Here is a 57,671-nt window from a genome sequence, read left to right on the forward strand (position 1 = left end):
GTGGCTCTGATTGTCAGTGTGGCGGTGCAATGGTTTGGCGGCCGATTGCGGCAGTTTGCAGCGCTGGCAAAACAGGATTGGCTGCTCCTCCTGGGTGCGGCTATGTTGCTGATGGCCAATTATGTTTCCTTCGTTTACTCCCTCGATTATCTGGCGCCCGGGGTGGCGCAGCTCAGCTTCCAGACGGCGCCTTTCTTCCTGGCGTTTGGCGGCGTGATATTTTTCGCCGAGCGATTGAAAGCGGTGCAGCTGGGGTGTTTTGCCTTGCTCGCCGTGGGCATGTATCTGTTTTTTGCCCCCAGATTAAGTTTTGAGGGGGATACCGGCGATCTCTTGTTGGGACTGGCCATAGTGCAGTTTTCAGCGCTGGCCTGGACCAGTTATGCCCTTATCCAAAAGGCGCTCATCCCCAAGATTTCACCGGCCAATGTGTTGCTGTTTATCTACGGTGTGGGTGTGGTAATGATGGCGCCCTTTTGCGATTTCACAGCCTTTGATGCCATGAATACCAACGCCTGGTTGGTGGCGGGCTTTTGCGCCATCAATACCCTGGTGGCCTACGGCTGTTTTGGCCAGTCGATGAAGTATTGGCCCACGGCGCAGGTGAGCGCCATGCTCGCCCTGACACCCATAGTCAGTTTCAGTTTAACGGCGGCGGTAGTTGCCTTTGGCTGGTGGCCGCAGAGCTTCCAGTCCGATGCCTTAAGCTCAGTGAGCATGACGGGAATAGTGCTGATTGTGCTGGCGGTGGCCGCCTTGCAATTGTTGCCAAGATACCTGGCTTTGTTTACTAAACCCGGGAGCGCGCAGCCATGAGTCGTCGGGCCGAATATCCAGAATGGCTTGCGGACATTCGCGCCGTTGTTTTCGACCTCGATGGCACCCTGGCACATTCCAATCCTGACTTTCCGGCTATCCGGCAGGCACTCGGTCTTAGTGCCGGGGAGGATATTCTGGCCCATATAGCAGGTTTGCCAGCGGCGAAGCAGGCCGGCGCCATGGCGACAGTGCATCATTATGAAATGGCGGCCTCTCACCGGGCTGAATGGATAGGGGGCGCAGCAGAACTGCTGCAGTTTGTGCAGCAAAAAACGCTGCCAACGGCGATATTGACCCGCAATATGCGCCAGGCGGCTGAGTTGACACTGTCGCGTCTGGGATTATCGGTTGAAGTATTACTGACCCGGGAAGATGCCCCGGCTAAGCCAGACCCTGCCGGCCTCATCCACATCATGGACATCTGGCGGCTTGAGCCAACTCAGGTACTCTATGTGGGTGACTATCTCTTTGACTTACAGACGGCACGGGGCGCCGGTTGCCGCTCTGCGCTCTATTGCCCTGATGGCAAGCCGGACTACGGCGACATGGCTGACTTGCTGGTACCCTGTTATTTTGAACTCATTGATTTGTGGCGCGGCGCTGAATAAACCATCTCAGGCTGTCCAAAATCCCCAGCAGCCAAACGCCGAGGAACAGATAAAGGGCACCAGAGCCGATAGCGACACTGCGATTGTGGATTTCCGCCAGAATGTTCGGCAAGTCCATCGGCAGTATTCCTGACATTATCTCGTTGGCGATGTCGTTGGCGACTTGATAAATATCAGTCAGCAGCACAGAAAGACTGATTGCAGTCAGTAGCAATATCAGCCAGCCCAGCCACTTCTTACCCAGCAGCAGGTGGCCGCTTCCGGGGCATACCAGGGCATTACACAATAGTGCTTTCAGTTCGTTAGACATGGATTCTCCTGTGGACCATGGCAGCATAACAGCTTGAGGTTCGCTGACAAGGCGGCAACAAAGCAGATGTAAAGGAGATTAATGGATGAAACTCAGCATATTAACCGGCTTGCTTGCATTGGCATTTAACGCAATGGCAGCGGCTCAGCCCCCATCATTTGATTGCGGCAAACTGCCCGGGAATGCGCCGTCCGCAGAAAAACTGGTGTGCACAGACCTGGAACTTGCTGCTTTGGACAGGCAGTTGAACGAGGTCTACCAAACCATAGTGGCCAGAGCCGGTGATGGACTCCCGCCTTTATTCAAGGCCGAGCAAAGGGGCTGGATAAAGGGGCGCAACGAGTGTTGGAAATCCGAAGATTTAGCCGCTTGTGTTGCCAAAAGCTATCGAAGCCGGACCGCTGAGTTACAGGCTCGTTATCGTTTGGTGGCGATGAAGGGACCTTTCAGTTGGCGCTGCGACGATAACAGCGAAGTGATTATCAGCTATTTTGACACCGAACCCGCCACCGCCATTGCCGAGCGGGGCGATTCGGTTTCCCTGATGTATGTTGCCCCCAGTGGCAGCGGAGCCCGATATCAGGGACCCAGCGAAAGCTTTTGGGAGCACCAGGGCGAAGCTGAAGTGATTTGGGGATTTGAAGCCCCTGTGCTGAAATGTACATTGGCGCCCTGACAGGGATAAATCAACAAGTCCCTGATGTTTGCAGCCAGCCTTGATGAGCCAAATAAAAAAGCCGCCCAGTGGCGGCTTTTTTATGGGGTGTTTGTACTCACAGAGCTTGGTTATTCACCCAGCAGTGCGGCCATCATTTTCTGACCCACTTCGGTGTGGTGCTGCATAGTGGAGAACTGCTTGGTTACACCGTAAGGACCGAAAGCGTAAACGGGCACTGGCGCGGCTGTGTGGGTACCTGTACCCCAAACCACGTTTTGATCCGCAGCCAGGGCTCGGCCAATCAGGTTGGCGTGTACTTCGTCTGCGTAAACGTAGAACTCCTTGAAGTCATTGACCTTAGGGAACACGGTGGCAGATAAATAGCTGTGGCCATCGACCCAATACTCATTGGCTTCACGCAGGGCAACCGGCGCGGCCTCTTCTGGTGTTACTTTGAAGTCGCTATAGTGGTTGATGGCACTGGCCCATTCGTCACCGGTGGAGTTATCGAAGGCCCAGTCGGCGCTGACCATGTCCATCATGTTGTAGAAGGTGCCGCTTTGCGCATAGAGGCGGTCCAGTTTGTCCAGACTGCCAAAGTTGAAGTTGGGCTGATAGTCGGCGCCCTGCATTCCATCACCGGGCAGGCTCTGGGCGCCGGGCAGGTCTTTGCGGCTGTAGCTCAGACCGAAGCTGCCTGTTTCGTGGTCGGCGGTCACAATCACCAGGGTATCGTTGCGGTCTTTAACCCATTCATATACTGCATCCACAGCTTCGTCGAAGCGCAGCAGTTCGTGCAGCATCCAGCCTGCGTCGTTGATGTGGCCGGCCCAGTCAATCTGGCCACCTTCAATCATCAGGAAGAAGCCGTCTTCGTCCTTGGACAGAATATCCAGCGCTTTGAGAGTCATTTCACGCAGCGAAGGCTCTTTGCAATCCCCGGCTTCCTGACAGGCCTTGTAGGCAATGGCATCCATCATGCCAGAGTTGGCAAACAGACCCAGCAGCTTGTCACCGTCGGCGGCATTGAGCTGTGCCTTGTCGAACGCCAGCTGGTAGCCCTTGGCTTCCTTGGCTTCTTTCACCAGGTTGCGGTCGTCTTTACGCTTGGATTTTTTTACCACAGACGACACGGCGCCCAGGGCGGCCAGTTCGGCTTTGACCGCATTGTTGCTGCTGGCATCCTGAGGAATAAATTCACGGGCACCACCGGAGAGCATGACGTCCACCACGGCCTTGTCGATAAGCTCGGCGGCAATGGCTGATTCATAGCTGCGATGTGGCTGGTGGGCGGCAAAGGCGGCGGGTGTTGCGTGAGTCAGCCGGGTATCGGATACCAAACCGGTTGCCTTGCCTTTGGCTTTTGCCTTCTCAAGGATGGTTTCAACTACATAGCCCTGAGCATCCAAACCAATCATCTCTGAACCCGCGGCCTTGCCGGTAGCCAACTGGCTGGCTGAGCAGGCTGAATCCACTACCAGGCTGCCATCGGGGCCGTTGAGCGACAGACCCATCTGGCCGGCATCACCCAAACGCTTGAGGGCAGTTTGGTTCCCTTTGCTGTTGTAGGTGGAGTGCGGAGCGCGGCGGGCATATTCTTCGAGTAGGCCAACCTGCTGGGCACCCATACCATCGCCGATCATCAGGATGACGTTTTTCACCGAGGTGATTTCCTCGGGAGCCACTTCCTTGATGACTTCCACTTCCTTGATCACTTCAACCGTTTTGTCGTCGTTGCAACCGCTCATCAGTGCGGCTGCGATGGCTACTGCCAGCAGGCTTTTATGTTTCATGCTTGATCTCTTTTGACTTTCTAATATGTAGGGCGTGACTTAAACGCCCGAAAGTCTGACCAGAGCAGATGACAAAATGACGAAAGTTTTGTGTCAGTTTGAGTATTTACTTATTTATTTTTGTCTGAATATCATGCGGTTAACTGTTAAAGCAGCACTTTGCACACCACCTTGCGAACCCGTACAGGGGGGGTGCCTGTGCCCGGCATATGCATGTCTTCGGGCATGAAAATGGCGAACATCCCAGCCTTCAAGGGCACAAAACAGGCTGCCGCGCGATTCTGTTCGTAGTCATATTCGATAAAGTCATGGGCGTCATGATAGGGCGCCAGTGGCGGCTGATCTTCCAGCGGCAGATAACCAAAGGCTTCTTCGCCACTCACAACAAATTGCACGTCGGCATAGCGTCTGTGGGTCTCAAAGGGCTCAGTGCCCGGGGGCTGGGTGTCGTAGTCGTTGACTATGGCAAACAGCGCATCGCCATCGATGTTGTGGCGTCCCTTGGGTAAAGCGGCCAAATCCGTGTTGGCCAAAAATTCGAGTGCGGCCTGGATGCCTGAATGGAGGTTGTGGTATCTGTGTCTGTTTTCGAGTTTGTCGACAATCATAAAAGCTCCGGGCTGATAGGCGGGCCTCACTGGCCACGCTGGCGTGCTGGAGTATAGCGAAAGCGGCCTGCTTTGGCATCGTTAAGAATTGAGGTAACCTCTAGCCTTATTGCTGTAGACGACCCAAGGGTAAAAGATTGAACGCACTCAGATTACTGGCTGGTAAAACCGCTTTGAAACGGATCCGCGAGGAGGGGCTCAAGCCGGAGCTTTTCAGCCGTTTGCTGGCGGCGTCCGGTGGCCCCAAATGGCTTGGGATTGCCGGGCTCGATAAGTATCTGTTCAGTGAGTTTTTTAAAGATCGCAAGACGCCGCTCTACACATTGGGAGCCTCGTCCGGCGCCTGGCGTCTTGCCTGTTTGGCGCAGCAGGACGTGCTGGCGGCCTATGGCCGCCTGGAAGACTTTTATATCGGCCAGCGTTACGACACCAAACCCAGTCGTGAAGAGGTCAGCCGCCAGGTCACAGATATTGTGGCCGGGATTCTGGGGGAGACAGGCGCCGCCGAGATATTGGCCAATCCGGTATTTCGCTCGCATTTTGTGGTGTGCCGTGGCCGACATTTAAATCGCGTTAATGGCAAGCTGCCCCTGGCGCTGGGGCTTTCGGTAACGGCGGCCACCAATCTTGTCAGTCGTCGCAGTCTGGGTTGGCACTTTGAGCGGCTGGTGTTTTCGCAGGCAGACAATGACTCCCACTTTCGTCTGCTCAACGATTTACCCAGCCGTGATTGCAAACTGAGCCTGAGCAATCTGGCGGATGTTCTGCAGGCCACCGGATCCATTCCCATGGTGCTGGCCCCGGTGGGGCACATTGAAGGCGCGGGCGAAGGGCATTTCTATGATGGTGGCATCACCGACTACCATTTTGATTTCCCGCTTGAGCAGCATCAGGGGCTCACCCTGTATCCGCATTTTTTCCCCACCATCAAGCCTGGCTGGTTTGATAAATCGCTGCCCTGGCGACGGGCCGTGGCCAATTATGATAATGCATTGCTGCTGGTGCCAAGCGCCGAGTTTGTCGCCTCCCTGCCCAATGGAAAAATTCCTGACCGGGACGATTTTAAAACCCTGGACACACAGAGCCGTCAGCGCAGCTGGCGGCAGGCGGCCCTGGCCAGCGAACGGTTGGCAGAGGAGTTTTCCCGGGTGCTCGAGGGTGATATATCCCCCATTGAATCGTTTCCGGGATGAAACAAATCACTGTGATAGCGGGTCTAATGCCTGAGACTGATTAATTTTTGTTCATTGATGATTGGTGCCACTCACCTGCTAAAATTTGATCAGTTGAGTAGTGTTACTCCGCAGACCGTTGCAGGAGGTTACCATGCAATCACAGGACATGGCGTTACTGATCCACGACGCCTTACTGTTGCCAGATGGACGGCTTGAGTTGAGGATTGTTGAGCCGCGCTATTTGCGCATGGTGGCAGAAGTGTTCAAAGGGTTTTACCCTCTGGCATTCGCGATGCACAAGGCCAACGGTCATCCACCTTGCTATCCTGAAGCAACCCAATGCGAGATCATCGATTTTAATCAGCTCGAAGACGACACCCTGAGTATCATTATCGAAGGGCGTCAGCGGGTGGAGATTCTCTCTGCCAGGCAGGATAAAGACCTGCTGTGGAAGGTGAGAGCAGCCCCCTGTCACAACTGGGAAAAAGAGCCCATTGATGGCGAGTTCGAAATCATCAGTGCGGCGCTGGAGCAGTTTTACCAGGTCAATCCGGATCTGTTTGGTCTTTACAGCGATGTGCACCTTGAGGATGCAGCCTGGGTTAGCCAGCGTTGGCTTGAGGTGTTGCCCATGTACAGCCAGGACAAATTCAAGCTGATTAATCAGCCGGATTGTCACAAGGCCATGGACTTTGTGCTCAAGCTTATTAAGTCCCACGCCGGATAAGCCCATGCGGGGTGTTTGCCCCGCTTACGCTTTGCCTTTACACTGGGCCCCCTCTTGCCAGGGAGCCACTTGTGTCTGAATTAACCGCCTCGGCCCGTGCGGCCCAACCCTCTTATGTGGTCTTGCCACGGGATAACCCCAACACCACGGTATTTGGTTTTTTGTGTAGCCATTTCGCCCGTATTGGTGAAGAGGTTTGGCGTCGCCGCATTCTCGATGGCAAGGTGCATTGGCAGGATGGCATGCTCATCACCCTGCAAACCCCTTATCGCCCCACGGCGCGGGTTTACTACTACCGCGAAGTTGTGGCCGAGACCAAAATCCCCTTTCGCGAAAAAATACTGTGCCGCAATGAGCATATGATGCTGGTGTTCAAACCGCATTTTTTGCCGGTGACCCCTTCGGGTAACTATGTTAACGAGTGTCTGGTGCATCGGCTGCGGCTTGCCACTGGCATCGACACCATCAGCCCGGCCCACAGACTCGACAGGGAAACCGCCGGTGTTATCCTGATGAGCCTCAATCCCGAAACCCGGCATCAGTACCATCAGCTTTTCTTGAATGGTGGAATACGAAAAGACTACGAAGCCATTGCACGGCTGACGCCTGAACTGATGGCACTGCATGGCGATGGGCAAAGTTTGCCGCAGCGCTGGACAGTGAAAAATCGCATGCAACCGGCAGACCCGTCGTTTTTGATGCAGGTAGTACCGGGAGAGGCCAACAGCCACTCTGAAATCGCCTTGCTCATGGTGAAGGATGGCCGCGGTTTATTTGAGCTCAGCCCCATCACCGGCCGCACTCATCAGCTGAGGGTGCACATGCAGAGTCTGGGCATGCCGTTGGAAAACGATCGCTTTTACCCGAGCCTGCAGCCCCAATCGGCAGATGACTTTAATGCCCCCTTAAAGCTGGTGGCCAAGCGACTCAGATTTACCGATCCTGTCACCGGCGAAAAGCTGGATGTGGGTTGTGATGGGTTTGCAGGTGAATTCAGTTAGTTAGTCAATTATTATGTTTGAGCAGGCCTCCGATTCTTGCTCTTAATCATCACCATGGCGGTTTTGATTGCCTGTACACCCTGTTTATGCGCTGTTTATGCGACTGGTATGTGCATTTGCGCTTCTGAGCGAAGTATTGCGCCGCTCTCATGGGGAGAGCTCAATAGCCCCTCGGTGGGCGGCGAAGCGTAGGAGACGATGTTAAGTGAAGGAAAGTTACGGTTCGTCGGATAAATCTCAGGCACCCACGGCGGATGCCAGCCTCAAGGTTAGCTACGACAACCTCAGGCGAGGCGCTTATCGCGGTCGCTGGTATTTGCTGCTGGCCCTGATCATTGCCCCCGTGCTACTGGTGATCTGGTTTGTGCTCAAACCATGGCTGTTTATTCTGGCGCCCGGCATAGTCACCAGCGAGCCGTTGGAGATGCGCTCTCCCGCTTCCGGTGTGGTACATGCGGTATATCAAACCCGGGGTGATGTTGTGAGTACCGGGCAGCCACTGCTGGTACTGAAAGATCCGGCCCTTGACGCCCAGATCCAGGGGCTTGAGCGCCAACTCACCCAAATGCAGCAATTCCGTGACCTTGGCGCCGAGATCAGCGCCCAAATCGGCGAGAAAATCCGCGTCGCCGAAGAGGGGATGATTCGTCAGGATGAACTGCTGTCCCAGTTTGAGAAATTCCGCGCCAAAGGCGTGGTGCCAACCGCGGATATGGCGGCAGTGCTGCAGGCGCATACCTCCGCCAAAATGGCGTTGGAGCAGGCCAGAGCCGAACTGGTCAGCGAACTTCAACGCCAGCAGGAAGCACGTCAGGCGGGTGTAGTGACTCAAAGCCGTCAGCGGATGGAGCTGGAACTGTCCCGCCTCAAGGCGCTTCGTGAACAACTCACTATCCGTGCCCCTTACGATGCGCGGATTGCGGATATTCAGGTGCAGGTAGGTGAACAACTGGCCGTAGAGCGTCCACTGCTGTGGCTCTCGGGGCGTGCCAGTCCTGTGGTTGTGGCCTACCTCGAACCCAAATACCTCGACTATGTGGACCTGGGCCAGCAGGCGAGCATCACGCTGCCCAATGGTGAAAGCTTCAATGGGCGCATCGAAGAGCCGACGGAGTTGGTCAGCAAGTTGCCCAAGCAATTGTCTGGTTCATTTGATGGTGAAAAACCTGTGCTCAAGGTGACACTGACGCCGCTTGAGCCCTTGTCTCTGGCGGTGGAAGGTGTGCCGGTGGAAGTGAGGTTCGACCGCTTTTAACGCCGCCAGATGCCAGGCAAGGTTTTGCTTCAGCAGTGCTTACCTGGCAAATTGGGCTGGCGTTTGCATCTTCTTGGCTTGGTGTCAGTGTTCCCGTGGTGGCAGAAACTCAGTCTGGCTCATATCGGCATGCAGCACCGCAATACGGCTGGGTGCGCCTGATTCCGACAGGTGCACCCAGCCAATACCACTTTGATTAACCAGGCGTTTACTGCGTTCACCATTGGGTCTGCGGCCGCGGATAAGCATGCGTTTTCGCTTGGTGAACAGGTTCAGCGGTGAGAAATAACCGTAAAGCCAGCCATTCAACTTATCGAAACAGGGCAGCAGTTTTTCAGGGAACTGATTTTTAATGCCGCTGGAGGTGATTTGATAGATGTTGGGGCTGGCGTGGCGAAAACGAATGCGCACATCGTAAGCAAAGGAGTAGTGCACGTCGCCAGACAGAATAATGAATTCCTGCGGCGTTTTACGGTGCATAAACATCGACAGCAAGGCGCCGGCGGCCCCGGGATGGGCCATCCAGTTTTCGGCGTCCACCAGTAGTGAACCACCCAGCAGGGTGGCCGTGCGCTGCACCGCTTCAATCAGCTTGACCCCGAACATGGGGGCCGCTGAGACAATAATCACCTGCTCCTGACCAATCAGTTGCTGCTGAAAGTCCATCAGGGCTTCCCAGTCCATCAAGCCCGACGGCTTGGCGAGGTTGGACTCGCTACGCCAGCGGCGGGTGCGAGTGTCCAGCACCACCAGTCTTGGGCTGGTGTCCAGATGAAAATGCCAGTCTTCAAACCTCAGTAACTTATCTATCACTGCATCCTGCGTCGATAGATCCAGTCTCGACGGTGCCAGCATCGCGTTGAGCTCATCAATCACTGACTCAAACTTGTGCGGTGCGTTGCCGATGGCCTGAAACAGGCAATAACTGAGCAGGGCATTGCCAATGATGCGTTTTGAAAAGGCATGACCATAGGCCGCTTCTTCCCATTTGGCAGTGAGGTTCCAATCGTCGGTGATGTCGTGATCATCAAAGATCATGTAGGTGGGCAGATGGGCCATCAAGCGCCGTACCTGGCTGAGTCCGGCCCTGAATGCCAACAAATGATCCCATTCCTTCTGCCACTGGGCGAGACGTTTACCATTCAGCCCCCGGGGCGATTTGGGAATATCAATCGAGTGCCATAGCTCCGGCGACCAAACCAGCAAATACAGCGCCGTCATTTCGGCAAAACTCACCAGGTGGTTCTCGGCAATGGAGGAGGTAAAAATCGGATGATTGATGTACCAACGCCACAATGCAGTTTTGGCTGGGTATTGGGTGTGGGGTAGCAGCCCTTTGTACCTCTGGTACATGTTGGCGGGTGTGTAATCAATCTCGTCACTGCCCGTCAGCGGCGCCCCGACAAAATCTTCCTCGCGGAGTTTCAGTAATTCAATCACCTGCTTAATGGCATACAGCATGGGACCGGCGATATCGTCGATATAAACCTGATCGCCACTTAACATCAGCAGTGCCGGGCGTTCTGCATTGGCTTCGGCCAACAGGGTATCGGCGGCCACCAGGGCATCGCCGCTGTGGTGGTGCGGGTTGCGGCAACTGCCATGGAGCAGTGAATGAATGTTTCGGCTCGGGATAAGATTGGGCAGCTCGTGTCCGGGGTAGGTCAGACCATCCAGTTCACCAAGCAGGCTGCGGTCGCTCTCGATAAGATCGTAGCTGATACGCTTACCTTCGGGCAGCAGTTCGTCGTCAGTGACTCTGAGCAGATACATCCAGGCCGCTTCTCCCAGAGGGATTTCATCAATATGTGGCTGATAATTTTTGCCATTCAGGGTAAGCGTAGGGGTGTTCAGGGGGCGTGAGCTGACCAGCCAGAGTGTCAGGGTGTTTTGGTCACAGTGACGAACAATAGGGCCGGCAATCAGAGTTGGAAGTGGTGCTTGGCTGCTGTCCATGGATACGGTTTAAGAATACCTCGATGCGGCGCGCCTGACTGACGGCGAACAAATACTGCCACAAGGGTAAAAAAAGCCTGCGGCGGCCACAAGAGCCCCGGGGTATTTAATCGTAAGCTGATGTAAAGGCAGGGCTTGCCGTGCTAGGCTTTGGCCATTCTTTGCCAGATTTATCGTAATTCAGGACGATTCAGGGAGTGTTTTATGGCAAATATCATGGTGACGGGCGCAACCGGGCTTCTGGGGCGTGCCGTGGTGAAGTCTTTGTCTGCGAGCCACACAGTCACGGGCACTGGTTTCAGCCGCGCCGCCGAAGGCATTCTGCGTCTGGATTTAACCGATGCCGACGCAGTGGCAGCAGCGGTGGCTGAGATTGCACCTCAGGTGATAGTGCACTGCGCCGCCGAGCGCAGGCCCGATGTCTCAGCGCAAAACCCGGACGCAGCCAAGGCGCTGAATCTGTCAGCCACCGAGGCGCTGTGTCAGGCCGCCAAGGCTTGTGGTGCCTGGCTGATTTATATCTCCACCGACTATGTGTTCGATGGCACTGAGGCGCCCTATGCGGAAGATGCCGCGCCCAACCCAGTCAATTTTTACGGTGAGACCAAGCTGATGGGCGAGCAGGCGGTCACGCGGCTGCTCCCTGAGTCGGCCATTTTACGACTGCCCATTTTGTATGGTGAAGTTGAGCGCCTGAGCGAGTCGGCGGTGCTGGTGCTGATTGAGCAGCTTTTGGATTATCAAAAACAAGGGGTGGATGACTGGGCCGTGCGCAGACCAACCTCGACAGCGGATATTGCCGAAGCCATCAAGGGCATGATTGCCAAGCATGTTGAGGGTGAGAAAATCAGCGGCATCTATCATTTCAGTGCTGCCGAAACCATGACCAAACACGGCATGGTGGTGGCGCTGGCAGAGGTGTTGGGGAAAGACAGCGGCCATTTGATTGCCCAGTCGAGCCCAACAGATACCGCCAAGCGACCAAAGGATTGTACCTTGAGCTGCAAGCGGCTTGAGGCGCTGGGGCTGCTCAATACCCGACCTTTCAGGGTGGCGGCGGCCGAAGCGCTTACTGCCTCGGCGGCGGCGCTTGCCAGGGCCGGCAAGTAAGCTATCGGTGAATTGACATATCATCGTCAATGAAAAGGGGCCATTCGGCCCCTTTTGCACATCTCTCGCCGCTATTTCGCGACGGCCGAGAGTTATTCAAACCTGGTGGGCTTATTACGGTTCACCCACAGGCTCAGCAGCATGGATCCCACCAGGATGGTGCCAACCACCCCCAGCGCCACAGCAATGGGCAGATGGAACACATCTATCAGCATCAACTTAAAGCCGATAAATACCAGGATGATGGCCAGGCCATACTTGAGTAGGCTGAACTTCTCGGCTGCGCCTTGCAGCAGGAAGTACATGGCCCGCAGGCCCATGATGGCGAAGATGTTGGAGGTGAGCACGATAAAGGGGTCAGTGGTCACGGCAAAAATAGCCGGAATACTGTCCACCGCAAAAATCAGGTCGCTTATCTCCACCAAAATCAGCACCAAAAACAGTGGCGTGGCGTATTTCACCCCTTCACGCAGCACAAAGAAACGCTCGCCTTCCAGATGCTCAGTGAGCTTCATTTTGCTGCGAAGCCAAATCAGTCCGCGATGGGTGGAAAGGTCGGTTTCCTTGTCTGCGGTCAGCAGCATTTTTACGCCGGTAAACACCAGGAAGGCGCCGAATACGTACAGGAGCCAGTGGAACTGATTGATAAGCCAAATGCCACCAAACACCATACCGGCGCGCATCACAATGGCACCCAGCACCCCGTACAACAGCACCCGCCGTTGCAGCTCGGGCGGAATGGCAAAGTAAGAGAAAATCATCAACCAAACGAAGACGTTATCCACTGCCAATGCTTTTTCAATCACATAGGCAGTCAGGAACTCCAGCGCCTTGTCGTTGGCAATCTCACGGCCAACCGAGTAATCGAGCCAGGCCCAGACACCGGCGTTAAACGCCATGGCCACCACAAACCACACCAGCGACCAGGTCAGCGCCTCCTTCATCGAGACTTTATGACTCTTGCCGCCTACAAACTTGATATCGACCCACAAAAGGGTCAGCACTATGGCCGCAAACGCAGCCCACAACCACCAGGTTTCCACGAGTAATACTCCCAAAACAAAAACAGCCTGTACCAGACGGTACAAGCTGCTCTGAGTTGGAGATACACCTTGCCCGTCGGCAAGGTCTCACTTACAGCCCCCCATGGCTGCCTGGTTGCCGGGTGCAAATCACCGTCATGACGACAAACCAGCGAGAAGTTACTCCCCTTGTTGGTGCTTACTCTATCAGTGACAGCGCTGAGGCGCCAGTGGCAGACACCCAAATAGTGAATAGCATGGCAAATACTCTAAAAGGTCTGAAATGTACCACTTTCGGCTTATCTATGGTTTTGCTGGTTGAACTATCTTTGAATGGTTCCAGGTATGCGTGTTACCTGGCCTTTCAACAATGTAGGGAGTGCATGATGAATACTCGAATTGGTTTGGCGGCGTTACTGGCCTGTGTGGGGGGGATAGCTGTGGCGGCAGAGGTGCCAAAGCCCGCGACCACAAAAACCAAAGCTATTAATCAGGCCGTGAAGGATGCACTGGCGTTTGAGGACAAAACCGATTTCGATAACGCCCGTAAAGGCTTTATCGCCGCGCCGGCCAAGGTGACTATTACTGCCGACAATGGTGCGCCCGTATGGGATCTTGAGCAGTACAAGACGTATATCACCCAGGAAGCTGCGGCCCCTGAAACGGTGAACCCCTCTTTGTGGCGCAACGCTCAGCTCAATATGTTGCATGGCCTGTTTGAAGTCACCAAGGGCATCTATCAGGTTCGGGGTTATGATTTGTCGAATATCACCTTTGTGAAAGGCGATAGCGGCTGGATCGTATTCGATCCACTTATCTCAGCCGAAACCGCCAAAGCAGCCTACGAGCTGATAAGCGAACATGTAGGTAAGTTTCCGGTAAAGGCCGTGATATACAGCCACAGTCATGTGGACCACTTCGGTGGGGTGCGGGGCTTGGTGGACGAAGCCGATGTGGTCTCAGGTAAAGTCGATATTATCGCTCCAGAGCACTTTACCGAACATGCGGTCAGCGAAAACGTCATTGCCGGCAATGCCATGTCCCGCCGCGCTATTTATATGTATGGGGCACTGTTACCCCGCAATCCCCAGGGCGGAGTCAATGGTGGTTTAGGGCAAACAACTTCTACCGGGGCTGCCGGACTGTTGCTGCCCACCATCGAAATCAAAAAGACTGGCGAAGAGCTGACAGTTGATGGGGTGAAAATGGTGTTCCAGATGACGCCGGGCACCGAGGCGCCAGCCGAAATGAATACCCTGTTTCCGGATTTCAAAGCGCTGTGGATGGCGGAAAACACCACCAACACCATGCATAACATTCTAACGTTGCGTGGTGCTCAGGTGCGGGATGCACTCAAATGGTCTGGTTTTTTAAACGAAACCATCGACCGCTTTATGCCCGGTGTGGAGGTGAAATTCCAGAGCCACCATTGGCCTATGTGGGGTAACGACAAAATTGTCGACTACATGGAAAAACAACGGGATATTTATAAATTTACCCACGATCAGACAGTGCGACTGATGAACCAGGGTTATGTGGGCAGTGAGATCTCTGAAATGATTAAACTGCCACCGGAGCTTGAACGTAACTGGTCTACCCGTGGATATTACGGCACTCTAAGGCACAATTCCCGCGCCGTGTATCAGCGCTACATGGGCTGGTACGATGGTAACCCGGCTAATCTGAATAATCTGCCACCGGAAGATGCCGCCAAAAAATATGTGGAATACATGGGCGGCAGCGCAGCCATGTTGAAAAAGGCTAAAGCCGACTACGACAAGGGCGAGTATCGATGGGTCGCCGAGGTGATGAAACAGCTGGTATTTGCTGAGCCGGCAAACACCAATGCCAAGAATCTTCTCGCCGATAGCTTTGAGCAGCTTGGCTATCAGGCCGAATCCGGCCCTTGGCGTTCGGTTTACCTGCAGGGGGCATTCGAACTTCGAAACGGTGTTCCCACTTCTGGAGGAGTGAATACCGCCAGCCCGGATATCATTCGTGCCATGACACCTGAGATGGTGTTTGACTACTTTGCGGTAAGGTTAAACAGTGACAAAGCCGCAGGTAAAGATCTGACGTTGGAGATCCGCTTGAGCGATCTTAACCGTGACTTCTGCCTGAACGTGAAAAACGCGGTGCTGAATTATGCCGAGCGCCAGTGCAAAACCAGCGATGTTTCCGTCACCCTGAATAAGGTGGTATTGGATGATATTCAATTGGGTAAGGGCAGCATCGATGACATGGTGAAGGCAGGCAAGGTAAGCCTTAAAGGCAGCGAGGCCAGTCTGAAAGAGTTCACTGGTATGCTGGATAATTTCAACTTCTGGTTTAATGTTGTGACGCCCTAAGTTGTTTTGCTGAAATAAAAAAGCCACCTCAGGGGTGGCTTTTCTTAACAGGGATCAGTCTTCCTTTGGACGGCGTGGCTTGCCAGCTGGCTTCTTGTCGAAGCTCTTGCGCTCGCTAAATTTGCGGTCGCCACCGCGGTCACCACGGTCACCGCCACGATCGTTGAACTTACGCTCTCCGCGCTCAGGACGATCGCCGGATGGCTTACGTGTGCGCTTGGGGATTGGCCCGTTGCTTACCGGGATTTCATCGCTGCCATCGGTGCTTACTTCACGGATGTTCAGTGGCTTGCCACATACGCGCACTTTTTTCAGGTGCTGCAGTACTTCTTTTGGCATGCCGTCTGGCAGGTCAACAGTGGTTACTGCATCGTACAGCTGGATCTGGCCGATGTAGCGGCTGTCGATGTTGGCTTCGTTGGCGATGGCGCCCACGATGTTACCCACACCCACGTTATGGTCACGACCCACATCGATGAGATAACGCTTCATGCTGATGTCCGGGTTGTCCTTGAGGGTATCGGCACTGCCGAAATTGCCTGGCAGAGGACGTGAGTCACGGCGACGCTCGTTACGGTCACCACGTTCGGCGCGATCGTTCTGGCCACGGCCGGTGCGCTCGTCGAAGTTGTCACGCTGACGCTCGTGCATGGCAGGCAGCTGCAATGGACGCTCCAACTGCACCTGATGCAACAGGGCCGCGGCCAGTTGCTCGGTATCCACTTCCAGCTGCTGACACAGCTGAGCCACGGCGCCTTTCATAAAGTCCAGATGCTCGTTGGCGAGGATGTCGGCAACCTGCTCACCCAAGCGAGACAGACGACGCTCGGCCACAGACTCTGGGCTTGGGATCTTCATTGGAGAGATACGGCTGTTGGTGGCGCGCTCGATGGTGCGAAGCATGCGCATTTCACGGCTGGTCACAAACAGAATTGCCATACCGGTACGACCCGCGCGGCCGGTACGGCCGATACGGTGCACGTAAGCTTCTGTATCGTAAGGAATATCGTAGTTTACTACGTGGCCGATACGCTCAACGTCCAGACCACGGGCGGCCACATCGGTGGCGATCAGAATATCCAGCTTGCCGGATTTCAGTTGATCAACGGCGCGCTCACGGGCCTGCTGGTTCATATCGCCGTGCAGTGGCGATGCGGCATAGCCACGGGCTTCCAGCTTTTCGGCCAGTTCCATACAGGAGTTACGGGTACGCACGAAGATGATGATACCTTCAGTGTTTTCCACTTCCAGTACCCGTACCAGTGCCTCGAGTTTATTGTGCTGGGACACCTGCACAAAACGTTGCTCGATGGATTCCACTGTGGTGTGGCTGGCGGCGATGCTGATGTTCACTGGATTGCGCAGGTGCTTGTTGGCAACGCGCTTGATCTGCTCAGGCATGGTGGCCGAGAACAGGGCCAGCTGGCGGCTCTCTGGAGTGTGCTCGAGGATCCACTCGATATCGTCGATGAAGCCCATTTTCAGCATTTCATCGGCTTCGTCGAGTACCAGAGCCTTCAAGGTGTCGAGCTTCAGGGTGCCACGACGCATGTGGTCCATAACACGGCCTGGTGTGCCCACAACTACCTGTGGACCACGGCGCAGGGCCTGGAGCTGCTGATACATGCTCTGGCCACCGTAGATAGGCAGTACGTGGAAACCCTTCATGTGTTTGGCATAGCTGGTGAAGGCTTCGGCGACCTGTACCGCGAGTTCGCGGGTAGGGGCCAGCACCAGAATTTGTGGTGCATTGAGGTTGGCATCGACGCTGCAAAGCAGTGGCAGTGCAAAGGCACCGGTTTTACCCGTACCTGTTTGTGCCTGACCCAGGATGTCCTGGCCGGACATCAGAGGTTGGATACTGGCGGCCTGGATGGGCGTAGGGGTTTCATAACCCAGCTCGTCGAGGGCACGCAAAACAGACTCAGTCAGACCGAGTTCGCGGAAAGTCTTTTCATTGGATGACATGGATAACGCCTTAGGGTGCGCGTGATTGCGCTTGATGATTCACTAGACAGACCAGAAAACCAACCCCGTGTCGATTTCCCGTTCCGAATCCGAAAACGCCAGAGTATAGCAGCCTTTGCTGATTTTGGCCAAGAAAATATCCATTTTGACGATTTTGGCCCTTTTTTTGCGTCAAATGGGCAAAATAACAAAAGATTAACTTTTACCCCTGAGGCAGCTTGGGTTCCAGCGTTGTCCAGAGTAAAGGGTATACCGCCTCTATGGTCGCAGCCAGGAAGTTGAAGTCCAGTTTATCCGGGGTATCGTCCACCGTGTGGTACTGAGGGTGGGGAGGCACACCAAAATACAGCCAGGGCACGCCGCTTTTATGGAAAGGGTAATGATCAGAGGCTTTGAGATAGTTCACCTTCATGGCGCTGCCATCCCGTTCCAGCCGGGAATGACTGAGGCGGGCACAGAGGCCGTTACGCTCCACCAGTGCTTTGAGCTCATCGGCATTGGCAAATTTGCGGCTGCCTTCCATGTAGATGGCATAGGGACTGCCGGGATGGCCGACCATATCGAGATTCAGTGCCAGTTCTGGCACTATGCCAAGCTCACCAAGTCGGGTTGCCAGCGCCTGACTGCCGTACAGTCCCGGCTCTTCGGCATCGGTTGCCACAAAGAGCAGGTTGAGATCCGCCGGGCGAAGTGGATCCTTTGCCGCTTGTTTTGCCAGCGCCAACAGCGCGGCGACGCCAGAGGCATTGTCATCGGCACCGGCAAAATATCTGGAGCCGCTTGTGCCCAGATGATCGTAGTGGGCCAGTACGACTCGCCAGCGCGAATTAGCCTTCGCTGCCGGCAGCAGACCTATCACGTTGGTTCCCTGACGTTGGCCGAAGAGCTTGTCAATGCTGAAGGGATGAAAGAAGGGATGGCTGTCTTCTGCCGTTTGCTGCACCCTTTCCTGCGTCATGGGCGAAAAGTCTGCCGCCACCGGCTGCAGGCCCGACTCGCCAAAACGCACTGCCAGATACCGGCGGGCAAGCAAGGCCCCTTCGGTGCCGGTCTTGCGACCTGCCAGGGGCGCCGAGGCCAGGTGGACGACATCTTGTTTTACTTCAGGCAGAGAAACCCATTCGGCCGTCAGGTCTCGCCTGCACTGGGGAGCAGACGCGCAACCTGTCAGCCAGCATGCCAACAGGGCTGCTCCCCAAATCCGATAGCCAAGACGTCCCTGTCCCATGGTGAATGCCTCTAGCGTTGCAGCAGCGGCTTTAAGAAGCGCGCTGTGTGAGAGGTGGGATGCTCGGCTACGTCTTCTGGTGTGCCAGCCACCAAAATGGTGCCCCCGCCAGAGCCGCCTTCGGGGCCCAAATCCACAATCCAGTCGGCTGTCTTGATGACATCCAGATTGTGTTCAATCACCACTATGGTGTTGCCATGGGACTTGAGTCGGTGCAGTACGTCCAGCAGCAGCTGAATATCAGCAAAGTGCAGACCCGTTGTCGGCTCATCGAGAATATACAGGGTTTTGCCCGTATCCCGTTTCGACAGCTCCTTGGCCAGTTTTACCCGCTGAGCCTCTCCGCCCGACAGGGTGGTGGCGCTTTGGCCGAGACGAATGTATGACAGGCCAACATCCATCAGAGTTTGCAGCTTGCGGGCGATGGCGGGCACGGCATCGAAAAACGTCCGGGCGTCTTCCACGGTCATCTGCAGCACTTCGTGGATGTTCTTGCCCTTGTATTTCACTTCCAGGGTTTCGCGGTTGTAACGTTTGCCCTTACAGGAGTCGCAGGGCACATACACATCCGGTAAAAAGTGCATCTCTACCTTGATAAGCCCATCACCCTGACAGGCCTCGCAGCGACCGCCCTTGACGTTAAAGGAGAAACGGCCCACCTGATAACCCCGGGTGCGGGACTCCTGGGTACCGGCAAAGAGTTCCCGGATGGGGGTGAAAATGCCCGTGTAAGTAGCAGGGTTGGACCGTGGGGTGCGGCCGATGGGGCTCTGATCGATATCCACCACCTTGTCGCACTGCTCAAGCCCTGTGATGCTGGTGTAAGGTGCGGGCTCATCCACTGTGGCACCATTGAGCGCCTTGTGGGCAATCTTGAAAAAGGTGTCGTTGATCAGGGTGGATTTACCCGAACCTGACACCCCGGTCACGCAGGTAAATAGGCCAACCGGAATGCTGAGGTCGACATTCTTGAGGTTATTACCACGGGCGCCCCTGAGCTCAATCAGCTGTTCCGGGTTGATGGGGGTACGACCGCCGTCCACCTGGATTTTGCGCTTGCCGGAAATGTACTGGCCGGTGACTGAGTGCTCGCAGGCGGTGATGGCGGCCAAATCGCCGTCGCAAATCACTTCGCCGCCATGAACACCGGCGCCCGGGCCTATATCGATAATATGGTCGGCCATGCGGATGGCGTCTTCGTCGTGCTCCACCACAATCACGGTATTGCCGAGATCCCGAAGGTGAGTCAGGGTGTTCAGCAGCCGCTCGTTGTCCCGCTGATGCAGGCCGATGGAGGGCTCATCCAGCACGTACATCACGCCAACCAGACCGGCGCCAATCTGGCTTGCCAGACGAATACGCTGGGCTTCGCCGCCGGAGAGGGTTTCGGCCGAACGTGCCAGACTCAGGTAGTTGAGTCCCACGTTAACCAGGAAGCCCAGACGATCGCGCACTTCTTTGAGGATTTTCTCGGCGATCTGGGCCTTTTGCCCTTCAAATTCCAGCTTGTTGAAGTAATCCATGGCCTCGCCGATGGACCAGTGGGTCAGGGTCGGCAGGTTGAGATCTTCAATAAACACATGGCGGGCTTCTTCCCGCAGGCGCGAGCCGCCACAGCTGCTGCAGGCCTGATTGCTGATGTACTTGGCCAGCTCTTCGCGCACCGTATTGGATTCGGTCTCGCGGTAGCGTCTGTCCATGTTGTTGAGAATACCTTCGAAGGGGTGTTTGCGCACCACCACATCGCCGCGATCGTTCACATAGCGGAAGGCCACCTCTTCTTTGCCAGAGCCGTAAAGCACTATCTTTTGCACCTTGGCGGTCAGCTCACTGAAGGGGGCCTCCACATCGAACTCATAATGTTCGGCGAGGGACTTGAGCATCTGGAAATAATAGAAGTTACGTCTGTCCCAGCCGCGAACGGCGCCGCCCGCCAGCGACAGCTCACCGGAGACTATGACCCGCTCAGGGTCAAAAAATTGCTGTACGCCCAGGCCATCACAGGTCTGGCAGGCGCCGGCGGGATTGTTGAAGGAAAAAATCCGTGGCTCCAGTTCGGCCATGGAATAACCGCAATGGGGGCAGGCAAAGTTGGCCGAGAAAATCATCTCTTCGGCAGCGCCTTCTTCCATGCTGGCCACCACGGCGATGCCGCCGGACAGCTCAAGGGTGGTCTCAAAGGATTCTGCCAGACGCTGCTGCATGTCGTCTTTGACCTTGAAGCGGTCCACCACCACTTCGATTGTGTGCTTCACGTGCAGATCCAGGGTTGGCGGATCGGATAGATCGCATACCTCACCATCGATACGGGCGCGGATATAGCCCTGGGCCGACAGGCTGTCGAGCAGCTTAACGTGTTCACCCTTGCGGGCCTTGACCACAGGCGCCAGCAGCATCAGTTTTTCGCCCTCGGGGCGTTCCAGCACCTTGTCGACCATCTGGCTCACGGTCTGGGCCGCCAGTGGCTGGCCGTGGGTCGGGCAGCGTGGTTCGCCAACGCGGGCAAACAGCAGACGTAAATAATCGTACACCTCGGTAATGGTACCCACGGTGGAGCGAGGGTTATGGGAGGTGGATTTCTGCTCGATGGAAATGGCCGGGCTCAGACCCTCGATATGGTCCACATCGGGCTTTTCCATCAGGCTCAAAAACTGGCGGGCGTAGGCAGAGAGGGACTCCACATAGCGGCGCTGACCTTCGGCGTAGAGGGTATCAAACGCCAGCGACGACTTGCCTGACCCCGAGAGACCTGTGATCACAATCAGCTTGTCTCTGGGAATTGTCAGGTTGATATTCTTGAGGTTGTGGGTGCGGGCCCCGCGGATTTCAATCTTGTCCATCTGCCACTTCTAAACGCCGGAAAAAAGACCATCAGTATCGCATAATTTACGCCTGAAACTACAGCCGCACCAAAGACTGCTGTCAGAGGATTTGGGCGTGAGCTGCAATACCCCTTTGCCAGCGGCGTGGATCAAATTTACAATCGTGACAATTTTTACTTCCGGCATCTCAATCGCCGGAGCGCCAACTTGGGGGAGTGTGGCCGCTGTGCTACCATTCGCGCCCCCGGTGCATTCTTGAATCAAGGTTTTCAGTCATGGCTAACAGCGGTCTTTCGGCCACCGAGAAAAAAGTCGCCTTTTCACTGGCCAGCGTATTCGGCCTGCGGATGATGGGTCTGTTTATGATCATGCCGGTGTTTGCCCTTTACGGCCAACATCTCGAAGGTTTCTCGCCTCTGTGGGTGGGTATAGCCATTGGTGCCTATGGTTTAACCCAGGCGCTGCTGCAAATCCCCATGGGTATTCTGTCGGACAAATTTGGCCGCAAGCCAATTATTCTTATCGGCTTGTTGGTGTTTGCCGTGGGCAGTGTGGTCGCCGCCATGGCCGACAGCATCTATGGGGTAGTCTTCGGCCGGGCATTGCAGGGCATGGGGGCCATTGCCGCCGCAGTGCTGGCGCTGGCCGCCGATCTGACCCGTGACGAGCAGCGCACCAAGGTCATGGCCATTATCGGCATGTGTATTGGTTTCTCATTTGCGCTGTCATTGCTGGTGGGCCCGGTGGTGGCGCAGCATATGGGGCTTTCGGGGCTCTTTGCCCTCACTGCGGGTTTGGCGCTCTTGGGCATCTTGATAGTGCAACTGCTGGTACCAAACCCAGTGCATCAGGCGCCCAAGGGCGATACGCTGGCGGCGCCTGCCAAACTGATGCGGATGCTCAAAGACCCGCAGCTGTTCCGCCTCGATGCCGGTATCTTTATTTTGCACCTGGTGCTGACGGCCGTATTTGTGGCATTGCCGCTGGATTTGGTGGATGCAGGTCTTGCCAAAGAAAAGCACTGGATGCTGTACTTCCCCGCTTTTATCGGTGCCTTTTTCTTGATGGTGCCGCTTATCATCATCGGCGTGAAGCGTAAGAACACCAAGGGCATGTTCCAGGTGGCACTGGTGATCATGATGCTGGCCCTCGCTGTGATGGCGCTGTTTGCCGATAATCTGTGGCTGCTGGCCTTTGCGGTGTTGCTGTTTTTTACCGGTTTTAACTACCTTGAAGCCTCGCTGCCCAGCCTGATTGCCAAGTTTTGCCCCGTGGGTGAAAAGGGCTCGGCCATGGGCGTGTATTCCACCAGTCAGTTCCTCGGTGCCTTCTGCGGTGGTCTTTTGGGCGGCGGCGCCTTCCAATTGCTGGGGGCGGCGGGTGTGTTCGTCGCGGCGCTCGGTTTGATGGCGCTTTGGCTGGTGCTTTCTCTGGGGATGAAGAACCCTGTGCTGCTCAAGAGCTACACCCTGGAAGCGCAGGTAGAAGGCAGGGAACAGGCCCGTGAAATGGCCAGCAGGCTGTCGCAATTGGCCGGTGTAGCCGAAGCCATTGTGGTGCTTGAAGAAAAAGTTGCTTACCTCAAAGTGGATGAGCAATTCGATTTAAGAGAAGCCAGAGCTGTGTTAGGCTCTGCAAATTAACTCTGTTTTATACGCAAAATTTCGGGAGAGATTGAATGGCCAGTCGTGGTGTGAATAAAGTGATTCTGGTAGGTAACCTGGGGCAAGACCCTGAGGTGCGCTACATGCCCAACGGCAATGCGGTAGCCAATATCACGGTCGCCACCAGCGAGTCCTGGAAGGACAACCAAGGTCAGCAGCAGGAGCGTACCGAATGGCACCGTGTGGTGATGTTTGGCAAGCTGGCTGAAATCGCCGGTGAGTACCTGCGCAAGGGCTCTCAGGTTTACCTGGAAGGCAAGCTGCAAACCCGTAAGTGGAAAGATCAGAGTGGTCAGGACAGATACACCACTGAAATCGTGGTGGACCAGAGCGGCAGCATGCAGATGCTCGGCGGCCGCAACCAGGGCCAGGGCCAGGGCGCGCCAATGGGCGGTCAGTCACAGGGTGGCCAGTCTCAGGGTGGTTACAGCGCACCTGCTCAAAACCAATACGCTCCAGCGCCGCAGGCCGCACAGCCAAGCTACAGCGCACCTGCTCAGCAGCCACAGCAAGGTGGTTTCCAGCAGCCACAGCAGGCTCAGGGTGGTTATGGCCAGCAGGCGCCACAGCAGCAGGGCGGTTATCAGAGCAAGCCTCAGCAGTCTGCTCCCGCTTACCAGCCACAACAGGCACCACAGCAGCGTCCAGCGCCTCAGCCACAACAGCAGAACTACACTCCTGATCTGGATGACGGCTGGGACGACGATATCCCGTTCTGACGGTTACTGGAGATATAGTTCTTGGTCTGAATCGAAAGGTCAGAATCAAAAAGCTCCCGTCAGGGAGCTTTTTGTTTTTGGGCACTCCAGTGCCAATGCCCCGGCCTCTTGCTGACCTGACCGCGGTTACTGGGCCGTCCAGCCCCCGTCCATGGCGAGTGAAGCCCCTGTGATGCCGCGGGCAGCATCACCACAGAGGAACAGCGCAAATTCACCTATTTGCCTGGGGTCGAGCATTTCCGGCAGCGGCTGTTTGGCTGTCACCAATTGGTATCTGGCTTCGTGATAGTCCAGCCCCTTAGTGTTGGCGACGGCTTCTATCTGCTTATTGATGAGAGGGGTATCAACCCAGCCGGGGCAGATGGCATTGACGGTAATGCCCTGCTCGGCGCACTCGATGGCAACCACCTTGGTCAGGCCCACAATACCGTGCTTGGCGGCGCAATAGGCGGCCTTGTTCACCGATGCCACCAAGCCGTGCACCGAGGCGATATTGATGATCCGGCCCCAGCGCTTTTGCGCCATGGCGGGTACGGCCTGTTGCATGGTGTGAAAGGCTGAAGACAGATTTATCGCAATGATATCGTTCCATTTTTCAATCGGGAAACTGGCCACTGAGTCGGTGTGCTGAATCCCGGCATTGTTGATAAGAATGTCGATGCTGCCGAGTGCTTTTGTGCCTTCTGCCATAAAGCGATGGATGCTCTCTGGCTGGCGTAAGTCTGCATTGCTGAAAAAGGTGCGAATGCGGTACTGCGCCGCAAAGTCGGCCGCCATAGATTGCCCTTCATCCTCAGGCAACAGCCCATGCAATATCAGGTTGCAACCCTGCTCGGCCAGTACCTGAGCCGTGGCCAGGCCAATCCCACTGGTGGAGCCTGTGATAAGCCCAACCTTGCCTTCTAAACTCCTTTGTCCACCCGACATTACTGGTGTCTCCCGTTACTCTGTGCATGTAATGCAAGGCCGCCAGGCCGGAGTTTTTCGCGCGCAGGGCGCGGGCGCCCGGGCCGGCAGACTTGCGATTGATGCCCCCAGAATAGAGCAACAGGCCCGGCATTTATTTGGGACCTTAGTACCATAGGCCGACCCTGAAAATTGGGTGATAGTAAGCGCCACACATCACCGAGGGTAAGAGAGCAGATTGTGGCGGGATTGAATAAGGTCGTTACCAGTTACGCACAGGCGTTGGCCGGACTCGAAGACGGGATGACAGTGATAGCCGGAGGCTTTGGCCTTTGCGGTATCCCTGAAAATCTCATCAAAGAAATCAAACGCAAGGGCACGCGAAACCTCACCGTGGTGTCAAACAACTGCGGCACAACCGAATACGGCCTTGGCATTTTGCTTCTGGATAAACAAATCAAGAAGATGGTGGCCTCTTACGTGGGAGAAAATACCAACTTTGAAGCGCAAATGATGTCGGGCGAACTGGAAGTTGAGCTGACACCCCAGGGCACACTGGCGGAAAAAATGCGTGCAGCCGGTGCCGGTATACCGGCTTTTTACACGGCAACGGGCTTTGGCACAGAGGTGGCCGTGGGCAAGGAAGTGAAGGAATTCAATGGCCGGCAGTACATTCTCGAGGAGTCCATCAAGGGCGACTTTGCCCTGGTCAAAGCCTGGAAAGCCGATACCTATGGCAACCTGGTATTTCGTAAAACAGCGCGTAATTTCAATCCTTTGGCAGCCATGGCTGGCAAGATAACTGTGGTGGAAGTGGAACAAATTGTCGCGCCCGGCGAGCTGGATCCCGATGAAATCCATACCCCAGGCATTTACGTCGACAGGCTGATCCAGGGCAGTTTCGAGAAGCGCATCGAGCAGCTCACCATCCGTCCCTCTTCACACGGTAAATAGGAGTTCACCATGGCACTTTCCAGAGAACAACTCGCCCAGCGTGTCGCACAGGAACTCAAGGACGGCTATTACGTCAACCTCGGCATAGGCATTCCCACCCTGGTGGCTAACTACATTCCCGAGGGGATAGAAGTCATGCTGCAGTCGGAAAACGGCTTGCTGGGCATGGGACCTTTCCCCACTGAGGATGAAGTCGACCCCGACCTTATCAATGCGGGCAAGCAAACCGTGACCATGGCGACCGGTGCGGCCCTGTTTGACTCCGCCGAGTCATTCGCCATGATCCGTGGCGGCCATGTGGACTTAACCGTGCTCGGCGCCTTCGAAGTGGATACCCAGGGCAATATCGCCTCCTACATGATCCCGGGGAAACTCATCAAGGGGATGGGCGGTGCCATGGATTTGGTGGCGGGCGCCGATAACATCATAGTGACCATGACCCACGCCTCGAAACAGGGTGAATCCAAGCTGCTTACCCAATGCAGCCTGCCGCTGACCGGTAAAGGCTGTATCAAGAAGGTGCTAACCGATCTTGCCTTTATCGAAATCAAAGACGGGAAATTCCATCTGCTTGAGCGGGCCCCCGGTGTGAGTGTGGAAGAGATTATCAAGCTGACCGCCGGAGAACTGGTGGTGCCTGAGCATGTGCCTGAGATGTGCTTTCAGAGCGCGTAAGCCTGAAAATCGGTTGTCAGCTTCAGAGTCTGCGTCCAAGAGCCTGTCTCAGGGGCGACAGTCTGGTTCTAAAGTGCCATTGCCAGCCGGGTGCAAATTACGCAAGTTTGCAGTGTCTGTATTTCTCCGTTGGAGCCTGTTTTATGTTCAAAGTCTCTTCGTTGGCGCTCAAGGCTGCGACCATTTTAGCAAGTAGCCTGTCACTCACTGTTGCCGCCCATGCTTCAGCACGGGCCTTCGAGCCGGTTAACGACTTTGGTGCCAATCCCGGAGCATTAACGGCGTCAATCTACACGCCTGCAACCAACCCCGGCAGTGCTCTGGTGGTGCTGCTTCACGGCTGCGTGCAGGATGGTATCGAGCTTGCCGATAACAGCGGGTTAACTGGCCTTGCCCAAGAGAAGCAATTTGCCGTGCTTGTGCCTCAGCAGAGTTTTGATAATAACGTAAAACGCTGTTTTAACTGGTTTTCAGCTCAGGATACCCAGGTTGACAGCGGCGAAATGCTATCGCTTAAAAACATGATTACTCAGGCACAGGCCACTACTGGCGCCAAACGTGTGTATCTGGTGGGCCTATCTGCCGGCGGCGCAATGGCCAGTGCGGCACTTGTTAATTATCCCGACTTTTTCACTGCCGGTGCTGTGATAGCAGGTCTGCCTTATCCCTGTGCCGATAACCTGACCAAAGCCATTTCCTGTATGAAAAAAGGGCCGGCGGAATCCACAGGGGAACTTGTGAGCTTTGTGCGCAAGTTACATCCAGATCAAGCCTCCTGGCCGACACTCAGCATCTGGACAGGCACAACAGATGCGGTGGTGCACCCACAGAATGCCCGGAGTTTGGCGGCGCAGTGGCTGCAGTTATCCGGTGTAGAGGCAGCACCCAAGGTTGAAGAATTTACCGATTATCGGATCAGTCGCTGGACCGATACCAAGGGGCAGCCCTTAGTGGATTTGGTGGAGATTAATAACATGGGCCATGGTATTTCGGTGAATCCGGCAATAACTAATGGCGGAAAAGAGGGGGACTTTTTATTGAAGGCCCCAATCAGCAGCATGGATGAAATTATTCGGTCTTGGGGATTATAGACGGATTGAAATAAATAATTTCCAGATGGGTTGTTTGTCCGGTTTATAAATCTCTTTTTAAGTGGTTTTTAATTCGATATGATTTTGAAATTTTATCGATAGCCGAATGATAGTTTTTTAGTTTAATTAATTTAAAAACAACTGGTTGTAAACACATACTACTATAGTACCGATTTAATTTTTAAGGAACTGCTATAGAGTCGATGTGAACTTAAATAGCAGTAAGTACCAACCTTTAAAAATAAATACTACAACGGGAACTCTGTATGAAACAGAACACGATTAAAATGAGTTGCATTGCTTTAGCTATCTCATCTGCATTGGCAGCACAATATGCCGTTGCCGAAGATGAAAATAGCGCAGGGGAGAAGCAAGCCACCTTGGAACGCATTGAGGTTTCCGCGCGCAAAACCGTGGAAAGTCTGCAGAATGTCCCCGTTGCCGTGACCTCGGTCAGCGCCGCCGATCTGGCCGAAAACGGTATCAGTGTGATGACCGAAATTCAGCAGTTTTCCCCCAACACCACCTTGCAGGCAAGCCGGGGCACCAATTCAACGCTGACTGCTTTTATTCGTGGTGTGGGCCAGGAAGACCCACTCTGGGGCTATGAGCCCGGTGTTGGTATCTATATTGATGATGTGTATGTTGCCCGCCCTCAGGGGGCAGTGTTGGATATCCTTGATGTACAGCGTATTGAAGTGCTGCGCGGCCCGCAGGGCACCCTCTATGGTAAAAACACCATTGGCGGCGCGGTGAAGTACGTGACCAGGAAGATGAGCGGTGATGCCGAGCTGAGCCTTAACGCCACCGTCGGCAGCTACGCACAGCGTGATTTCAAGGTCGCCGGTCAGTACCCCTTGGTTGACGATAAACTCTATTTTGGTTTTGCGGTGGCCAGTTTAAGCCGCGATGGCTACGGTGACTTTGTTACCTCGGCACTGAACAATCAAGATGCTGAAAACTATAATAAAGATCTGATGGCTGGCCGCATCAGCCTGGAATATACCCCTACAGATGCACTCTTTATGCGTCTGACCTATGACAAAACTGAGGACGATTCCAACGCCAAAGGGGGCTATCGTGTTCTGCCCAGCTTGCTCACCGATGCGCCTGTGCCCGACAGCAAGTACGACTCCTATACCAGCATGCCCACCTGGAACAAGGTGGAAACCGAAGGTTGGGGACTGACGCTGGAGTATGGTCTGAATGACGACTGGACCCTCAAGTCAGTGACCTCATCCCGTGAGAGCTACTCGCCCACCAACATCGACTTTGACAACACCAGCCTGCGTATCTTCGACGTGCCCGCCATTTATGACGACGAGCAGTTCAGTCAGGAGTTTCAGGCAAACTTTAATGGTGAAAATCTTAAGCTGGTGTCAGGCCTGTATTACTTTAAAGGCGACTCCTGCGGCGTGTTTGATGCCATTCTCGAAGAGGCTTTCAAGGTATATGGTGGCCTGACCCGAGAAGTCAGTGGCTGCAACAACAGCGAAAGCTATGCCGCCTATGCTCAGGGCTCATACGATATCACCGACAAGTTGTCACTCACCCTGGGTGCCCGTTACACCCGCGAGACCAAGGATGCCACCGTTTACAACGGGATTATTTTCGACAGCATTTATCCAGAGACGGGTTGGTACCCGGGCTATGTGCGTGACGAGGCACAGATTCAAGCCAGTATCCCCAAGGTACTCGACGATGAAGAAACCTGGTCGAGATTTACTCCCAGGGTTGGGGTCGAGTACCAGCTGAACGACGATATGATGTTCTACGCCAGTTATTCTCAGGGCTTCAAGTCGGGTACCTTTAATCCAAGGGCAACCGGCCCAGAGCCGGCAGTTGATCCAGAAGTGGTTGATTCATTTGAAGTGGGCGTGAAAAGCGAGTGGAACAATAATCTGCGCATCAACGCCACGGCGTTTTACCTGAACCATAAAGATCGTCAGTTCGTGACCGTATTACCCGGTGAAGATGCGGCTGACCTCAATCAGCGTCTGGGCAACATTGGTACCTCCACTGCATCGGGTCTGGAGCTTGAACTGGAATATGCGGCCACCGAATCACTGCACCTGTTCGCCAGCCTGGGTCTTATCGATGCCAGCTTCGATGAAGTAATTTCTTATGATGCTGATGGAAATCAAATCGATATCAGTGACACCTACACCATCACCAACACCCCGGATACCACGGCCAATGTGGGCTTCAGCTACAACATTGACACGGATTTTGGCAGCTTTGTGGCCAACGGAAACTACTACTACCGCAGCGACTATGACCTGGCGGTGGTGGATAACCTCCTGAGTCAGGACGGTTATGGCCTGCTGAATCTGGGTCTGAATTGGTACAGCAACGATGGTCACTGGACTGCCGGATTACACTGGAAAAACATCACCGATGAAGAATACATGGTGGGTAACTATGCCTTCGTAACGCCGGATGGTAACGGTGGCTATATTCCGGGGTTGGGTGGTGACAATACATTAATTGGCTATTACGGCGATCCGGAAACCATTTCACTCACCTTAGGATACAGTTTCTAGAATTTAGTGCGTGACTATCCAATAAATAACCGACTCTTATGGGTCGGTTATTTGTTGAGGCAGAACAGGTTTGTCTGGAATTAATTTTTGGTGGTATTAAACTGGGTTAAAAATAAAGGGAGTGGATTATGTCTCAAATAAAAGTGGCAATCGCAGATGACCACCCACTATTTCGCGCAGCATTAACTCAGGCAGTGCTCAAAAATGTGAATACGGCAGAGGTATTGGAGGCCGAAAACTTTCAGGAGCTCATCCGGGTCATTGAAAGTCATCCCGATATTGAACTGGTATTTCTTGACCTGCATATGCCTGGCAATGAAGGGTTTACCGGATTAACTCTGTTGCAGAACCATTTCCCCGATATCGTAGTGATTATGGTGTCATCGGACGATCAGCCCGACATCATTCGCAAGGCTATTAACCTGGGCGCCAGCGCCTTTATTCCCAAGTCGGCCAACCTCAATCAAATAGCCGATGCCATAGGCACAGTGCTGGACGGTGAGGTGTGGTTGCCTGATAACACAGATATCAATGTCGACCAACAGACGGCGGCAGAGCATCAGCGACTGGCCAAACAACTTGCCCAGCTGACGCCACAGCAATACACAGTGCTTGCCAGCATTGCCAATGGCCAGCTTAATAAGCAAATTGCTTACGATCTCAATATCAAGGAAACCACGGTCAAAAAGCATGTGTCGGCCATCCTGTTGAAACTGGAAGTTTACAATCGCACCCAGGCAGGGCTGGTGTTTCAGCAATTGATGATCACCAGCAGCGACAAGCAGACGGCGACGGCCTGAGTAAACCGCGTGAGTCGATAAAAATGCGCAATCAAAACAGCGGCATAAGGCCGCTGTTTTTGATTGTGCTTGGCGGTACGCCCCGTGCTGAGACGCGTTAATCAATCCTGCATCAAGCCGATGCAATGGCTCACGACAGCTGCTTAATCAAGCGCTTAAGTGCGGTGGCTTTAACCGGTTTACGCACAAAGCCGAAGTTGGCGCTGCTGGTGTGCTGCCGAACGGCCTCTGAAGGGTCAGCCGAGCAGATGATGCAGGTGGGGCGCGCCTGCAAAAGCCTTGGATGTTCAAGCAGGCTTTGCACCAGCGAAACCCCGTTTTGGTCATCATCGAGGTGATAATCCGCAAGAATGAGTCTGGGCGGCTTAGATACTTCAAGCTGTGCCAATGCACTCGCTTTATCTCTGGCTGTCAGTACCTTACAACCCCACCCCAGCAGCAGTGAAGAGATGGCTTTTAACATCAGTTCATCGTTGTCGATAACCAACACCTGAATATCGAAGCTGTCGCCTATGGCTTCGTCGTCGCGCCGCAGTTTGACCACATTGCCGGCAGGCTTTTGCTGCCTTATCCGCGGTACTTCCACGCTGAAACAGGTCCCCTTGCCAAGCTCAGAATGCAGGTAAATCCGGATCCCAAGCAGCTTGGCTATGCGGTCACAAATCGCAAGACCAAGGCCGAGTCCGGGTATTTCCCGGGTTTGCTCAAGGCGTTCAAATTCACCAAAAATTGCCTGCTGTTTTTCCGCCGGGATCCCCGGGCCATTATCCCATACCTGAATGAGCAGGCTGTCCTGACGTCTGCGCACTCCCAGCACTACCCTGGGCATAAATTCAACATCACTGGTAAGTGATTCTCCGCCTTCCAGCTTTACACGTGTTGCCGACTGAATTTGATTCAGGGCGCCGGCAGGGGAGTAGTGAAAGGCGTTGGAGAGGAAATTTTGAATGATGCGCCGCAGCAGGCGTTGGTCGCTCTGTACGAAGCAGGATGAAAACTGATAGCCAAACTCAATCCCCTGCTGTTTGGATAACACTCTGAATTCGTTAACCAGCGTCGAGAGTAAGTCGTCGATGGCAAATTGGCTCTGTTCGGTTTTCAAGCTGCTGCTGTCGAGGCGGGAGATTTCCACCAAATCCGACAGCAGACTTTCCACCACATTGAGGGAGTCTTCAATATGGGTCGCCAAATCCTGAAGTTCGGTGGAGGTTACTCTTTGTTTCAGCATCTCGGTGAACAGGGTGAGTGCATTAAAAGGTTGCATCAGGTCGTGGCTGGCGGCCGCCAAAAAGCGGGTTTTGCTGCTGTTGGCGGCTTCGGCTTCGGCCTTGGCCTTGGCGAGCTCCCGGGTACGGCTTTCGACCCGTTTCTCCAGCGTCTCGTTGGCCTGCTGCAGTGCTTTTTCGGCCTGAATATGGGCGGTGATGTCGCTGAAAGTACTGACAAAGCCGCCACCCGGCATGGCCTGGCCGCGGATTTCCAATACCCTGCCATCGTGCATGGTGCGCTGAAAATGATGGGGGCTGCCGCTGCGCATATGGGCGAGGCGTTTTTCCACCAGTTCGTGGGCTTCGTCACCGACTATGATGCCGCGTTCTATGTTGTAGCGCAGCAGCTTCTCGATTGGAATGCCCGCTTTTACATAATCTTTGGGGTAATCAAGGAGCTCAATATAACGCTTGTTCCAGGCCACCAGGCGCATATCGGCATCGACCACGCTGATACCCTGCTCGATGTTTTCCACCCCCGATTGCAGCAGTTCACGGTTGAATTCAAATATCTGGTTGGCTTCATCGACAATGCTGACTACATCCTCCAGCGGTACTTGCTGGGCGCGGGACGCGGCGTTCATCACCATGCGGGTTGAGGCTGACCCCAGTACACCGGAGAGTTTCAGCCGGGTGTAATCCACCAGTTCTTCGCGGCGGGACGATAGCTCAGAGCCCAATTGCCTGGCTTTGGCCATCAGAGCATCCGCTTCTTCTTTATTGATAAAGCGATGCAGCAGGCTGGCCAGATCGCTGACGGACAGGTGGCGCTCCAGCTGCAACTGCTTGCGGTTTACAAACACATCGGCCTGCAAAAGTTCGCCCACACTCTGCTCCCTGAAATGGGAGATAAGCACGAAGCTGCCAATATTCACCAGCAGGCTGTAGAAGAGGCCATGGCTGATGTTATCCAGGCCATTAAGACCAAAGAGGGCATGGGGGGCCAGCCAACCGATGTGCCAGGGGCCATGGATAACCCAGTTGGCATCGGGGAAAGTGGCGGGTAGCAGCAGGGTATAGAGCCATACCAGGCTGCCCAGTAACATGCCCCAAAAGGCACCCTGGGTATTGGCCCTGCGCCAGTACAGCGCGCCAATGGCGGCGGGGGCAAATTGCGACAGCAGCACAAAAGACAGGAGGCCTATGCTGGCGAGGTGATTTTGTTGGTCTATGTAGCGCTCGAAGGCAAAGGCCGATAACAGGATGGCGGCAATGGCGATTCGGCGCAGGTTCAGCAGAATACCAGCGAGCTGTGGCGTTTGCTGGGAGCTGAATCTGGGCAGGCGAAGCAGCAGGGGAGTCAGGATCTCGGTGGAAATCATGGTGCTCAGTACAATGGCGGCCACAATCACCATGGCGGTTGCCGCAGCGAGGCCGCCGAGATACACCAGTACCCCCAGCCAGGCCTGCTGGTAAAACAGCGGCAGGGTGAGTACATAGGTATCGGCATCCACACTGCCGCCGGGAAAACTCAACTGGCCAGCCAGGGCAATGGGCAGAATAAAGGCATTCATCAGCAGCAGATACAGAGGCACCATCCAACGGGCTGATTTGAGCTCTTTGGCATGATGATTCTCAATCATCATCATGTGGAATTCCTGGGGTAGGGCATAGATGGTGATGGCCCCCAGCAGGATTTGCGACAGCACAAAATAGAGGGAGTTGGCATCTTTACTGGTGGGGAGCGCTTGCCCCCGGGTAAGGAGATCGCTGAAGCCGTCGAAAATATAAAAGGTGGCAAAGATGCCCACAGTCGTCAGCGCCAGCAGTTTCACCACGGAGCTGAAAGCGATGGCCAGCACCAGCCCCTGATTTTGTTTGCTTGCCGATAACTGGCGGGTACCAAATAAAATACTGAAGATAATCAGCACAATGGTAACGATAAACGCCGTGCTTATCCCAGACTGGAAAGTACCGGTCAGCAGATCAAAACTGGTGCTGATGGCCCGAAGTTGCAGGGCGATGTAAGGAATGGTGCCCAGCAGCGACACCATGGCCACACTGGCAGCAATTTTGGGTGAGCGGTCGAAGCGGCAGGCAATGAAGTCGGCGATGGAGGTGAGGTTCTGGCTTTTCACTATGTGCAGGGTGCGCATCAACATAGGCCAGGCCAGCACCAGGCAGACAATGGAGCCGATATAAATAGGCGCCAACCATGCACCTGTGGTGGCAGCCTGGCCGACCGTGCCGTAAAAGGCCCAGGAGGTACAGCAGACTCCCAATGACAGGCTGTACACCCAGGGTCTTTTTCGCCACTGGCCGAAGGGCTGGTTTTGCCCCCACTGAGCAACAATAAAGAGCACGGCCAAATAGGCGATTGAAATAACGCTGATCCACCAGGTATCAACAGACAGCCAAGCCAGCAAAATAAACCCCAGAATGATGTTCCAATACCCAGCCAAGCTACACCAGGCAGGCCGATTGTTAAAGGCTTGATCTTATTGCGGTGCACTAAGGTAGTACTTCTTTATCCCCCTCCATCAGATAACCTAGCCCCCAATATTCATCTCAGGTTTTGAGCCATTACGCCTATGAAAATAACCCATAAATATCTGGTGGAAGGTCTGGTTTTTACCAGCTACGTATTATTTGCCATGGCATGGGTTGGCGGCACCGCGAGCATGGACCAGATAATGGCCTCGATGCATATCGAGAGCTTCGCCTCGGCGAGTTTACTGAGCGGCGCCGTGACCCTGGCAAAGATTGTCGGCACCTTTGCCGCGGCTTACCTGACTTTGAAGTTCGGGGTGAAATACGCCTTTTTGGTGGCGGCACTGTTGATAGTCACCGGCATAGTGACGCCTTACGCCCCCAACTACGATGTGCTCCTGGTCAGTCGTTTTCTTATGGGGCTTGGCGGCGCCTTTATGATTGTGTATTTCAATCCCATAGTGATGCACTGGTTTGCCCCCGAAGAGCGCCCGGTTATTAACGGGTTGAACGCGGTGGCCTTTAATGTGGGCACCGCAATCGTGCTTTGGGGCATGCCTGCCATCAATGCCATTACCGGCGGTTGGCAGCAGAGTTTGCTGGTGTTTTCTTTGGCGAGTCTGGTGCTGGCACTGCTGTGGCTGATGGTGAAGTTCGACCGCGAGCAGCCAGTTGCTGGAGCGCAAACCCAAGAGGCAAGCCATTACAGTTATCTCGACGGCTTGAAGGACAGCTTTAACTGGGCTTATGCCTTAACCTATTCGGGACTGCTGTCTTTTTATATTTGCCTGTTTACCTTCTATCCCCAGGCGGGGATCAGCCAAAGCAAGTGGGTGATAGGCTTTGGCATTCTCGGCACTGTTGCTGGTATTCTCTACAGCCGCAAACAGCCCCTTCGGCTGCCCATCATCCGGATGAGCGGGCTGGTGATTTTTATCACTGTGCTGGGCTTATCCTTTGGCACCGAACCCTGGCTGCAAACCCTGTGCGCCATAGTCCTGGGTTTTTGTATCTTTTTGCCGGTGACTGCCCTTGTCAGCATTCCCCACGAGTTGCCAAAGATGACAGGGCAAAAAATCACTGTGATTTTCAGCCTCTTCTGGTCCATCAGTTATCTCATTTCCACCATAGTGCTGTGGCTTTTTGGCAAGTTGGTGGACATGAATCAGGGCAGCTATTTCGCCTCTTTTGTTCTTATTACTCTGCTGAGCGCCACCGTCTTTGTTGGCAGCTATTTTCTCCCTGAAACCGGAAAACCCAAGGAGTAAGCATGCAAGACTCTCCACGTGGCAAGGCGTCAGCAAAGCTGGCGGAGTTTCTGACCCAGGCCAATCACAACATTGCTCTGGTGAGGGAGCAAAACATTCAGTTCACTCCGGCGCTGCTGAGGGAAAATCTGAATAAGCTCGCCGCCTTTATGACCTGTAAACCCGAGGTGAACTACATCGCCGACAAAGCCTGGCAACTGGATGGCCGAATTATAGCTGCGCGGGTATACAGTCCAGCGCCGCACAGTGCCTTGCCTGTGGTGGTGCACTTTCACGGTGGTGGCCATATGTGCGGCAGCGTGGCGCTATACGACCCCATCTGCCGCCAGTTGGCAAGCACAGCCCAATGTGTGGTGATAAGTGTTGAGTACCGTTTGGCGCCTGAATATCCCTATCCTGCGGGGTTGGAGGATTGCGAGCATGCCCTGCGCCACTACGCCGAAGTGTTGGAGGATGTTGCCTTTATCGCCGGTCCCTGCATCATGGGTGACAGTGCAGGTGGCGCCATTTGCACCAGCCTCAGTGAGCGCAGTCTGGCGGATCCGACCCTCGATATTCGCAAGCAAATTCTGATTTATCCCAGCGTGGATTACACCATGGCGAGCGCCTCTTACGAGAGCAACGGTGCAGGCTTCTTATTGGAGACGCCAAGAGTGAAATGGTATTTCGAGCAATATTTTCAGGATGCAGCCCTGGATACTGAAAAGGTCAGAGCGGCGTCGCCACTGCACGGCCGTATAGGATCAGGACTGCCTGAAACGCTGATTTTTACCGCTGGCTGCGATCCGCTGCGGGATGAAGGCCGGGCCTATGCCGAGGCGTTACAGTGCGCGGGTGTAAAGGTAGAGCATCACGGGCTGGAGGATATGATCCACGCCTACATGCTGCTTCACGATCTGGTGGCCGAAGAGTGTTTGCGGACCTATGAGCACATTGCCCGCTTTATTAAGGCTGTTTGACAGATGAGTCCGGTTCGGATGTCCCCAAATACTCCATCTGCAAGGCCTGGTATGTTTGGGTTTGTTTGAAATCGGCCATGGCTTTATCAAATAGGGCTGTACTGTGCGCCAATTTGCCCGCTTTGGGGAACGTAATATAGGCGGGTGTCTCATTCAGCGGCGGGTGTAACAGGGTCACCTGTTCGAGCTGGTTTAATTTCTTGAGTACCATAATGGCTGTCAGGTCATTCTCGAACACGGCCTCCACTCTGTTCAGCAACAGCATTTTGAAGTTGGTTTCAGCATCCTTGGTCAGCTGAATATTGGCCCAGGGCGCATCCCGATACTGTTGAAACTCATCGTTAATGGCTTTGTCCCGATACATGGCAATGCTGTGTTTACGGACAAAATTGGCCATGTTGCCGTCGTACTGCATGTGGCTGCCCTTCCTCACGGCTATCACGTTCCTTTGCATCAGTATGGGCTCGGCTGGAAACGCCATGTATTGGGCATAATCTTCGCGCATCAGCACCGTCAGCACTATGTCGCAGTCGCCCTGCTGCGCCAGGTGTACCACCCTGACCCAGGGGTAGTATTGAATGCTGAGCCGCCAATTAAGCCGCGCCGCTATGGCTTCCAGAATCTTCACTGCATAACCGTCGGGCTGCCCCTGCTCATTCAGCATGGTCTGGGGTGCCAGATTGAGACTGCACACCCTTACCGACTGACCGGGCTGTCCGTTTGCCGACAGGGAGCTGGCGAGCAGCAACAGGCTGAAGAAGGTGAGGTATTGTTTCATTCGGCTTCTGAGCATGAATTCAACCCGGATTGGCGCTTACATTATGGAGTGTGGCCTGGACAATAGTGTCATCGATTAGGGGGCCCAGAATGGCTACTCCTAAAGTGTAGTTCTCTAGAGCCAACATCAAGGGCCTTGTTCCACTTGAGGACTTAAGCCCCTGCCTGGCCTTGTCGGCAGGGGCAGTCTCATATTCCCTTACTGCTATTTTGCCGCAGGAAACACCGGGAAGGCCTCTTTGCCAAGCAAGACTCCATCCTGACTCGTGCCGTAGTAACCATCGTGCTTGTGGTAGCGAGACTTGGTTGCGTCCAGATTGCCCTCGAAACGAGGATCCTGGGGACGCTCCTTGGCGTTGATAAAGGCCGCCACATCCCAGGCCTGCTGAGGTGTCAGCTGCACACTCTTTCCAAGCGGCATATTTTCAGAGATGAAAAAAGCCGCCGTGTTGACCCTGTGCATGCCCGCTCCCCAGTTAAAACTTTGCGGTCCCCACAGGGGCGGCAAGGCATAGACGCCAGCCATGGCCTGCCCCTGACCGTCGGCGCCGTGGCAGGATTGGCAGTGTGCCTGATACACCAAGGCTCCACGGCTGGGATCGTATGGCATTTCAGGTTTTGGAATGGCAGGGTAACCACGACCGGGCAGGTTGGCGCGGGCGTCCACCGTCAATACCGTCTTGATGGCATCTGGCGCTGGAAAATCTTCGCGTTTACCGCCCTTTAACAGCTCGGCATCGGCCAGTTCAGGCACCTCACCGGCCACACCGTATTGATCCATCAGGCCACCCATTCCCAGCCAATAGGCATAGGCCGACATGGCAACCAGTTCAGGACTGCCGGAAGGTGGTGCTTTGCCATTCATGGAATAGGTAAAGCAGCCCTGTATGCGCTCTTCAAAGCTGTTGACCTTGTCGTTTTTCTTGCGGTACGCCGGATAGGCGAAAAAGGCCCCCCAGATTGGCGAGGCATTGGGTTTGCGGCCCGCATCCATATGGCAATTTACGCAGTTGAGCTCGTTGCCAACATACTTACCCCGCAGCTGCTGGGTATTCACAAATAACTGATAACCGAGGCGTACTTTATCGCCAAAGGTACCCTGAGGAATGCTGTCCAGTGGTCTTGGGATGAGATATTCCTGGCCCTCGAGTTTTGGAGATGAGGGTAGCTGTGCCTGGCGATCGGGCAGGCTGGTGTCAGGGGACTGTGCATGGGCGGCTGTCACCGCAGCGGCGCCCAGCATCAACATCAGTGCAGGTTTCATGGCGGGCATCCTTACTTCAGGTTGGCAAAATAGTGGGCTATGGCGTCAATTTCCGCCGCCGAGAGCTTATTGGCAACATTGGCCATCATGCCGTCACTGTCACCCTGACGCGTTCCTGACTGCCATGCCAGTAGCTGACTCTTGAGGTAGCTGGCTTGTTGTCCGGCAAGACGGGGGAAGGTGCCAGCGCCGATGCCCGATGGGCCATGGCAGGTGACACAGGCCGGTAGCTCACGGGACCAATCTCCCTGGTAGGCAAGTCGCTCTGCGCTATCCTGGAATGTCACTTCCTCACCGCGGCGCTGAATGCTGACGCTGGGTACGGCTTGCGCCGCAAAATAGTCCGCGACCTGGGCTATCAAGGCATCGCCCTGCAGCGTCATGGCCATGGGCCTCATGGTGGGGTTTTGCCGCTTTGAAGATTGAAAATCTTTGATTTGCTTTTGAATATACTCGCTAGACAATCCCGCCAGACGCGGTCCCAGCGGTTCTACTCCCAGGCCCTGGGAGCCGTGGCAACTGCCGCAAAGTGCTGCCTGTGGTGGCATGGCGGGTGCCGTTGTCGCCTGGGCACCATGGGTGGCTATCAGCCAAAGGCCAAGAGCCCCGATTAGTTTGGATGTCATGAATTCTTCCCCGCATCATTAAAGATATTCAGCATAAACCGAAAATAATAATATTAGAAGAATTTAATGGAAGGCGAAACGGCAGCGTGATTGACTCGTCTCGCCATTCGTGGTGCTGTCCTTTCGAGCGTCAGGGCGGTAACATCCCGGGCAAAGACGATAGGGGACAAGTGGATGAATACAAGAACCAGCGCAGATAAACGTGGCTTCAGTGGCGCACAGGTACTGCTCATTATTTTGGCCGTGATGTTACTGACGGTCGTGACCAGTTTTGTGATTATCCGTAGCTATATTTTCCCAAGCCCATTCACCCCTGTGACTCTGAGCGCCAAAGAGGAAAAGAAACTCGAGGCCAAGCTGGACACCCTGGGTTGGGATAGTCAACGGCCATCAAATAGAGACAGGCAAGGCAATGCCCAACGGGGAGACTCGGACCTGACTCCCGAACCCTACCGCGAGCATGATGGTGATCGGCAGGTGACTTTCAGCGAAAAAGAGGTCAATGCCATGATTGGCCGCAGCCCGGAGTTCGCCGAGCGACTGGCGATTGATTTTTCAGACAACCTCGCCAGTGCCAAACTGCTCATCCCCATTCCCAGAGACTTTCCCATCATGGCCGGTGAAACCCTGAGGGTGAATGCGGGGCTGGATATCCATTTGGATCAGCGTCGCCGTCCTGTGGTGGCCCTGGTTGGGGTGAGTCTGATGGGCGTCCCCCTTCCCAATGCCTGGCTAGGTAATATGAAGCAGGTGAATCTGGTGAGCGAGTTCGGTGACAGTGGTTTCTGGAATGCCTTTGCTGACGGGGTTGAAGACATAGAGATCCGTGAAGGCGAGCTGTATATCAAGCTCAAACCCTGAACACGCTGTGGCCTTCACTGCCATGTGTGTTGGGATGTGGCTTGCTGCAGTGGCATGTATCGCCAAGCTTATTGGAGTTTGCCAGTACGGCTGGGGTAAGATGTGGCCATAACGCCTGATAGGGTACTGCGACCTCAATAGCCGCAGTACACAAAAGAGAGAGTGAGAATGGACGCTTACACCCTTCACATAGCAACGGCCTTTGCCAGTGCCATGATGACCATTAGCCTGCTGGGGCTCTTTATCGCCAGCCCAAGAGAGTACAGCCTGCTTGACTGGTCCTTTGCCGGATTGTGTTTTTTCGCAACCAATGGCTTGACGGTGTTGGTGTTTCACTCTGAGCAGCCATTTTGGGTGGCACCGGTACTTACCAACGCCTTCTATTTTGCCGGACACTGTGCCCTTCTGGTGGGGGTGAGGCGTTACTTCGGCCTGAAAACCCACTGGCAATTTGGTGTGGGGTTGGCCCTCGTCATTGCGGCAGTGCACCTCTTACCTTGGGTGCAGGCATCCGTCGCTAACCGTCTGTTGCTGTTTTTCCCACTGCTGATGCTCATCAACAGCCTGACCATTTCCGTACTCTGGCGTTACGGCGGCAGGGAGCTGAGATTGGCGTGCATGCCACTGTTGGTGTTGGAGCTGTTGTTTTTGCTGCAATTGTTATTGCGCACTCTGATCCTTGGCACAACCTCAGATATGAACCTGACCTACGCCGGGAGCCAGTTTTTCCAAACCTCGGGTACGCTGGCGATTTTCGTCTTTTTAAGTCTGGGCACCATGGCCTGCGCCATGATGGTGATTCGCCGCCAGGAGCTTGAGCTGAGGCAACTCACCACCATAGACCCCCTTACCGGCTGGTTCAATCGTCGCGCCCTGAATGACATTGCCGTGCGTGAGTTTGAGCGCAGCGCCCGCACCTCCTCCGAGCTGGGGCTCCTGGTGCTGGATATAGACCATTTCAAGAAGATCAACGACACCTATGGCCACGTTGACGGCGATGAGGCGCTCAAGCATGTCACCAACACCTGTGCCTTATTACTGCGTGGCTACGACTACCTGTTCCGCTTTGGCGGTGAAGAATTTGTGATCCTCTTACCCGGAAGTGACCATGAGTGCACTCGAAAATTGGCCAATCGGTTAAGGTTAAAAATTCAAAGCGAGCCCGTTACCCTTGGACAAGACAGAGTCGCGTTGACCATCAGCATAGGTGTGGCTCAGCGACGTGAACGGGATCAAAGCTGGTTACAAATCCTGGAGCGGGCCGATTCAGCGCTTTACCATGCCAAACAATCAGGGCGTGATCGGGTTGCATTTCATAATGGCCTGGAGCTGAGCCAGGTCAGCTAGTTTGGTGCGGTAACAGCAGAATGCGGGCTTGGTTTTTCGCAAACACTTGCAGGAAAGCGTGTTTGGGTCACATGGTGATTCTTGCACTTTGGCACACAGCGCCCATTCACAGGCTTTAGCTTCCCTGTGGATTTACCCACCGCAATCAGGGTGGCACACTGGAGAAAACTCCCAATCAGTTATGCCCATGACTCCAGCAATTAAACAGGCCGAAAAAGCCGGGATCCCGTTTTCAGTGCTCGAATATGAGCACGATAGCCGTGCGCCATCCTACGGTATGGAGGCCGCCGATAAATTGGGGCTCGCCCCCGAATTGGTCTTCAAAACCCTGATGGTGGCGCTTGACGAAAAGTCTGCCCCCATCGCCGTGGCCTTGGTGCCGGTAGCAAAGCAGCTGAACCTTAAACTGGCTGCCAAGGCCCTGGGACAAAAGAAGTTGGTGATGGCAAACCCGACGGCCGCAGAGCGTTCCAGCGGTTATCTGCTGGGGGGCATAAGTCCGCTGGGGCAGAAAAAGCCTTTGCCCACTCTCATAGATATCAGCGCTGAGGCGTTGGCACAGATGCATGTGAGCGCAGGTCGACGGGGGCTGGAGATTGCCCTGGCACCCCAAAGCCTGGCTGGGCTTTGTCGGGGAGTTTTTGTCGCAATAACAGGCTGAAAGCCGGTGTTTAAAGTTTAACTATCTGTATATCAATGGATATTTTTAGCATTCATTGACTAGCGCTTTTTGTTTTTGGCAAATGTGCGGCAGATCAATAAACCATTACCTGATTGCGACTTTCTTTGCACTGCATCAATTTAATACAGGCGTTAAACGGTCAAAATCTTGCGCATCAATTGGCCAACAAGAATAAAAGATGCGCAACAACCAACCCGTCACCCTCAGGGAAGTGGAGCTCGACAACGAGGCCATCATTCTGTCAACCACGGATCTGAAAGGGCGTATCAAGTACGTCAATCAGGACTTCTGCAATATTGCCGGTTTCCGGGAAGAGGAACTGGTGCATGAGCCGCACAATCTCATCCGCCACCCCGATATGCCACCCGCTGCATTCAAGATGCTCTGGAGTCGCATTCGCGAAGGGCGCCCCTGGATGGGGTTGGTGAAAAACCGCTGCAAGAACGGGGACTATTACTGGGTCGATGCGTATGTCACCCCCGTGTATGAAGATGGCGAAGTCCACGAATACCAGTCGGTGCGCCGCAAGGTGAACGCCAAGCACCGGGAGCGCGCCGAGTCCTTGTATGCCGAGTTGGTGAAAGATCCTCAGCCCGCAATACTCAGAGATAGTCGCTTTGGTGTGTGTGGCAAACTCATGCTGTGGATGGCCCTGATGCTGGGAGTATCGGCCGTTGCCGCACAGTGGTCTCTTTGGTTGGTGTTACTGCTGTTGCCCATTGCCCTCTTGGGTTGCCGTAGCTTATTGGCGCCGCTTCGAGAGCTTGCCAGTGAGGCTCGCAGTATTATTCAGGACCCCGTGGCCAGAGCGGTTTATACAGGTCGGCGGGATGAAATTGGTGACCTCATGCTGGCCATGCGCTTTATGACCAATGAAACCGGCGGTGTGATGGGGCGGATGGCAGATTCCACCGAGACCATGGCGAACCAAAGCAATGATCTGCTTGATGCCATCGCCCGCAGCGCCGAACGGGCCGACGGTCAGCGTCAGCAAACCCAGCAGGCCGCCGCTGCGGTGGAAGAACTGCACGTGAGTTTTGCCGAAGTCAAAGAACATACACTGGCCGTGGTCAGCGATGTGGAACAATGCCAAAGTGCCATGGGGCTTGGGCAACAGCAGCTGGCGGAGGTCGAACTGGCCATGCAGCAGCTACAGCACCAAATGAGTCTGTGCGATGCCGTTGTGCGTGAGATTGCCAGCGACAGCCAGGCCATCAATCAGGTGCTTGAAGTCATTGGCACCATAGCTGAGCAAACCAATCTGCTCGCCCTCAATGCGGCAATCGAGGCGGCCCGTGCCGGTGAGTCCGGACGTGGTTTTGCCGTGGTGGCCGATGAAGTGCGGCAGCTTTCAGGACGTACCGGTGAGTCAACCGGACAGATAGAAGGCATAGTGCGTAAATTCCAGTCCAGTACGGCGAGGGCCGAAGCCAATCTGGACAACAGTCAGCAGCAGCTTAAGACATTGGCAGCAAGACTTGGACAGGTTCAGCAGGCCTTTGGCGCGCTGGAAGGCGCCATCAATACCATCAAATCTCTTTCCGACCACAGTGCCCATGCCATGACAGAGCAGTCCAGTGCCGCAGGCAGTATCAGTGACTCGCTGCAAACCATCAATGAACTTGCAGAAGCCGTGCTCAACCAATCCCGGGAGGCCGAGCAGTTGGGTGCCCGTATGTCACGCCTTTCAAGTAAAACCAGTGGCTTATCCAAGCAGTTTTGGCAAAAAAGTGTGAGCGGCCGAGACTAGGCGGCACGCATTTTCGGCCAAGAGTTGATATGAAGAGGTCCGCTATCGCGGGCCTTTTTATCTTTTTGTCGCTCACAAGACTTAACACCTGTGTAAGGCGCTGGCACTTCCCTGTGGAGTGGCTTTGCTTTATGGACGGTGCTTAACCTGTGTGGCGGCTGTATGTTTCAAGTCCCGGTTAAGTTTCGTCTTTTAGCTTTGTCGGAAGCTGCTATGCTTGGGACAACTTTTCTCAGTCTGCGTAATTTTCCTTTATGACTTCATTCCACACTCAGGTTGTGTTTGATGCCCCCGGTAGCCCCGAGGTTATGAAACTGGTGCAAGGGCCAGCGCCTTCCCCCCAAGTTGGAGAGGTGTTGATTAGGGTAGCCGCCGCCGGCGTTAACGGGCCGGATTTGGCGCAGCGCAAAGGTGCTTATCCACCGCCGCCGGGCGCTTCACCAATTTTGGGCTTGGAAGTGTCCGGCGAGGTGGTTGAGGTTGCCCCCGATGTCAGCTGGCCAAGGATAGGTGACAAGGTCTGCGCCCTGGTGCCCGGCGGTGGTTATGCCGGCTTGGTGGTGACCCCTGCGCTGCACTGTTTGCCCATACCGTTAACTATGTCCCTCGAAGAGGCCGCGGGCCTGCCTGAAACCTTCTTTACCGTGTGGGGCAATCTCTTTATGCGCGCTGGCCTCAAGGCGGGCGAGACCCTGCTTATCCAGGGTGGCAGCGGTGGCATAGGCTCCACGGCGATTCTGCTGGCCAGGGCGTTTGGCGCGCGGGTACTGGTGACCTCCGGCAGTGCAGAAAAACGGGAATATTGCGTGAGTCTGGGGGCTGACATGGCCTTTGACTATCGGGATGAGGCGCTGGTTGACCGGGTGCTTGCGGCCACAGACGGCCGGGGTGTGGATGTCGTGCTGGACATGGCAGGTGGTGCCATGGTCAATAACAATCTGAAAATGCTCGCCAATGATGGCCGTATGGTCTCCGTGGCCATGCAGGCAGGTCCCAGGGCCGAGGTGGATGTGTTTCGCATCATGAGTAAACGCATCCTGTGGACGGGCTCCACTTTAAGACCCCAGAGTATCGAGGCCAAAGCGGCCATCGCCAAAGAACTGAGGGAGAAGGTTTGGCCGCTGCTCGACAGCGGCCAATGCCGTATACCTCTTTTTGGCGTGTATCGGCTCGATGAAGTGGTTAAAGTCCACAGCATCATGGAGGCAAAATCCCACCACGGAAAGCTGGTGCTCAGTCTCGATGGAATTGCTTGATATGGCGAAATTTTCGACTAAAGTCGAGATTAAACGGAAAAATGAAAAAAACAGGTTGAAATTAATCTAAATATCACAAAAAAATCGCTTAATTTGGCATTGATTCTCGGAAAGATTCTGTAAGAATACCCAACTTGAAGCGTCCGAGTTATTCGGTCGATTTTTTGCTGGGGTGGTGTGCTTCCCCGCGAATTCAAACAACCGTAAATTCTTAGTGTATGTGTTGATTATAAGGTATTGGCATATATGTATAACACGGCGAAGAAACAGGTTTGGTGGGGAGTGTTGAAAACTGCTCGCGGAACTTCCATCGTCATTCACGACAATCAGTTGCCCGAAGCTTCAGCGGGACGTGTTTATCTTTATAACACCGAGCGCAAAGCCATTATTGAGTATGTTGAAGACATCGTTAAGCCCAACTTGCATGAGCTGGATGATGCCGGACTCAAGGCTGCAGAGAGCAATTACAGCGGAGAATGGAAAGCCGCTCGTGCGTCCTTTATGGAAAAGCACCACGCACGGATCAACTTGAGCAATATCAAGGATGCACCAGCCTCTTCCCGCAAGGCCAAAGCCGAAGCTGAGCCTGAGTATGAAGACTTGAGTGGTGGTGGCAGCGGTAGCAGCGACGACTTCGGCGACGATTGGTCCGACGATTTCGACGATTAATCCTTCGCTTGCAGCAATCAGGTCGACCCAAGGGTCGACCTGGCGCTTTTCTATTGAGTGGTTAGCTCTCACCCAGCAGCATCACCTGCTTTTGCACCTTCACTCATATTGTCGGCAATAGGGCGCTGAGTCTCGTTAATGGCGCTTGCGGTCAGCCCGGTTCAGTCTTTTACCTCGAACTGATAACGACTGATATGATGATAAATCTCCCCCGGCATTAACCAGGCCTTGCCCAAATCGGGTTGATTTGGTGCATCGGGAAACAGCTGTGGTTCGAGGCAAACACCCTGATAGGGTCGATAAATTTTGCCCTGCCTGCCCCGTTCGCCATCGAGAAAATTCGCCCCGTAGAGCTGTACGCCCGGCTGATTGGTATAGAGTTTAAGGAGTCTGCCCGAGTGTGGGCTGTGTAGCTCGGCTGCCAACGCCAGCTCGTCCTGTGTCTTATCGATAATAAAACAGTGGTCAAAACCGCGTGTGCTGGCAAGGTCCGGGTGTTGTACCCGGTCACCAAGGCGAACATCCTGCAATGCCAGCGGTGTGCCTGCGGTGGTGGCGCGTCCTGTGGGTATCCCTGCCTCGTTACAGCGCAGAAACGCCCTGGCGTGCATGGTCACTGTGTGATCGAGACAATCGGCACGTCCGTCAAGGTTAAAGTAGCTGTGCTGGGTAAGGTTGACCGGGCAGGGCCTATCGGTCATCGCCATGATTTCCACGTAGAGGTTATTGCCCGCTAGCCGGTAATCCAGCTGGACCGAGCAATTGCCTGGAAACCCCATATCGCCATCTGGGCTGCTAAGGCTCAGACGCACACCGTCGGGAAGCAATCCCAGCGCCCATTGTTTGCGATTAAAACCCTCATGGCCACCATGGAGGCAGTTGGTTGCCTGATTGATATCCAGTTGGAAGTCTTCACCGTCATAGTGCAATTTGCCGAGGGCGATACGGTTGGCATAGCGTCCGGCAATGGCGCCAAGGTGCGCATTCTGGGCGAGATAGTCTTCAAGACTGTCACACCCAAGTACCAGATTGGCGCGCTCGCCCCGGCTGTCAGGAGCCCATAGTGAGCGAATAATACCGCCCAGACTCAGTACTTCGATGGCCAACTGGCCGTTGTCCAATCGAACCCGTTCAATTTCTCCGCCCCTGGGATCCTTCCAGGCGTCGAGCACTGAGTGACGCACCATGAATAGATTGCCTTATCTGTATTAAAGTCAATGCACTATAAACGATAGCCCAGGCGCGAAACAGTGATTGCATTCGTATGTTTTGGCTGAAAAAATCAGCCGTCGATACGTCCTGCACCTGCGCTTGGGGCACACATGTACAGCACGGGCTCCAGCCCGGTTTTGGCAGGGTATTCTGACTCGACTGCGTGCACGACGGCATCGGTCAAATCATGCTCCACCAGCGCAACGACACTGCAGCCGTCTGTCATACGGACACCGCCACGGTCGCCAATGGCCTGGGCCATGATTTGCACCAGAGTCTCAACTTCCGGGACCATAAGTTCAAAGTCATCCCGAAGCGAGGCATGGGAGAGTGCCATCAGTTCAGACAGGCGGGCGACATCACCGCGTTTCAGCGCCCGGCCAGCACTCTGGGTGCGCAGGTTTTCGCTTATGACATGTCGGGCGCGCTTATAGAGGGTTTCGTCCAGCACATCGCTGGCGGCCTTGAGCTCGTCCAGTTCCAGGTCCCGTAAGGAGTCGAGCCCGAAAAATTCGGCGGCATCGCGGCACTCATCGGCCCGGGCCTTATAGGCCTCTTCCAGTAGCTTGGGGTCCAGTGGCGAATGCACGATGATAAGGCTTAGGTTATCCGGAATAAGCACAGCTTCTATATCCAGATCCAGGCAGTCAATCAGCAGGGCTGAATCAGCCTCGGCCAGGGCGCTGGTCATATGGTCCATCACGCCGCAGGTACTGCCGTGGAAACGGCTCTCGCCGCGCTGTGCCAGTTGGGCAATGGCCATGGGGGAAAGGTGAAGCTGACAGGTGTCATTCAGGGCCGTGCCAAAGGCAATTTCCAGTGCGCCTGAGGATGAAAAGCCTGCTCCCATGGGGATGCTGCTCACCACCGCAAGATCCAGCCCCTTGGCTTTGAGTCCGGCCTGGCCCACTGCCTGGGTGAAACCTTTAAGGTAATTAACCCAGTCACCACCGGCAGTGACTTCGCCTTCTTCGCCGAAACGCCACTCCCTTAGCTCACCGGGAAAGGCCTCAGTGACCACCCGAAAGCGATCATCTTCACGCTTTTTTACGGCGATAACCGTATGAAAATTAATGGCTGCCGGCAGAACAAACCCATCGTTATAGTCTGTGTGTTCACCAATGATATTGACCCGGCCCGGCGCCTGGTAATAGGCATCGGCCTTGGTTCCGAAAGTTTGGACAAACAGCTTGGTGGCGCGCTGCGCAGGGTTCGACATGCTCACTGATCCCATTGATAACCGGGTTATTCTGAATTGCCGCACGAAATGGCGGCTTCCCTGAGTTATACCACGTCTTAAAAAGCCGGAAAACTGAGATTTTTGCGATACGTGAACAAACAAAAACGCCGCGAATTCGCGGCGTTTCAAATCAGCCTCTGGCCTGGGCCAGTTCACCCTCTGCGGGCATCAACTCTGTGGCGACGTGCTCCACAAAACCCGCACCCGCGGCTTCATAGAGATTGTAGACACTGTGCACGCCACTCTCTTTCAGGGAGTCGGTGTGTTCTGCGTACTGGACAATGGCGCTGATCTTACCCTGATAGTCCTGCTTTTTCAGTTGTTCTACCGCAAACAGGTTGCCCGCGTGATGGGGCATGGCCAGCAGCACAAGATCCAGGTTGGGTGCCCTGTCGAGCTTTTCCCAGAAGTCGGTATCCGAGGCATCGCCCTGTACCACGTTACGGCCCTGAGCCCGGTGGAAGTCCACCAGTTCCTGCTTGTGCTCAATGCCAAGGATTTCACCTTCGAATCGGAGTTTGAGCTCATCGTAGGCACCCGAACCAATACGGCCCATACCCAAAATCAGGAAACGGGGGTTACCAATAGGGATGGGTCTGTCTTCCGGATGCAGGGGCGGACGCTCCATGCGTCTGAGGGGCTGCTGGTATCGCTGGTAAATCTTACCCACCATGTTGTTGAGGGGGGCGGCCAGCAAAAAGCTGAAGCTCAGCGCCACGGCGATAATAATGAGCCACTGAGACGGCAACCATCCTTTGGATGCGGCTACCGCCGCAACTATCAGGCCGAATTCGCTGTAGTTGCCCAGATTGAACGAAGCCAGCATTGAGGTACGGGAGCGCAGCTTGAAGCGGGTCAGCAGTACCACAAACAGAGCGACCTTGAAGGGGATGAGCGCCACCAAGAGCCCGGCCAGCGCCACATCCTCCAGGCTTGGCAACCCATTGAGGCCTATGGTGAGGAAGAAGGCGACGAGGAATAATTCTTTAAAATAAAACAGTGACTTGGCGAGTTCGGATGCCTTGGGGTGGCCCGCCAGTAACACACCGACAATCAGGGCGCCCAAATCGGGCTTGAGCCCTACGGCTTCAAAGAGCCAGGCGCCAAGCACCAGTGCCATCACCAAACCGAAGAGCACCAGGAGTTCACCATGGCCGACCCGGTCAAAGGCGCGGTAAATCAGTGGTCTGGCGATTGGCAGCAACAGCAGTGTCAGTGCCCAGATTGAGGGCCATTCTCCCTTTGAAACCGTCAGGAAGCCCACCGCAAAGATATCCTGCATGATGAGGATACCAATGGCGACCCGGCCATAGAGGGTTTGCATATCCCCTTTGTCTTCCAGCACTTTCACGGCAAAGACAGTGGAAGAGAAGCTCAGGGCAAAGGCCAGCAGCGACAGTTGATTGAGACTGAGGTCGGTAAGCTGGCTCAGGCCCAGAATGCCCAGCAGCTTGAGGATGGGAACCAAAAACAGCATGGTGCCGACGAGATGCAGGCTGGCGCCGGCCCAGACTTCGGCCTTGAACAGGCTGCGAATATCCAGTTTCAGGCCAATGGCAAACAGCAGCAGGGTCACACCGAGATCGGCAAATTGCTGAAGCATGGGCAAACTGGATTCTTCAATGCCAAACATAAAGAGCACAAAGCCAGCGGCCAGATATCCTATCAATGGCGGCAAACCGACGCGGTTGACCAAGAGGCCGCAAGCGAGGGTGATGACGAGAATGGCCGGCTCCATGAAACTCCTTAAAAGATAATTCAGCTATAAATCAGGTATCTTAGCGGACTTTATTTAATGTGAGATGAAAAAGGCAAAGATTTCAGTGAAATCTTTGCCTTTAGTTATAAGGGAAAAAGGGGATTAATGCACTTGCAGCAGGTCCAGGTGCGCCGCAAAGTCTTTGGGGCCCATAAAGCCGGTGACTCTTAAGTCATCACGCAGGCCGCTCTGGGGATCGAACAGCAGCAGTGTCGGCAGACCAAGCACATCGTAGGTCTCCAGCAAGGTTACGTCGATGGCGTCAGACTTGGTCACATCGGCCTGAAGCAGCACCATGTTATCCAGGCGCTTTTTCACTTCCGGATCAGGGAACGTAATGTGCTCAAATTCCTTACAGGCCACACACCAGTCGGCGTAGAGGTCCAGCATCACAAACTTGCCTTCAAAGCGGGCTATGGCCAGCTCGGCATTGAGATCTTCTACTGACTTGATGCGCTTGAATTCAACCCCTTTTACGGATTGTTGTGCAGTATTGTTGGTGGGCATCTGATAGCCCAAACCGCCCATCACAGCCTGGAAGCCGTAAGAGAATGCGGCCAGCAGTCCGAGCATCAGCAGCACAGTGCGCACGGTTTGTTTCCAGTTGAATTCGGTCTTTTTGTTTTGATGCAGCAGATAGCCCGCAAGTGCTACGCCCCACAGAGCCCACAGCAAATCGGACACCATACCTGGCCAGATACGACCAATCATCATCACAGATACCGCAATTAACAGGAAGCCAAACACAGTCTTGATGATTTCCATCCAGGCGCCTGCGCGGGGCAGCAATTTACCACCGGAAGTGCCCATCAGCAGCAATGGCAGACCCATGCCCATACTAAGCACGTACAGGGCGGCAAAGCCCATCAGCAGGTCGCCACTTTGCGCCACGTACACCAGAGCGCCCGACAAGGGGGCCGTGGTGCATGGCGATGCCACCAGACCGGAGATCACCCCCATAATGAAGACGCCGGTGAGGTTGCCACCTTTCTGGTTGTTGGACAGGCCATTCATCTTTTCCTGCCAGGAAGAGGGCAATTTGAGGTCATACAGGCCAAACATAGACAGGCTGAGGACGAAGAAGAGTATCGCCAGACCAATCAGTACCGCTGGGTGTTGCAGCGCGGCTTGATATTTCATCCCTGCCGACGCCACCACCAAACCCAGCAGCGAATAGGTAATCGCCATACCTTGCACATAGGCCATGGACAGGGTAAAGGCGCGGCCCGTGGATAACTTTTCACCCTGACCGACGATAATGCCCGACAGAATAGGGTACATGGGGAATACGCAGGGCGTAAGCGCTAAACCAATGCCCAAACCGAAGAAAATCAGCAAGGTCCAACCGAGGTTTCCTTCGGTCAGCATCTGCGCCAGACTGTCCTGTTGGGTCAGAGGTGCAGAGGTTGAAGTGCCTGATACTGTGCCGTCAGATACAGGTTTTGCGGATTCGCCTGACAGCTTGCCATCGTTGGGGGCCACAGCGGTAAGCTGCTTGCTGACCCTGGTGGGTGGGAAGCAGAGTTTGCCTTCGGCGCAGCCCATGAAGGTGAGGGTCAGTGTACCCTGATCCATGGCTTCTTTGAGGGCAACGGTAAACTCAACATAGCTGTAAAATACCTGCTGCTCGCCAAAGTACTCGTCGTTGTGCAGCTTACCCGGCGGCAGCGCGACCTCACCCAGGGTGGCGTTGTCGGCTTCAAACTTGAGTTTGTCGCGGTAAAGGTAATAGCCATCGGCAATCACAAAGGACACCCGCACCCGATTCCCGTCCTGGACGGCATCAAACACAAAGGCTTCATTCACGGGCATCAGCTCGGGCTCGCCCTTGAGGAAATCGAATTTTTTACCAAAAATATCATTGGCATGGGTCGATGGGGCCAATAACAGCAGACAACTAAACAGCAGGGTGATGATTTTTTTCATGATTGTGTATTGTCGTTTATCCAGTTCAAATAGCCGGGCAGGGCCTCGGTTACGGGCGTCGCGATAATCTCAGGCAACTCATAGGGATGCAGCTCAGAAATCGCCCGTTCCACCTCGGCATACAGTGCCCGCCGGGTCTTGATGAATAAGGGATATTCCCTGTCTTCACAGAGTTTCCCTTGCCAATGGTACACCGACGTCACAGGGCCACCCTGCTGCACACAGGCAGCAAGGCTGTTGCTCACCAGACGTTTGGCAATGGCAAGGCCGACATCCTCTGAGGGGCAGGTGGTCATAACCAGGATATAGTCATCCATGGACTGTGCCATGATCTCTCCCAAGGTTTAAAACTCCCTTAAGGCTGCTAAGTTAGCCTTAAGCTCAGGTTGGCAAACACTTTACGTGTTTTGTCTGACTCTTGCATTAAGAGAAAGCTGAAATAGTGATACGGGTTGTTTCTCCCCGCAGCGACAGCCGGTACTCTTGAAATTTGACCGGACAGCCCCCATTTATCTTGCAACCCACTGTATTCGAGGTCGCCATGTTTTTTGCTTTTGTTCTGATCTTTATCCTGATCCCCGTGGTCGAGCTCTCGGTGCTGATTCGGGTTGGCGAAGCGCTCGGCAGCCTGACCACAGTGGCACTGGTGCTCTTCACCGCAGTAGTAGGGGTATCCCTGGTTCGCAGTCAGGGATTGTCGACCCTGATGCAGGCGCAGCAGAAAATGGCCCGGGGTGAGGCGCCTACGTCTGAATTGGTACAGGGCATGATGCTGGCCATGGCCGGAGTCCTGCTGCTGATACCGGGCTTTGTCACCGACTTTATTGGTTTGCTCCTGCTCACGCCCATTACCCGTAAACCCCTGGCAGCTTTGCTGCTGAAGCGCTTGCAACTGAAAGTGGTGGGTCAGGGTGGCTTTGGTGCCAATTCTCAGGGGCCTTTTGGTCAGGGGCCGTTTGGCCAGGGACCTTTTGGTAACGACCCCTTCAATCGCCAGGGTGGCAACACCTTCGATGGCGACTTTGAACGCAAAGATGACCCCATGGCGCAAAGTCATCAGCTGAACCAGCCCAAAAATCCGGCCAGTGAAGATGATACTGCGCAGTCTGACACCCACAAGCCCAGAGACTGAACTGTGCGCTGGGTTTAGTGGCCGCACGCTTCAGCAGCGGGTCTTTTTCCACACTCGATGATTCAGGTTTCGGAATGTAACTGCCTGGGATCTTTTGGATAAAAGGCCTCGGGTTTGGTGCTGATTTTGGCGAACCTGCGGGTGTTCTTGTAGGGCAGCTTCATAAAGCCAGAGACTCCGTTACCGTGAATCTTATCCACATGGTGCAAAATTCTGTCGAGACTCGCCCGGAATGCGGCCTGCTTGCGCGGGTTAAGCAGCTTTAAGTAGCTGTGGATCTTCAAATGATCGCCAAGGGCCTCAAAGATGATACAGCCGGTGTGATGGATTTGGTTTAGCCAGCCAAGCTCGGTCATGATTTCGGCGGGTAGCTCCAGGTTTTCGTCCGGATCTTTGCCGTCTTCAAAGTACGAATGCAGCCGCGACTTGTCTTCCAACATGGGTACATCGCCCACTTCAAAGGGTAACTGCTGAGCGGGGCTTGCCACAAAGGTGCCGCTGACGGGATCGCGGCTGATGTGCAAGGTGTCCCTCGCATTAAAAAAGCAGGCTTTGAAGGTGCCCAGACGGCCTATGCCCCGGGCGAGGGTGACCATGTTGTTTACTGCCTGCACCAATGCCTGTTTGAGCGTGGCGTCGTGCAGCGCCAGATTGGAGTCGATAAATACGCCATCCTGCTGCCAATGGAGCGCGAGCCCCCCGACTATGGGGTATTGCCCCAATCTGCCCACCGCGGCAATAAAGCCCTTCTCGGTATCCCCCATGCCGGCCAGAAAATTGCGGTAGTACTTATCCAGTTGCACATCATCAACCCGGGCGATGGGCTCATCGGCATTGTGCTCGCGCAAAAAGGACTTGCGCGAGCTGTAGCTCACGGTATCGACCTCTTTACCCCGATTCTGTACCCACACGGGGATCTCGGCCATGGCTTCCGGGCGGGGGATATCCGGTAACAGCAGCCGGTGACTGTGGCGCATACTGCGAAGAAAATAATCACCGCCCCGGTTGCGGGTCTGGGCATCATCACTGAGCATGGCCTCCAGGGTGCGGGCAAGCTCCATGGGCAGGCCAATGCTGGTGGGCGGAATAACTCGGGAGCCAAAACGGCTGGCTTGTCCAGACGCCAGGGCATAGAGGGTAGCGGCTACTCCCTGCTCGTCGAATCGTGGGCTTGAGAGGGCGCCACTGAGCTGCTCATCGCCGATAAAATACACATCCCCCATGCGGGCATTGGTATGCTGCTGGTCGCTGGAGAGCAGATTCATTACATGTTCCTCCACCGGTCGGCCCAGTTCGTCCCGCTGGGCAAACACGGCCGAGCCCCAGTCAATCAGCGATAAATGACCTGTGGTTTCATCGTAAACCAGGTTGGAGGGCTTGATGTCGCCATGGACCAGCGGACGTCCCGTTCTAAGATAAACAAGCAAATCGGCCAGCTGGCGCGCAATGCTCATGATCATGGGAATAGGCAGAGCACCGCGGCGACGACACAGCTGCTCCAGCTCTTCACCCGGTGCCCGAGCCATCACCAGAATGCCCTGTTTGCCGACCCGTTCAAATTTGACCAGCGGCGGCACATTGGGGTGGCGACAGTGTGACAGCATAAAGGCTTCTTCTTCGAGCCTGTCCTGGATTTGCTGGGGCAGAGTAATACGGGAAAACTTGAATACGTGGGCTTCGCTGGCCTCATTGATGCCCGCAAACACAAAGCCATAGGCGCCCTTGCCAATAAATTCTATGTCCCGGTAACCCAATTTGGACAGCTGCTGTTTACACAGGCGTACCCAAGCCTTGTGCTTACGGGCGTCGTCGGCCTTGAGCAGGTAGATGGATTGTTCTTCAGAAATATAGAAGTGTTGCAGCTGTGGCGTTTGGGCGGACAAAAACGGGATCCCCGGCGCTGATATTAATCCATCATTAAAGCCATATCCGCCGCAGACAGGCAAGGTATTTAGCGGCTGCCTACCCAAGTTTTTTGACCGCCATTTTGATGCAAATCAACTCCGGCGCAGACAGCACAGGCTAAGGTGTTTTTATCAATTTATACTTTGCTTAACCGCAGGCTGGCGGCGATTGAGGAGGGCAGGATGAACGCCCAAAAGAAACAACAACTGATTGAACTGTATGACTTTGCACGTAAGCGTATCATTCAGTCAATGGAGCTGAGGCACTGTCCCCATGCCGGGTTTTATAACAGTGTCGATGAGCGCTGCATCTATTGCCATCAGGGGATGGAATGCGTGTGGATGAATCACAACGACGAATTGGTCTCACTGGAAGAGAAAAGCGAAGAAGACCTTAAGCAGCAACTCTTGGTTGCAGTAGACTTTGTTGACTCCAATTTGTCGCCCTATCACCTGACCCGGCGCAAGTGTCAGTGTGAAAACTGTGTCTGGTTGCGTCAGGTGAACGAGGCATTGAACGCGCCCTGAAGCGCGCTTTGCATCCCCCAGACTTTGCCGCTAGAGTAAGGCGTCTTTTTTCGTCATAGGGGATGGTCATGGAGCCCGGATTCTGGCACGACAAGTGGCAGTCACAACAGATTGGATTTCACCAATCGGATATCAACCCATTCTTGGTCAAACACTGGGAAAGCCTGAAACTTGAAGGTAAAGGCAAGGTGTTTGTCCCCCTGTGCGGCAAATCCCTCGACATGGAATTTCTGGCCGCCCAGGGACACGAAGTTATCGGCAGTGAACTGTCTGCGTTGGCTGTGAGCCAGTTTTTTGAGGCTGCAGGTGCAAAGCCGCAAAGCCGTACCCAGGGGGAACACGTACACCACAGTGCGCAGGGTGTGACCTTGATAGAGGGTGACTTTTTCACTCTGGATGAGGAGTTGGTTGCCGGGTGCAGTGGTTTTTACGATCGCGCCGCTCTCATCGCCTGGCCAGCCGAGATGCGCATCGATTATGTGCGTAAGCTTGCCGCCTTAATTCCCGCCGGTACTCCGGGATTGCTGATTACTCTCGACTATCCCCAGGAAGCCCTGATAGGCCCACCCTTTGCGGTTTCCCCCAATTGGGTGGAAGAGTTTGTGGGAGAATATTTCGAGGTCGTAGTGCTTGAGAGCCAGGATGTGCTGGCCGATAATCCGCGCTTTGTGAAAAAAGCCGTGCCCTGGCTCAATGAGGCGGCTTATCTGCTGGTGCGTAAGTAATCTCTTTATTTCCGTTCATATCTGGCAAGGCCAGCATAAAAAAAGCGACCCATGGGGTCGCTTTTTTTGCCTTTACGGCGGTCTGGTATTTTCAGCCAGACCTGCCTGCTTGGCGAAGCCTTGACTTAGAAGTCGTAACGTACACCCACGGTGAACACGTTGTCGTCTTGCAGGTCAACACGCTGGCCAGCGGTTACGTGGCTGCCTTCATACATGGCATAGTGAGCGAACAACAGGGTAGACTTGGCTGCGCGGTAGTCGGCACCCAGAGTAATGTTGGTGACTTCGATGTCAGAACCAGACAGTGTCTTGTTTACGACTTTACCGTCAACTACTTCGGTGTACTTAACAACGTTACCATAGTACTTGCCCATGCCACTTTCATCGTAGCCATATTCGGCTTTCAGGTTTACACCGTTCAGGTTGTAAGCCACGTTGACAAAGTAAGTGTTGTTGTCGTTGCCGCTGTCCACTTTCTCGGTGTTCTGGAACAGACCGCCTACCTTGAAATCACCCAGTTTTACCTGAGCAACTGCGCGGTATGCATCGACGTTGCTGATGCCCTTGTTGTAGGCACCGGCAAGGTAGAAGTTGTGCTTCTTCAGGCCCTTGTCACCGACGGTAACAGACAACGCATACTGAGCGTCGTCGCTGCCATTGTTGTCTTCCATCAGGTAGGTGGCATTCAGGGTTACCAGGTCAGCGATCACTGGAGAGTAGTACCAGATACCGTCGGCGCTGCGGGTTTGTGCTGCAACCAAACGGTCGATATCCGCGTTGGTGTTACCGAACAGGTCCACGCCGCCTTCAGACTGCTTGAATACTGTGTCGTTGCGGCCTACCAGTACGGTACCTGCGCTGGTTTTGATACCCAGATAAGTGTTACGTGGCTTGAATGTATCACCTGAACCAGAGGTGTTCTCTACCTGGAACTCCATTTGGTAAACGATATCGATACCAGAGCTGATGTTCTCAGTACCTTTTACACCCAACCAGGAGAAGTTGTTTTCGATGTAGGTGCCTGAGTTGTTCTCGTTGGCAAAATCATTGGTGTTGATACCTTTAGTGCCAGACTGCACAGTGGTACCTACGTCGGTGTTGGTGACTGACAAATCAAGACGGCCATAGAACTGAGGACCTTCGGCCAGTGCGCCGAATGATGCCAGGGCCATTACCGATGCTACAGATGCAGAGATAAGGGTCTTCTTCATGTTTACATGCTCCCTAGAACCGAAGTTCTGTTCCATTTTTATGGTTATTGAGTTGTTTTCCTCTGGTTTGCTACAGGCAAACAGCCTGGTAACAAAGTTGCCGATGATTTTTACAGG

At 54.5% G+C, this 57,671-nt stretch carries 47 protein-coding genes (1 of these 47 running past the window's edge); 27 read left to right on the forward strand and 20 right to left on the reverse strand.

Annotated elements, in window-relative coordinates:
* Both SAMA_RS02670 and SAMA_RS02675 read left to right on the forward strand, forming a co-directional pair.
* On the forward strand, positions 1-816 hold the 3' portion of the coding sequence (locus SAMA_RS02670; RefSeq protein WP_011758618.1) for a DMT family transporter. The gene continues 135 nt to the left of window position 1, outside the view; the window shows 816 of its 951 coding nt (coding positions 136-951); its start codon lies beyond the left edge, outside the window; its stop codon occupies positions 814-816.
* Positions 813-1,427, forward strand: a complete 615-nt coding sequence (locus SAMA_RS02675) for an HAD family hydrolase (protein WP_011758619.1) — start codon at positions 813-815, stop codon at positions 1,425-1,427. The genes SAMA_RS02670 and SAMA_RS02675 overlap by 4 nt, the downstream gene beginning before the upstream one ends.
* Here the strand turns inward: SAMA_RS02675 and SAMA_RS02680 are convergent.
* Positions 1,399-1,737 carry a hypothetical protein gene (locus SAMA_RS02680; RefSeq protein ID WP_011758620.1) on the reverse strand — a complete coding sequence of 113 codons (339 nt, stop codon included), beginning with the start codon at positions 1,735-1,737 and terminating at the stop codon, positions 1,399-1,401. The two genes, SAMA_RS02675 and SAMA_RS02680, sit on opposite strands and share 29 nt — an antisense overlap.
* An 85-nt stretch (positions 1,738-1,822) precedes the next feature.
* On the opposite strand from SAMA_RS02680, the gene SAMA_RS02685 reads away from it, so the two are divergent.
* Positions 1,823-2,413 (forward strand): MliC family protein, encoded by a 591-nt coding sequence (locus SAMA_RS02685; RefSeq protein WP_011758621.1) that lies wholly within the window; start codon positions 1,823-1,825, stop codon positions 2,411-2,413.
* Between the two features lie 110 nt (positions 2,414-2,523).
* Here SAMA_RS02685 and SAMA_RS02690 read toward each other — a convergent pair whose 3' ends face one another.
* On the reverse strand, positions 2,524-4,188 hold the full coding sequence (locus tag SAMA_RS02690; protein WP_011758622.1) for an alkaline phosphatase: 1,665 nt from the start codon (positions 4,186-4,188) through the stop codon (positions 2,524-2,526).
* Positions 4,189-4,334: 146 nt separating this feature from the next.
* Positions 4,335-4,796: a YhcH/YjgK/YiaL family protein gene (locus tag SAMA_RS02695; protein ID WP_011758623.1), complete on the reverse strand. Its 462-nt coding sequence runs from the start codon at positions 4,794-4,796 to the stop codon at positions 4,335-4,337.
* Positions 4,797-4,933: 137 nt separating this feature from the next.
* Between SAMA_RS02695 and SAMA_RS02700 the strand changes: the two genes are divergently transcribed.
* From SAMA_RS02700 to SAMA_RS02715, 4 genes are all read left to right on the forward strand, one after another.
* Complete coding sequence (locus tag SAMA_RS02700; RefSeq protein WP_011758624.1) at positions 4,934-5,989, forward strand: alpha/beta hydrolase; 1,056 nt, start codon at positions 4,934-4,936, stop codon at positions 5,987-5,989.
* A 133-nt stretch (positions 5,990-6,122) separates the two neighbouring features.
* A complete protein-coding gene (locus tag SAMA_RS02705; protein ID WP_011758625.1) occupies positions 6,123-6,698 on the forward strand; it encodes an LON peptidase substrate-binding domain-containing protein in 576 nt (191 codons plus the stop codon).
* Positions 6,699-6,769: 71 nt separating this feature from the next.
* A complete protein-coding gene (locus tag SAMA_RS02710; protein WP_011758626.1) occupies positions 6,770-7,699 on the forward strand; it encodes a pseudouridine synthase in 930 nt (309 codons plus the stop codon).
* Positions 7,700-7,904: 205 nt separating this feature from the next.
* Entirely contained in the window at positions 7,905-8,954 is a 1,050-nt protein-coding gene (locus tag SAMA_RS02715) for an HlyD family secretion protein (protein WP_011758627.1), read from the forward strand.
* Between the two features lie 84 nt (positions 8,955-9,038).
* On the opposite strand, the gene SAMA_RS02720 is transcribed toward SAMA_RS02715, so the two are convergent.
* A complete protein-coding gene (locus SAMA_RS02720; RefSeq protein WP_011758628.1) occupies positions 9,039-10,910 on the reverse strand; it encodes an alkaline phosphatase D family protein in 1,872 nt (623 codons plus the stop codon).
* A 204-nt stretch (positions 10,911-11,114) separates the two neighbouring features.
* On the opposite strand from SAMA_RS02720, the gene SAMA_RS02725 reads away from it, so the two are divergent.
* Positions 11,115-12,020, forward strand: coding sequence for a dTDP-4-dehydrorhamnose reductase family protein (locus tag SAMA_RS02725; RefSeq protein ID WP_011758629.1), 906 nt, complete (start codon positions 11,115-11,117; stop codon positions 12,018-12,020).
* A 92-nt stretch (positions 12,021-12,112) separates the two neighbouring features.
* On the opposite strand, the gene SAMA_RS02730 is transcribed toward SAMA_RS02725, so the two are convergent.
* Entirely contained in the window at positions 12,113-13,063 is a 951-nt protein-coding gene (locus SAMA_RS02730; protein WP_011758630.1) for a TerC family protein, read from the reverse strand.
* A 362-nt stretch (positions 13,064-13,425) separates the two neighbouring features.
* Between SAMA_RS02730 and SAMA_RS02735 the strand changes: the two genes are divergently transcribed.
* A complete protein-coding gene (locus tag SAMA_RS02735) occupies positions 13,426-15,390 on the forward strand; it encodes an alkyl/aryl-sulfatase (protein ID WP_041409652.1) in 1,965 nt (654 codons plus the stop codon).
* Positions 15,391-15,444: 54 nt separating this feature from the next.
* On the opposite strand, the gene SAMA_RS02740 is transcribed toward SAMA_RS02735, so the two are convergent.
* From SAMA_RS02740 to uvrA, 3 genes are all read right to left on the reverse strand, one after another.
* Positions 15,445-17,358: a DEAD/DEAH box helicase gene (locus SAMA_RS02740; protein ID WP_011758632.1), complete on the reverse strand. Its 1,914-nt coding sequence runs from the start codon at positions 17,356-17,358 to the stop codon at positions 15,445-15,447.
* A gap of 202 nt (positions 17,359-17,560) precedes the next feature.
* Positions 17,561-18,586, reverse strand: a complete 1,026-nt coding sequence (locus SAMA_RS02745; protein ID WP_011758633.1) for a M28 family peptidase — start codon at positions 18,584-18,586, stop codon at positions 17,561-17,563.
* A gap of 11 nt (positions 18,587-18,597) precedes the next feature.
* Positions 18,598-21,426 (reverse strand): excinuclease ABC subunit UvrA, encoded by a 2,829-nt coding sequence (gene uvrA / locus SAMA_RS02750; protein WP_011758634.1) that lies wholly within the window; start codon positions 21,424-21,426, stop codon positions 18,598-18,600.
* Positions 21,427-21,683: 257 nt separating this feature from the next.
* On the opposite strand from uvrA, the gene SAMA_RS02755 reads away from it, so the two are divergent.
* Together SAMA_RS02755 and ssb are read left to right on the forward strand one after the other, a co-directional pair.
* Positions 21,684-23,051, forward strand: coding sequence for an MFS transporter (locus tag SAMA_RS02755; RefSeq protein ID WP_011758635.1), 1,368 nt, complete (start codon positions 21,684-21,686; stop codon positions 23,049-23,051).
* A 35-nt stretch (positions 23,052-23,086) separates the two neighbouring features.
* Positions 23,087-23,791: a single-stranded DNA-binding protein gene (ssb, locus tag SAMA_RS02760; RefSeq protein WP_011758636.1), complete on the forward strand. Its 705-nt coding sequence runs from the start codon at positions 23,087-23,089 to the stop codon at positions 23,789-23,791.
* 126 nt (positions 23,792-23,917) lie between these two features.
* Here the strand turns inward: ssb and SAMA_RS02765 are convergent, their stop codons facing one another.
* Positions 23,918-24,718 carry a 3-hydroxybutyrate dehydrogenase gene (locus SAMA_RS02765; RefSeq protein ID WP_011758637.1) on the reverse strand — a complete coding sequence of 267 codons (801 nt, stop codon included), beginning with the start codon at positions 24,716-24,718 and terminating at the stop codon, positions 23,918-23,920.
* A gap of 219 nt (positions 24,719-24,937) precedes the next feature.
* Here SAMA_RS02765 and SAMA_RS02770 point away from each other — a divergent pair, with 219 nt between their 5' ends.
* The 5 genes from SAMA_RS02770 (at position 24,938) to SAMA_RS02790 (ending at position 30,760) form a co-directional block, all read left to right on the forward strand.
* Positions 24,938-25,651, forward strand: coding sequence for a CoA transferase subunit A (locus tag SAMA_RS02770; protein WP_041409653.1), 714 nt, complete (start codon positions 24,938-24,940; stop codon positions 25,649-25,651).
* 9 nt (positions 25,652-25,660) lie between these two features.
* Positions 25,661-26,326 (forward strand): CoA transferase subunit B, encoded by a 666-nt coding sequence (locus SAMA_RS02775; protein WP_011758639.1) that lies wholly within the window; start codon positions 25,661-25,663, stop codon positions 26,324-26,326.
* Between the two features lie 143 nt (positions 26,327-26,469).
* A complete protein-coding gene (locus SAMA_RS02780; RefSeq protein WP_011758640.1) occupies positions 26,470-27,417 on the forward strand; it encodes an extracellular catalytic domain type 1 short-chain-length polyhydroxyalkanoate depolymerase in 948 nt (315 codons plus the stop codon).
* 266 nt (positions 27,418-27,683) lie between these two features.
* Positions 27,684-29,960, forward strand: a complete 2,277-nt coding sequence (locus SAMA_RS02785) for a TonB-dependent receptor (protein WP_011758641.1) — start codon at positions 27,684-27,686, stop codon at positions 29,958-29,960.
* A 128-nt stretch (positions 29,961-30,088) separates the two neighbouring features.
* A complete protein-coding gene (locus tag SAMA_RS02790) occupies positions 30,089-30,760 on the forward strand; it encodes a response regulator transcription factor (protein WP_011758642.1) in 672 nt (223 codons plus the stop codon).
* 130 nt (positions 30,761-30,890) lie between these two features.
* On the opposite strand, the gene SAMA_RS02795 is transcribed toward SAMA_RS02790, so the two are convergent.
* Positions 30,891-34,394 carry a hybrid sensor histidine kinase/response regulator gene (locus SAMA_RS02795; protein WP_049757771.1) on the reverse strand — a complete coding sequence of 1,168 codons (3,504 nt, stop codon included), beginning with the start codon at positions 34,392-34,394 and terminating at the stop codon, positions 30,891-30,893.
* A 165-nt stretch (positions 34,395-34,559) separates the two neighbouring features.
* Here SAMA_RS02795 and SAMA_RS02800 point away from each other — a divergent pair, with 165 nt between their 5' ends.
* Positions 34,560-35,726: an MFS transporter gene (locus SAMA_RS02800; RefSeq protein WP_011758644.1), complete on the forward strand. Its 1,167-nt coding sequence runs from the start codon at positions 34,560-34,562 to the stop codon at positions 35,724-35,726.
* Between the two features lie 2 nt (positions 35,727-35,728).
* A complete protein-coding gene (locus SAMA_RS02805) occupies positions 35,729-36,685 on the forward strand; it encodes an alpha/beta hydrolase (protein ID WP_011758645.1) in 957 nt (318 codons plus the stop codon).
* On the opposite strand, the gene SAMA_RS02810 is transcribed toward SAMA_RS02805, so the two are convergent.
* The 3 genes from SAMA_RS02810 to SAMA_RS02820 all read right to left on the reverse strand — a co-directional run bounded on the left by SAMA_RS02810 (position 36,672) and on the right by SAMA_RS02820 (position 39,352).
* The gene (locus SAMA_RS02810) at positions 36,672-37,463 is read right to left on the reverse strand and encodes a substrate-binding periplasmic protein (protein ID WP_157608293.1); all 792 of its coding nucleotides are present in this window, start codon (positions 37,461-37,463) and stop codon (positions 36,672-36,674) included. The genes SAMA_RS02805 and SAMA_RS02810 overlap by 14 nt on opposite strands.
* Before the next feature lie 204 nt (positions 37,464-37,667).
* Positions 37,668-38,726 carry a c-type cytochrome gene (locus SAMA_RS02815; RefSeq protein ID WP_011758647.1) on the reverse strand — a complete coding sequence of 353 codons (1,059 nt, stop codon included), beginning with the start codon at positions 38,724-38,726 and terminating at the stop codon, positions 37,668-37,670.
* An 11-nt stretch (positions 38,727-38,737) separates the two neighbouring features.
* Complete coding sequence (locus SAMA_RS02820; protein WP_011758648.1) at positions 38,738-39,352, reverse strand: c-type cytochrome; 615 nt, start codon at positions 39,350-39,352, stop codon at positions 38,738-38,740.
* 174 nt (positions 39,353-39,526) lie between these two features.
* Between SAMA_RS02820 and SAMA_RS02825 the strand changes: the two genes are divergently transcribed.
* The 6 genes from SAMA_RS02825 (at position 39,527) to SAMA_RS02850 (ending at position 45,917) form a co-directional block, all read left to right on the forward strand.
* Positions 39,527-40,213 (forward strand): hypothetical protein, encoded by a 687-nt coding sequence (locus tag SAMA_RS02825; RefSeq protein WP_011758649.1) that lies wholly within the window; start codon positions 39,527-39,529, stop codon positions 40,211-40,213.
* A 168-nt stretch (positions 40,214-40,381) separates the two neighbouring features.
* Positions 40,382-41,560 (forward strand): GGDEF domain-containing protein, encoded by a 1,179-nt coding sequence (locus SAMA_RS19080; protein WP_011758650.1) that lies wholly within the window; start codon positions 40,382-40,384, stop codon positions 41,558-41,560.
* A gap of 187 nt (positions 41,561-41,747) precedes the next feature.
* Positions 41,748-42,221 (forward strand): Cys-tRNA(Pro) deacylase, encoded by a 474-nt coding sequence (gene ybaK, locus SAMA_RS02835; RefSeq protein ID WP_011758651.1) that lies wholly within the window; start codon positions 41,748-41,750, stop codon positions 42,219-42,221.
* Positions 42,222-42,420: 199 nt separating this feature from the next.
* Entirely contained in the window at positions 42,421-43,992 is a 1,572-nt protein-coding gene (locus SAMA_RS02840) for a methyl-accepting chemotaxis protein (RefSeq protein WP_011758652.1), read from the forward strand.
* 254 nt (positions 43,993-44,246) lie between these two features.
* Positions 44,247-45,248: an NAD(P)H-quinone oxidoreductase gene (locus tag SAMA_RS02845; RefSeq protein WP_011758653.1), complete on the forward strand. Its 1,002-nt coding sequence runs from the start codon at positions 44,247-44,249 to the stop codon at positions 45,246-45,248.
* A 246-nt stretch (positions 45,249-45,494) separates the two neighbouring features.
* Positions 45,495-45,917, forward strand: a complete 423-nt coding sequence (locus SAMA_RS02850) for a hypothetical protein (protein WP_011758654.1) — start codon at positions 45,495-45,497, stop codon at positions 45,915-45,917.
* Between the two features lie 161 nt (positions 45,918-46,078).
* On the opposite strand, the gene SAMA_RS02855 is transcribed toward SAMA_RS02850, so the two are convergent.
* The 5 genes from SAMA_RS02855 to cutA form a co-directional block, all read right to left on the reverse strand.
* Positions 46,079-47,104: an aldose epimerase family protein gene (locus tag SAMA_RS02855; protein WP_011758655.1), complete on the reverse strand. Its 1,026-nt coding sequence runs from the start codon at positions 47,102-47,104 to the stop codon at positions 46,079-46,081.
* A gap of 95 nt (positions 47,105-47,199) precedes the next feature.
* A complete protein-coding gene (gene galK / locus SAMA_RS02860) occupies positions 47,200-48,348 on the reverse strand; it encodes a galactokinase (protein WP_011758656.1) in 1,149 nt (382 codons plus the stop codon).
* A 151-nt stretch (positions 48,349-48,499) separates the two neighbouring features.
* Positions 48,500-50,107 carry a cation:proton antiporter family protein gene (locus tag SAMA_RS02865; protein WP_011758657.1) on the reverse strand — a complete coding sequence of 536 codons (1,608 nt, stop codon included), beginning with the start codon at positions 50,105-50,107 and terminating at the stop codon, positions 48,500-48,502.
* Positions 50,108-50,230: 123 nt separating this feature from the next.
* Positions 50,231-52,054: a protein-disulfide reductase DsbD gene (locus SAMA_RS02870; RefSeq protein ID WP_011758658.1), complete on the reverse strand. Its 1,824-nt coding sequence runs from the start codon at positions 52,052-52,054 to the stop codon at positions 50,231-50,233.
* Positions 52,051-52,383, reverse strand: coding sequence for a divalent-cation tolerance protein CutA (gene cutA / locus SAMA_RS02875; RefSeq protein ID WP_011758659.1), 333 nt, complete (start codon positions 52,381-52,383; stop codon positions 52,051-52,053). Before cutA ends, SAMA_RS02870 begins: the two co-directional genes overlap by 4 nt.
* 212 nt (positions 52,384-52,595) lie before the next feature.
* Here cutA and SAMA_RS02880 point away from each other — a divergent pair, with 212 nt between their 5' ends.
* The gene (locus tag SAMA_RS02880; RefSeq protein WP_011758660.1) at positions 52,596-53,186 is read left to right on the forward strand and encodes an FxsA family protein; all 591 of its coding nucleotides are present in this window, start codon (positions 52,596-52,598) and stop codon (positions 53,184-53,186) included.
* A gap of 62 nt (positions 53,187-53,248) precedes the next feature.
* Here SAMA_RS02880 and SAMA_RS02885 read toward each other — a convergent pair whose 3' ends face one another.
* Positions 53,249-55,069, reverse strand: coding sequence for a protein kinase domain-containing protein (locus SAMA_RS02885; RefSeq protein WP_011758661.1), 1,821 nt, complete (start codon positions 55,067-55,069; stop codon positions 53,249-53,251).
* A 204-nt stretch (positions 55,070-55,273) separates the two neighbouring features.
* Between SAMA_RS02885 and SAMA_RS02890 the strand changes: the two genes are divergently transcribed.
* Both SAMA_RS02890 and SAMA_RS02895 read left to right on the forward strand, forming a co-directional pair.
* Positions 55,274-55,618 (forward strand): hypothetical protein, encoded by a 345-nt coding sequence (locus tag SAMA_RS02890; protein WP_011758662.1) that lies wholly within the window; start codon positions 55,274-55,276, stop codon positions 55,616-55,618.
* A 68-nt stretch (positions 55,619-55,686) separates the two neighbouring features.
* On the forward strand, positions 55,687-56,343 hold the full coding sequence (locus tag SAMA_RS02895) for a thiopurine S-methyltransferase (RefSeq protein ID WP_011758663.1): 657 nt from the start codon (positions 55,687-55,689) through the stop codon (positions 56,341-56,343).
* 125 nt (positions 56,344-56,468) lie between these two features.
* Here SAMA_RS02895 and SAMA_RS02900 read toward each other — a convergent pair whose 3' ends face one another.
* On the reverse strand, positions 56,469-57,554 hold the full coding sequence (locus SAMA_RS02900; RefSeq protein WP_011758664.1) for a porin: 1,086 nt from the start codon (positions 57,552-57,554) through the stop codon (positions 56,469-56,471).
* Between the last annotated feature and the right edge of the window lie 117 nt (positions 57,555-57,671).

It is taken from the genome of Shewanella amazonensis SB2B (assembly GCF_000015245.1).
Classification (GTDB): domain Bacteria; phylum Pseudomonadota; class Gammaproteobacteria; order Enterobacterales; family Shewanellaceae; genus Shewanella; species Shewanella amazonensis.

Bases quoted from the DNA above. Each gene is read 5' to 3' on its own strand.
- SAMA_RS02675 (WP_011758619.1), top strand. From the start codon at position 813: ATGAGTCGTCGGGCCGAATATCCAGAATGGCTTGCGGACATTCGCGCC.
- SAMA_RS02680 (WP_011758620.1), bottom strand. From the start codon at position 1,737: ATGTCTAACGAACTGAAAGCACTATTGTGTAATGCCCTGGTATGCCCC.
- SAMA_RS02685 (WP_011758621.1), top strand. From the start codon at position 1,823: ATGAAACTCAGCATATTAACCGGCTTGCTTGCATTGGCATTTAACGCA.
- SAMA_RS02690 (WP_011758622.1), bottom strand. From the start codon at position 4,188: ATGAAACATAAAAGCCTGCTGGCAGTAGCCATCGCAGCCGCACTGATG.
- SAMA_RS02695 (WP_011758623.1), bottom strand. From the start codon at position 4,796: ATGATTGTCGACAAACTCGAAAACAGACACAGATACCACAACCTCCAT.
- SAMA_RS02705 (WP_011758625.1), top strand. From the start codon at position 6,123: ATGCAATCACAGGACATGGCGTTACTGATCCACGACGCCTTACTGTTG.
- SAMA_RS02720 (WP_011758628.1), bottom strand. From the start codon at position 10,910: ATGGACAGCAGCCAAGCACCACTTCCAACTCTGATTGCCGGCCCTATT.
- SAMA_RS02725 (WP_011758629.1), top strand. From the start codon at position 11,115: ATGGCAAATATCATGGTGACGGGCGCAACCGGGCTTCTGGGGCGTGCC.
- SAMA_RS02735 (WP_041409652.1), top strand. From the start codon at position 13,426: ATGATGAATACTCGAATTGGTTTGGCGGCGTTACTGGCCTGTGTGGGG.
- SAMA_RS02740 (WP_011758632.1), bottom strand. From the start codon at position 17,358: ATGTCATCCAATGAAAAGACTTTCCGCGAACTCGGTCTGACTGAGTCT.
- SAMA_RS02745 (WP_011758633.1), bottom strand. From the start codon at position 18,586: ATGGGACAGGGACGTCTTGGCTATCGGATTTGGGGAGCAGCCCTGTTG.
- uvrA (WP_011758634.1), bottom strand. From the start codon at position 21,426: ATGGACAAGATTGAAATCCGCGGGGCCCGCACCCACAACCTCAAGAAT.
- SAMA_RS02755 (WP_011758635.1), top strand. From the start codon at position 21,684: ATGGCTAACAGCGGTCTTTCGGCCACCGAGAAAAAAGTCGCCTTTTCA.
- ssb (WP_011758636.1), top strand. From the start codon at position 23,087: ATGGCCAGTCGTGGTGTGAATAAAGTGATTCTGGTAGGTAACCTGGGG.
- SAMA_RS02765 (WP_011758637.1), bottom strand. From the start codon at position 24,718: ATGTCGGGTGGACAAAGGAGTTTAGAAGGCAAGGTTGGGCTTATCACA.
- SAMA_RS02775 (WP_011758639.1), top strand. From the start codon at position 25,661: ATGGCACTTTCCAGAGAACAACTCGCCCAGCGTGTCGCACAGGAACTC.
- SAMA_RS02780 (WP_011758640.1), top strand. From the start codon at position 26,470: ATGTTCAAAGTCTCTTCGTTGGCGCTCAAGGCTGCGACCATTTTAGCA.
- SAMA_RS02785 (WP_011758641.1), top strand. From the start codon at position 27,684: ATGAAACAGAACACGATTAAAATGAGTTGCATTGCTTTAGCTATCTCA.
- SAMA_RS02790 (WP_011758642.1), top strand. From the start codon at position 30,089: ATGTCTCAAATAAAAGTGGCAATCGCAGATGACCACCCACTATTTCGC.
- SAMA_RS02800 (WP_011758644.1), top strand. From the start codon at position 34,560: ATGAAAATAACCCATAAATATCTGGTGGAAGGTCTGGTTTTTACCAGC.
- SAMA_RS02805 (WP_011758645.1), top strand. From the start codon at position 35,729: ATGCAAGACTCTCCACGTGGCAAGGCGTCAGCAAAGCTGGCGGAGTTT.
- SAMA_RS02810 (WP_157608293.1), bottom strand. From the start codon at position 37,463: ATGAAACAATACCTCACCTTCTTCAGCCTGTTGCTGCTCGCCAGCTCC.
- SAMA_RS02815 (WP_011758647.1), bottom strand. From the start codon at position 38,726: ATGAAACCTGCACTGATGTTGATGCTGGGCGCCGCTGCGGTGACAGCC.
- SAMA_RS02820 (WP_011758648.1), bottom strand. From the start codon at position 39,352: ATGACATCCAAACTAATCGGGGCTCTTGGCCTTTGGCTGATAGCCACC.
- SAMA_RS02825 (WP_011758649.1), top strand. From the start codon at position 39,527: ATGAATACAAGAACCAGCGCAGATAAACGTGGCTTCAGTGGCGCACAG.
- SAMA_RS19080 (WP_011758650.1), top strand. From the start codon at position 40,382: ATGGACGCTTACACCCTTCACATAGCAACGGCCTTTGCCAGTGCCATG.
- ybaK (WP_011758651.1), top strand. From the start codon at position 41,748: ATGACTCCAGCAATTAAACAGGCCGAAAAAGCCGGGATCCCGTTTTCA.
- SAMA_RS02840 (WP_011758652.1), top strand. From the start codon at position 42,421: ATGCGCAACAACCAACCCGTCACCCTCAGGGAAGTGGAGCTCGACAAC.
- SAMA_RS02845 (WP_011758653.1), top strand. From the start codon at position 44,247: ATGACTTCATTCCACACTCAGGTTGTGTTTGATGCCCCCGGTAGCCCC.
- SAMA_RS02850 (WP_011758654.1), top strand. From the start codon at position 45,495: ATGTATAACACGGCGAAGAAACAGGTTTGGTGGGGAGTGTTGAAAACT.
- SAMA_RS02855 (WP_011758655.1), bottom strand. From the start codon at position 47,104: ATGGTGCGTCACTCAGTGCTCGACGCCTGGAAGGATCCCAGGGGCGGA.
- galK (WP_011758656.1), bottom strand. From the start codon at position 48,348: ATGTCGAACCCTGCGCAGCGCGCCACCAAGCTGTTTGTCCAAACTTTC.
- SAMA_RS02865 (WP_011758657.1), bottom strand. From the start codon at position 50,107: ATGGAGCCGGCCATTCTCGTCATCACCCTCGCTTGCGGCCTCTTGGTC.
- SAMA_RS02870 (WP_011758658.1), bottom strand. From the start codon at position 52,054: ATGAAAAAAATCATCACCCTGCTGTTTAGTTGTCTGCTGTTATTGGCC.
- cutA (WP_011758659.1), bottom strand. From the start codon at position 52,383: ATGGCACAGTCCATGGATGACTATATCCTGGTTATGACCACCTGCCCC.
- SAMA_RS02880 (WP_011758660.1), top strand. From the start codon at position 52,596: ATGTTTTTTGCTTTTGTTCTGATCTTTATCCTGATCCCCGTGGTCGAG.
- SAMA_RS02890 (WP_011758662.1), top strand. From the start codon at position 55,274: ATGAACGCCCAAAAGAAACAACAACTGATTGAACTGTATGACTTTGCA.
- SAMA_RS02895 (WP_011758663.1), top strand. From the start codon at position 55,687: ATGGAGCCCGGATTCTGGCACGACAAGTGGCAGTCACAACAGATTGGA.
- SAMA_RS02900 (WP_011758664.1), bottom strand. From the start codon at position 57,554: ATGAAGAAGACCCTTATCTCTGCATCTGTAGCATCGGTAATGGCCCTG.